The 55,561-nt window shown below is 64.3% G+C and carries 55 protein-coding genes, 1 tRNA gene, 1 pseudogene and 1 riboswitch (2 of these 58 running past the window's edge); of the genes and pseudogenes, 29 read left to right on the forward strand and 28 right to left on the reverse strand.

All coding sequences use genetic code 11. The features are described from left to right. Window positions 1-361: the end of a PcfJ domain-containing protein gene (locus DH08_RS19740; protein ID WP_192180913.1), read on the forward strand. 800 nt of this gene lie to the left of the window's left edge; the window shows 361 of its 1,161 coding nt (coding positions 801-1,161); its start codon lies off the left edge, out of view; the stop codon is at window positions 359-361. Window positions 362-435: 74 nt separating this feature from the next. Here DH08_RS19740 and DH08_RS19745 read toward each other — a convergent pair whose 3' ends face one another. Beyond that, on the reverse strand, window positions 436-2,238 hold the full coding sequence (locus tag DH08_RS19745) for an NAD(P)/FAD-dependent oxidoreductase (RefSeq protein ID WP_192180914.1): 1,803 nt from the start codon (window positions 2,236-2,238) through the stop codon (window positions 436-438). 430 nt (window positions 2,239-2,668) lie between these two features. On the opposite strand from DH08_RS19745, the gene DH08_RS19750 reads away from it, so the two are divergent. The 6 genes from DH08_RS19750 to DH08_RS19775 all read left to right on the forward strand — a co-directional run bounded on the left by DH08_RS19750 (window position 2,669) and on the right by DH08_RS19775 (window position 11,464). After that, window positions 2,669-4,450 carry an acetolactate synthase 3 large subunit gene (locus DH08_RS19750; protein WP_192180915.1) on the forward strand — a complete coding sequence of 594 codons (1,782 nt, stop codon included), beginning with the start codon at window positions 2,669-2,671 and terminating at the stop codon, window positions 4,448-4,450. Window positions 4,451-4,478: 28 nt separating this feature from the next. Then, window positions 4,479-5,465 (forward strand): hypothetical protein, encoded by a 987-nt coding sequence (locus DH08_RS19755; protein ID WP_192180916.1) that lies wholly within the window; start codon window positions 4,479-4,481, stop codon window positions 5,463-5,465. A gap of 123 nt (window positions 5,466-5,588) precedes the next feature. Then, window positions 5,589-6,161: an acetolactate synthase small subunit gene (ilvN, locus tag DH08_RS19760; protein WP_006204962.1), complete on the forward strand. Its 573-nt coding sequence runs from the start codon at window positions 5,589-5,591 to the stop codon at window positions 6,159-6,161. Between the two features lie 119 nt (window positions 6,162-6,280). Then, the gene (locus DH08_RS19765) at window positions 6,281-6,877 is read left to right on the forward strand and encodes a LysE family translocator (RefSeq protein WP_192180917.1); all 597 of its coding nucleotides are present in this window, start codon (window positions 6,281-6,283) and stop codon (window positions 6,875-6,877) included. Window positions 6,878-7,046: 169 nt separating this feature from the next. Next, window positions 7,047-8,303 carry an efflux RND transporter periplasmic adaptor subunit gene (locus DH08_RS19770; protein WP_192180918.1) on the forward strand — a complete coding sequence of 419 codons (1,257 nt, stop codon included), beginning with the start codon at window positions 7,047-7,049 and terminating at the stop codon, window positions 8,301-8,303. Then, window positions 8,300-11,464: an efflux RND transporter permease subunit gene (locus DH08_RS19775; RefSeq protein ID WP_192180919.1), complete on the forward strand. Its 3,165-nt coding sequence runs from the start codon at window positions 8,300-8,302 to the stop codon at window positions 11,462-11,464. Before DH08_RS19770 ends, DH08_RS19775 begins: the two co-directional genes overlap by 4 nt. Before the next feature lie 358 nt (window positions 11,465-11,822). Here DH08_RS19775 and DH08_RS19780 read toward each other — a convergent pair whose 3' ends face one another. Next, window positions 11,823-12,233: a RidA family protein gene (locus DH08_RS19780; protein WP_192180920.1), complete on the reverse strand. Its 411-nt coding sequence runs from the start codon at window positions 12,231-12,233 to the stop codon at window positions 11,823-11,825. Window positions 12,234-12,357: 124 nt separating this feature from the next. On the opposite strand from DH08_RS19780, the gene DH08_RS36935 reads away from it, so the two are divergent. The 5 genes from DH08_RS36935 (at window position 12,358) to DH08_RS19800 (ending at window position 15,405) form a co-directional block, all read left to right on the forward strand. Further along, on the forward strand, window positions 12,358-12,486 hold the full coding sequence (locus tag DH08_RS36935; protein WP_282595052.1) for a hypothetical protein: 129 nt from the start codon (window positions 12,358-12,360) through the stop codon (window positions 12,484-12,486). A 20-nt stretch (window positions 12,487-12,506) separates the two neighbouring features. Continuing rightward, complete coding sequence (nthA, locus tag DH08_RS19785) at window positions 12,507-13,112, forward strand: nitrile hydratase subunit alpha (protein WP_192180921.1); 606 nt, start codon at window positions 12,507-12,509, stop codon at window positions 13,110-13,112. Then, entirely contained in the window at window positions 13,109-13,768 is a 660-nt protein-coding gene (gene nthB / locus DH08_RS19790) for a nitrile hydratase subunit beta (protein WP_192180922.1), read from the forward strand. The genes nthA and nthB overlap by 4 nt, the downstream gene beginning before the upstream one ends. Then, window positions 13,755-14,132, forward strand: coding sequence for a nitrile hydratase accessory protein (locus DH08_RS19795; RefSeq protein ID WP_192180923.1), 378 nt, complete (start codon window positions 13,755-13,757; stop codon window positions 14,130-14,132). The genes nthB and DH08_RS19795 overlap by 14 nt, the downstream gene beginning before the upstream one ends. 145 nt (window positions 14,133-14,277) lie before the next feature. Continuing rightward, window positions 14,278-15,405 (forward strand): ATP-dependent DNA helicase, encoded by a 1,128-nt coding sequence (locus DH08_RS19800; RefSeq protein ID WP_192181048.1) that lies wholly within the window; start codon window positions 14,278-14,280, stop codon window positions 15,403-15,405. On the opposite strand, the gene DH08_RS19805 is transcribed toward DH08_RS19800, so the two are convergent. Then, window positions 15,406-15,810 (reverse strand): SpoIIAA family protein, encoded by a 405-nt coding sequence (locus DH08_RS19805; protein WP_192180924.1) that lies wholly within the window; start codon window positions 15,808-15,810, stop codon window positions 15,406-15,408. A gap of 108 nt (window positions 15,811-15,918) precedes the next feature. On the opposite strand from DH08_RS19805, the gene DH08_RS19810 reads away from it, so the two are divergent. The 3 genes and pseudogenes from DH08_RS19810 to DH08_RS36940 all read left to right on the forward strand — a co-directional run bounded on the left by DH08_RS19810 (window position 15,919) and on the right by DH08_RS36940 (window position 19,757). Further along, window positions 15,919-16,659 (forward strand): pyridoxine 5'-phosphate synthase, encoded by a 741-nt coding sequence (locus tag DH08_RS19810; RefSeq protein WP_192180925.1) that lies wholly within the window; start codon window positions 15,919-15,921, stop codon window positions 16,657-16,659. A gap of 103 nt (window positions 16,660-16,762) precedes the next feature. Then, on the forward strand, window positions 16,763-18,682 hold the full coding sequence (locus tag DH08_RS19815; protein ID WP_192180926.1) for a potassium transporter Kup: 1,920 nt from the start codon (window positions 16,763-16,765) through the stop codon (window positions 18,680-18,682). Window positions 18,683-18,714: 32 nt separating this feature from the next. Further along, window positions 18,715-19,757: pseudogene (locus DH08_RS36940) on the forward strand (SDR family oxidoreductase). A 43-nt stretch (window positions 19,758-19,800) separates the two neighbouring features. Here DH08_RS36940 and DH08_RS19825 read toward each other — a convergent pair. Beyond that, complete coding sequence (locus DH08_RS19825; protein ID WP_192180927.1) at window positions 19,801-20,694, reverse strand: SDR family oxidoreductase; 894 nt, start codon at window positions 20,692-20,694, stop codon at window positions 19,801-19,803. A gap of 136 nt (window positions 20,695-20,830) precedes the next feature. Between DH08_RS19825 and DH08_RS19830 the strand changes: the two genes are divergently transcribed. Beyond that, on the forward strand, window positions 20,831-21,235 hold the full coding sequence (locus DH08_RS19830) for a winged helix-turn-helix transcriptional regulator (RefSeq protein WP_192180928.1): 405 nt from the start codon (window positions 20,831-20,833) through the stop codon (window positions 21,233-21,235). Between the two features lie 91 nt (window positions 21,236-21,326). Then, on the forward strand, window positions 21,327-22,565 hold the full coding sequence (locus DH08_RS19835) for an FAD-dependent oxidoreductase (RefSeq protein ID WP_192180929.1): 1,239 nt from the start codon (window positions 21,327-21,329) through the stop codon (window positions 22,563-22,565). Here the strand turns inward: DH08_RS19835 and DH08_RS19840 are convergent. Beyond that, complete coding sequence (locus tag DH08_RS19840; protein WP_246800932.1) at window positions 22,513-23,301, reverse strand: glutathione S-transferase family protein; 789 nt, start codon at window positions 23,299-23,301, stop codon at window positions 22,513-22,515. The genes DH08_RS19835 and DH08_RS19840 overlap by 53 nt on opposite strands. Before the next feature lie 97 nt (window positions 23,302-23,398). On the opposite strand from DH08_RS19840, the gene DH08_RS19845 reads away from it, so the two are divergent. Further along, window positions 23,399-23,851, forward strand: coding sequence for a MarR family winged helix-turn-helix transcriptional regulator (locus DH08_RS19845; protein ID WP_192180930.1), 453 nt, complete (start codon window positions 23,399-23,401; stop codon window positions 23,849-23,851). 38 nt (window positions 23,852-23,889) lie between these two features. On the opposite strand, the gene DH08_RS19850 is transcribed toward DH08_RS19845, so the two are convergent. After that, a complete protein-coding gene (locus DH08_RS19850) occupies window positions 23,890-24,324 on the reverse strand; it encodes an anthrone oxygenase family protein (RefSeq protein WP_192180931.1) in 435 nt (144 codons plus the stop codon). Between the two features lie 138 nt (window positions 24,325-24,462). Between DH08_RS19850 and DH08_RS19855 the strand changes: the two genes are divergently transcribed. Together DH08_RS19855 and ilvC are read left to right on the forward strand one after the other, a co-directional pair. After that, window positions 24,463-25,113: a TetR/AcrR family transcriptional regulator gene (locus DH08_RS19855; protein WP_428338739.1), complete on the forward strand. Its 651-nt coding sequence runs from the start codon at window positions 24,463-24,465 to the stop codon at window positions 25,111-25,113. 24 nt (window positions 25,114-25,137) lie between these two features. Further along, complete coding sequence (ilvC, locus tag DH08_RS19860; RefSeq protein WP_006204991.1) at window positions 25,138-26,157, forward strand: ketol-acid reductoisomerase; 1,020 nt, start codon at window positions 25,138-25,140, stop codon at window positions 26,155-26,157. 97 nt (window positions 26,158-26,254) lie between these two features. On the opposite strand, the gene DH08_RS19865 is transcribed toward ilvC, so the two are convergent. Together DH08_RS19865 and DH08_RS19870 are read right to left on the reverse strand one after the other, a co-directional pair. Then, the gene (locus DH08_RS19865; protein ID WP_192180933.1) at window positions 26,255-26,539 is read right to left on the reverse strand and encodes a PilZ domain-containing protein; all 285 of its coding nucleotides are present in this window, start codon (window positions 26,537-26,539) and stop codon (window positions 26,255-26,257) included. 171 nt (window positions 26,540-26,710) lie between these two features. Further along, window positions 26,711-27,259 carry a BA14K family protein gene (locus tag DH08_RS19870; RefSeq protein ID WP_192180934.1) on the reverse strand — a complete coding sequence of 183 codons (549 nt, stop codon included), beginning with the start codon at window positions 27,257-27,259 and terminating at the stop codon, window positions 26,711-26,713. 177 nt (window positions 27,260-27,436) lie between these two features. Between DH08_RS19870 and DH08_RS19875 the strand changes: the two genes are divergently transcribed. Further along, on the forward strand, window positions 27,437-28,549 hold the full coding sequence (locus DH08_RS19875; RefSeq protein ID WP_192180935.1) for an endonuclease/exonuclease/phosphatase family protein: 1,113 nt from the start codon (window positions 27,437-27,439) through the stop codon (window positions 28,547-28,549). Window positions 28,550-28,551: 2 nt separating this feature from the next. Then, complete coding sequence (locus DH08_RS19880) at window positions 28,552-29,298, forward strand: hypothetical protein (RefSeq protein ID WP_192180936.1); 747 nt, start codon at window positions 28,552-28,554, stop codon at window positions 29,296-29,298. A gap of 20 nt (window positions 29,299-29,318) precedes the next feature. On the opposite strand, the gene DH08_RS19885 is transcribed toward DH08_RS19880, so the two are convergent. Next, complete coding sequence (locus DH08_RS19885) at window positions 29,319-30,440, reverse strand: 1-aminocyclopropane-1-carboxylate deaminase (RefSeq protein ID WP_192180937.1); 1,122 nt, start codon at window positions 30,438-30,440, stop codon at window positions 29,319-29,321. A 148-nt stretch (window positions 30,441-30,588) separates the two neighbouring features. On the opposite strand from DH08_RS19885, the gene DH08_RS19890 reads away from it, so the two are divergent. Continuing rightward, entirely contained in the window at window positions 30,589-31,065 is a 477-nt protein-coding gene (locus tag DH08_RS19890; protein ID WP_192181050.1) for an Lrp/AsnC family transcriptional regulator, read from the forward strand. Between the two features lie 36 nt (window positions 31,066-31,101). Here the strand turns inward: DH08_RS19890 and DH08_RS19895 are convergent, their stop codons facing one another. From DH08_RS19895 to DH08_RS19910, 4 genes are all read right to left on the reverse strand, one after another. Continuing rightward, the gene (locus DH08_RS19895) at window positions 31,102-31,344 is read right to left on the reverse strand and encodes a hypothetical protein (RefSeq protein ID WP_192180938.1); all 243 of its coding nucleotides are present in this window, start codon (window positions 31,342-31,344) and stop codon (window positions 31,102-31,104) included. Window positions 31,345-31,477: 133 nt separating this feature from the next. Continuing rightward, window positions 31,478-32,695: an ABC transporter permease gene (locus tag DH08_RS19900; RefSeq protein ID WP_192180939.1), complete on the reverse strand. Its 1,218-nt coding sequence runs from the start codon at window positions 32,693-32,695 to the stop codon at window positions 31,478-31,480. Window positions 32,696-32,698: 3 nt separating this feature from the next. Next, window positions 32,699-33,403 (reverse strand): ATP-binding cassette domain-containing protein, encoded by a 705-nt coding sequence (locus DH08_RS19905; protein ID WP_192180940.1) that lies wholly within the window; start codon window positions 33,401-33,403, stop codon window positions 32,699-32,701. 4 nt (window positions 33,404-33,407) lie between these two features. Next, window positions 33,408-34,700, reverse strand: coding sequence for an efflux RND transporter periplasmic adaptor subunit (locus DH08_RS19910; RefSeq protein WP_192180941.1), 1,293 nt, complete (start codon window positions 34,698-34,700; stop codon window positions 33,408-33,410). 101 nt (window positions 34,701-34,801) lie between these two features. On the opposite strand from DH08_RS19910, the gene DH08_RS19915 reads away from it, so the two are divergent. After that, window positions 34,802-35,713: a PhzF family phenazine biosynthesis protein gene (locus tag DH08_RS19915; protein ID WP_192180942.1), complete on the forward strand. Its 912-nt coding sequence runs from the start codon at window positions 34,802-34,804 to the stop codon at window positions 35,711-35,713. 103 nt (window positions 35,714-35,816) lie between these two features. Further along, window positions 35,817-35,892: transfer RNA gene (locus DH08_RS19920), tRNA-Lys, on the forward strand. 440 nt (window positions 35,893-36,332) lie between these two features. Here DH08_RS19920 and cobT read toward each other — a convergent pair. The 7 genes from cobT to cbiE are packed head-to-tail and all read right to left on the reverse strand — an operon-like array spanning window position 36,333 to window position 42,655. Then, entirely contained in the window at window positions 36,333-37,343 is a 1,011-nt protein-coding gene (gene cobT, locus DH08_RS19925; protein ID WP_192180943.1) for a nicotinate-nucleotide--dimethylbenzimidazole phosphoribosyltransferase, read from the reverse strand. Window positions 37,344-37,367: 24 nt separating this feature from the next. Then, the gene (locus DH08_RS19930; RefSeq protein WP_192180944.1) at window positions 37,368-38,144 is read right to left on the reverse strand and encodes an adenosylcobinamide-GDP ribazoletransferase; all 777 of its coding nucleotides are present in this window, start codon (window positions 38,142-38,144) and stop codon (window positions 37,368-37,370) included. A gap of 3 nt (window positions 38,145-38,147) precedes the next feature. Further along, window positions 38,148-39,458: a cobyrinic acid a,c-diamide synthase CobB gene (locus DH08_RS19935; RefSeq protein ID WP_192180945.1), complete on the reverse strand. Its 1,311-nt coding sequence runs from the start codon at window positions 39,456-39,458 to the stop codon at window positions 38,148-38,150. Beyond that, the gene (gene cobA, locus DH08_RS19940) at window positions 39,455-40,273 is read right to left on the reverse strand and encodes a uroporphyrinogen-III C-methyltransferase (protein WP_192180946.1); all 819 of its coding nucleotides are present in this window, start codon (window positions 40,271-40,273) and stop codon (window positions 39,455-39,457) included. The genes DH08_RS19935 and cobA overlap by 4 nt, the downstream gene beginning before the upstream one ends. Next, window positions 40,270-41,034, reverse strand: coding sequence for a precorrin-4 C(11)-methyltransferase (gene cobM / locus DH08_RS19945; protein WP_192180947.1), 765 nt, complete (start codon window positions 41,032-41,034; stop codon window positions 40,270-40,272). Before cobM ends, cobA begins: the two co-directional genes overlap by 4 nt. Further along, window positions 41,031-41,417, reverse strand: a complete 387-nt coding sequence (locus tag DH08_RS19950; RefSeq protein WP_192181051.1) for a cobalamin biosynthesis protein — start codon at window positions 41,415-41,417, stop codon at window positions 41,031-41,033. Before DH08_RS19950 ends, cobM begins: the two co-directional genes overlap by 4 nt. Next, window positions 41,414-42,655 (reverse strand): precorrin-6y C5,15-methyltransferase (decarboxylating) subunit CbiE, encoded by a 1,242-nt coding sequence (gene cbiE / locus DH08_RS19955; RefSeq protein WP_192180948.1) that lies wholly within the window; start codon window positions 42,653-42,655, stop codon window positions 41,414-41,416. Before cbiE ends, DH08_RS19950 begins: the two co-directional genes overlap by 4 nt. A gap of 1 nt (window position 42,656) precedes the next feature. On the opposite strand from cbiE, the gene DH08_RS19960 reads away from it, so the two are divergent. Next, complete coding sequence (locus DH08_RS19960) at window positions 42,657-43,424, forward strand: cobalt-precorrin-6A reductase (protein ID WP_192180949.1); 768 nt, start codon at window positions 42,657-42,659, stop codon at window positions 43,422-43,424. Here the strand turns inward: DH08_RS19960 and DH08_RS19965 are convergent. From DH08_RS19965 to DH08_RS20000, 8 genes are all read right to left on the reverse strand, one after another. Then, window positions 43,388-44,152: a precorrin-3B C(17)-methyltransferase gene (locus tag DH08_RS19965; protein ID WP_192180950.1), complete on the reverse strand. Its 765-nt coding sequence runs from the start codon at window positions 44,150-44,152 to the stop codon at window positions 43,388-43,390. The genes DH08_RS19960 and DH08_RS19965 overlap by 37 nt on opposite strands. Continuing rightward, window positions 44,149-44,907: a precorrin-2 C(20)-methyltransferase gene (locus DH08_RS19970; RefSeq protein ID WP_192180951.1), complete on the reverse strand. Its 759-nt coding sequence runs from the start codon at window positions 44,905-44,907 to the stop codon at window positions 44,149-44,151. The genes DH08_RS19965 and DH08_RS19970 overlap by 4 nt, the downstream gene beginning before the upstream one ends. Next, window positions 44,904-45,536: a precorrin-8X methylmutase gene (locus tag DH08_RS19975; protein ID WP_192180952.1), complete on the reverse strand. Its 633-nt coding sequence runs from the start codon at window positions 45,534-45,536 to the stop codon at window positions 44,904-44,906. The genes DH08_RS19970 and DH08_RS19975 overlap by 4 nt, the downstream gene beginning before the upstream one ends. A 2-nt stretch (window positions 45,537-45,538) precedes the next feature. After that, on the reverse strand, window positions 45,539-47,032 hold the full coding sequence (gene cobG, locus DH08_RS19980) for a precorrin-3B synthase (RefSeq protein ID WP_192180953.1): 1,494 nt from the start codon (window positions 47,030-47,032) through the stop codon (window positions 45,539-45,541). Continuing rightward, window positions 47,029-50,775 carry a cobaltochelatase subunit CobN gene (locus tag DH08_RS19985; protein WP_192180954.1) on the reverse strand — a complete coding sequence of 1,249 codons (3,747 nt, stop codon included), beginning with the start codon at window positions 50,773-50,775 and terminating at the stop codon, window positions 47,029-47,031. The genes cobG and DH08_RS19985 overlap by 4 nt, the downstream gene beginning before the upstream one ends. 18 nt (window positions 50,776-50,793) lie before the next feature. Then, window positions 50,794-51,846: a cobalamin biosynthesis protein CobW gene (cobW, locus tag DH08_RS19990; RefSeq protein ID WP_192180955.1), complete on the reverse strand. Its 1,053-nt coding sequence runs from the start codon at window positions 51,844-51,846 to the stop codon at window positions 50,794-50,796. A gap of 2 nt (window positions 51,847-51,848) precedes the next feature. Further along, window positions 51,849-52,277: a DUF1636 family protein gene (locus tag DH08_RS19995; protein ID WP_192180956.1), complete on the reverse strand. Its 429-nt coding sequence runs from the start codon at window positions 52,275-52,277 to the stop codon at window positions 51,849-51,851. A gap of 37 nt (window positions 52,278-52,314) precedes the next feature. Beyond that, a riboswitch (cobalamin riboswitch) is annotated at window positions 52,315-52,521 on the reverse strand. 29 nt (window positions 52,522-52,550) lie between these two features. Then, on the reverse strand, window positions 52,551-53,750 hold the full coding sequence (locus DH08_RS20000; protein WP_192180957.1) for a winged helix-turn-helix domain-containing protein: 1,200 nt from the start codon (window positions 53,748-53,750) through the stop codon (window positions 52,551-52,553). Window positions 53,751-54,084: 334 nt separating this feature from the next. On the opposite strand from DH08_RS20000, the gene DH08_RS20005 reads away from it, so the two are divergent. The 3 genes in view from DH08_RS20005 to DH08_RS20015 are tightly spaced (at most 4 nt apart) and all read left to right on the forward strand, a layout consistent with a single transcriptional unit that may run on beyond the window. Further along, the gene (locus DH08_RS20005; RefSeq protein ID WP_006203254.1) at window positions 54,085-54,450 is read left to right on the forward strand and encodes an NADH-quinone oxidoreductase subunit A; all 366 of its coding nucleotides are present in this window, start codon (window positions 54,085-54,087) and stop codon (window positions 54,448-54,450) included. Continuing rightward, window positions 54,441-55,022, forward strand: coding sequence for a NuoB/complex I 20 kDa subunit family protein (locus DH08_RS20010; RefSeq protein ID WP_006203252.1), 582 nt, complete (start codon window positions 54,441-54,443; stop codon window positions 55,020-55,022). Before DH08_RS20005 ends, DH08_RS20010 begins: the two co-directional genes overlap by 10 nt. A 4-nt stretch (window positions 55,023-55,026) precedes the next feature. Continuing rightward, on the forward strand, window positions 55,027-55,561 hold the 5' portion of the coding sequence (locus DH08_RS20015; protein ID WP_192180958.1) for an NADH-quinone oxidoreductase subunit C. 71 nt of this gene lie beyond the right edge of the window; only the first 535 of its 606 coding nucleotides appear in the window; its start codon is at window positions 55,027-55,029; its stop codon lies beyond the right edge, outside the window.

Raw genomic sequence — 55,561 nt, forward strand, 5'->3', positions numbered from 1 at the left:
CGCCTGGGACGGCTCGCGTCTCGAGGACTGGGAGTGGAAGCCGTCGGCCAAGGAGGCGAAGGCGCATGGCGAGCGCTTCTTCGTTCGCCAGCTGAAGACGGCCGAGGACCTGGTTGCCGAGAGCCGGGCGATGCATCACTGCGTCTCGATGTACGCGGCCAAATGCATCGCCGGCTACGCCTCGATCTGGGTGCTGCGGCGCACGGCGCTCGGCAGGATCGAGCGGCTGCTGACGATCGAGCTCGATCCGCAAAACCGTGCGGTGCAGGTGCGCGGTTTCGGCAATCGCGTCGCTTCGGCGGAGGAGTGCAAGGTCGTCGAGCGCTGGGCCAAGGCGAGGGGCGTGGTGCTCAGGGCCTGAAAAAACGGAAGACCCGCGCGGCGGAAAACGCCGCGCGGGTTATGCCTTCCTGGTTGCACAAGCGGGATAGCGGACTAGCCTTTGTGGTGCACCTGCTGCAGCCCGTAGACCGGCGTCGGGATGCCTTCATGCCGCGCCTTGAGCTGCAGCGACAGGAACTGCGAATAGTGGCGCGACTGGTGCAGATTGCCGCCGTGGAACCAGAGCGCTTCCTGCTGCGTCGGCTTCCACATGTTGCGCAATTCGCCTTCCCAGGGCCCCGGGTCCTTGGTGGTGCTGGAGCCGAGACCCCAGCATTTGCCGACCTTGTCGGCGACCTCTCGGGAAATGAGGTCGGCCGCCCAACCATTCATCGAGCCGTAGCCGGTGGCATAGACGATGAGGTCGGCCGGCAGTTCCGATCCGTCGCTGAGCAGGACCGAATGTTCCTTGATCTCCTTGACCTCGGCGCCGCTTTTCAGCTTGATCGAACCGTCGATTATCAGGTCGGACGCGCCGACGTCGATATAGTAGCCGGAGCCGCGCCTGAGGTACTTCATGAACAGGCCGGACTCGTCATCGCCCCAGTCGAGCATGAAGCCGGCCTTTTCCAGGCCCTTGTAGAATTCGGCATCGCGCTTCTTCATGTCGGCGTAGGCCGGGATCTGGAATTCATGCAGGATCTTGTAGGGCAGCGAGGCAAAGATGAGGTCTGCCTTGGCCGTGGTCATGCCGCCTTGCACGGCCTTTTCCGAGTAAAGCGCCCCCAGACCGATTTCCATCAGCGTGTCGGATCTGGAGATATGGGTGGTCGAGCGCTGCACCATGGTGACTTCGGCGCCGGCCTCCCAAAGGGCCGCGGCGATGTCGTGGGCTGAATTGTTCGAGCCGATGACGACGGCGCGCTTGCCGGCATAGGCATCCGGGCCGGGGTGCTGCGAGGAATGGTGCTGATCGCCCTTGAAGCTGTCCATGCCCTTGAAGTTTGGCATGTTGGCCTTGCCGGATTGTCCCGTCGCCAGCACCAGTTGCTTCGGCTTCAGCGTGATGTCCTTGCCGTCGCGGTGCACGATGACGGTCCATTCCTTCTTCTTGTCGTCATAGGTAGCGCTCCTGGCCTCGGTCGAGGACCAGTAGTTCAGCTCCATGACCTTGGTGTACATTTCCAGCCAGTCGCCGATCTTGTCCTTGGGCGAGAAGACCGGCCAGTTCCTGGGAAAATCGATATAGGGCAGATGGTCGTACCAGACCGGGTCGTGCAGGCAGAGAGACTTGTAGCGCTTGCGCCAGCTGTCGCCGGCGCGCTCGTTCTTCTCGACGATGATGGTCGGCACGCCGAGCTGCCGCAGCCGCGCGCCGAGCGCGATGCCGCCTTGGCCGCCGCCGATGATCAGCGTGTGCGGCTGCGTCTTGAAGCCGAGTTCGGCGGCTTCCTTCTCGCGTTCTTCCTTCCAGGTCGGGCGGTTCTTGCCGTGGCCATGCTTGGCGCCCATCGGCCGGGCGAAGCCCGCCGGCTCCTCGTGGCCCTTCAACTCGACCATGGTGGTGAGCAGCGTCCAGATCTTGCCGTCCTTCAGTCTGATATGGCCGAAGCCGCGCGCCACTTCCGTTTCGAAGCTGATCCAGCCTTCGAGCAACCCGTCGCTTTCGGTGGCGTCCTCGCCCTCGGCGATCGCCCAGTTCGAAGGTTTCGTTTTCGCCAGCTGGCTGACCAGCATGTCGCGCACCTGGTCGCGGCCTTCCATGGTCTTGATGTTCCAGGTGAAGGTGACGAGATCGCGCCAGTAGCAGTCGCCCTGAAAACAGGCGACGGCCTTGTCGATATCGCCGGCGGAGAGAGCCTTGCCGAATTTGTCGAGCAGGTCGGCAAGCTTCTTGTTCGGGGCCTTTTCCAGCATCAGTTTCCTCCGGGGTCTTGGGATCGCTTCTTGGGTGAGCGGGTGGCGGGGGCATTGTCCGGCGCGGCGAAAGTATTTCGCCAAAACCGCCATCGCGTCACGCCCTCCAATAGTTTGGCGCGTTTTCAGCGGTTTAGCGGGTATTCGGCCATCATAGCCTCTGCCGGTTCTCAAACAGCACGGCCAACCCGTTTCATCGGGTTGATGCATTCACATTCGCCGTTGACAGCGGCGCAAAACCAATTCTATTGTCCGCGACCATGAAAACGGCACTCATTCTCGTAGGAAAGCGCGTGGGCAAGGCGGTGTAACCGCCGGGCGAAAACCTCCCATGCGCACACACAGGCTCCCTCGGGGGCCTTTTTTATTGCCCGAAACACGACTAAACGACCAGCAATCGCCAGATGGCGGACAGTACGGGACCAGACCGATGAGCAATGGACAGAGTGAGCGGCGCGAAATGACGGGCGCCGAAATGGTGGTGCAGGCGCTGAAGGACAATGGTGTCAAGCATGTCTTCGGCTATCCGGGCGGCGCCGTTCTCCCGATCTACGATGAAATCTTCCAGCAGGACGAAGTCGAGCACATCCTGGTCCGCCACGAGCAGGGCGCTGGCCATGCGGCGGAAGGCTATGCGCGATCGACCGGCAAGGCCGGCGTCATGCTGGTGACCTCGGGCCCTGGCGCAACCAATGCGGTGACGCCGCTGCAGGACGCGCTGATGGATTCGATCCCGCTCGTCTGCCTGACCGGGCAGGTGCCGACGTCGCTGATCGGCTCCGACGCCTTCCAGGAGTGCGACACGGTCGGCATCACGCGCCCCTGCACCAAGCACAACTGGCTGGTGAAGGACGTCAACGAACTGGCCGCGACCATCCACGAGGCCTTCCATGTCGCGACCACCGGGCGTCCAGGCCCGGTCGTGGTCGACATCCCGAAGGACGTGCAGTTCGCCAAGGGCATGTACGTGCCGCCGCAGACGGCGCCGCGCACCAGCTACCAGCCGAAGGTCCAGGGCGACCTCGACAAGGTCAAGGCGGCGGTCGAACTGATGGCCGGTGCCAAAAGGCCGATCATCTATTCGGGTGGCGGCGTCATCAATTCCGGCTCCGAGGCCAGCCATCTGCTGCGCGAACTGGTCGACCTGACCGGCTTTCCCATCACCTCGACGCTGATGGGGCTCGGTGCCTATCCGGCTTCCGGCAAGAACTGGGTCGGCATGCTCGGCATGCACGGCACTTACGAGGCCAACATGGCCATGCATGATTGCGACGTGATGATCTGCATCGGCGCGCGCTTCGACGACCGCATCACCGGCCGGCTCAACGCGTTCTCGCCGAACTCAAAGAAGATCCACATCGACATCGATCCGTCGTCGATCAACAAGAACGTCCACACCGACGTGCCGATCATCGGCGATGTCGGCCGGGTTCTGGAGGATCTGGTGCGGCTGTGGCGAGCCAGCGCCAAGGCCGACAAGAAGGCGCTGCACCCCTGGTGGGAGCAGATCGCCAAATGGCGCGCAAGGGACTCGCTCGCCTACAAGATGAACCACGACGTGATCATGCCGCAATACGCCATCCAGCGGCTCTATGCGCTGACCAAGGACATGGACACCTACATCACCACCGAGGTCGGCCAGCACCAGATGTGGGCCGCGCAGCACTATCATTTCGAGAAGCCGAACCGCTGGATGACGTCAGGCGGGCTGGGCACGATGGGCTATGGCCTGCCGGCGGCGCTCGGCGTGCAGATCGCGCATCCCAACGCACTGGTCATCGACATCGCCGGCGACGCCTCGGTGCAGATGACGATGCAGGAGATGAGCACGGCGGTGCAGTACAATGCGCCGATCAAGATATTCATCCTCAACAACCAGTATATGGGCATGGTGCGGCAGTGGCAGCAGCTGCTGCACGGCAACCGGCTGTCGCATTCCTATACCGAGGCGATGCCCGACTTCGTCAAGCTGGCCGAGGCCTATGGCGGCCACGGCATTCGCTGCGACAAGCCGGACGAGCTGGACGACGCGATCAAGGAAATGATCTCGGTGAAGAAGCCGGTGCTGTTCGACTGCCGCGTGGCGACGCTCGCCAACTGCTTCCCGATGATCCCGTCGGGCAAGGCACACAACGAGATGCTGCTGCCTGACGAGGCGACCGACGAGGCGGTGGCCAACGCCATCGACGCCAAGGGCAGGGAACTGGTGTAGGCAGAGCTGATAAACACAGGGTTAGACCATGACGACGTCAGCAAGGGCCCTTTCGTTGATGTTGCACCACACGTTTCGCATGCTGTGCGCATTTGCAATGGTCCTTGCCATCAACGATAGCGCGATAGCCCAGGATACCCTTAGCGTGCGAGGAACAACCGTATCGTTGGTTCCTCCGAAAGGTTTCGAGCCCACGGGAGATTTTGCCGGTTTTGTGAACAACGACATTAAGGGAACGATCGCAGTTACCGAATTGCCTAAGGAGGCTTTCGGCGAAATGTCGACACTTTTTTCAGATGTCGACAAAGTAAACGCAAAATTCTCCAATGGAGGAATCAGGGCGAATACTCTTGAATGGCTGAAAATAAATACAGGGGAATCCATCCCTCTTATACATGGGACGCAGACCACTTTAGACGGTCATTTTGACAAATGGATGGCTGTGTATGGCGGAAACAAAACATCCTTGGTGACCCTGCAAGTCTTGGAGCCAAATTCTCTCGATCCTTTAGTCGTCAAGGCGGTGTTCGCCTCGGTGAAGACCGGAGTCGTGGCGTCGCAAGAGGAGCAGCTTTCGCGCTTGCCATTTGAACTCAAGGTAGTCGAACCTTTTCGATTCATAGGTACACCGGCAGGCCTGGGAGCGCTGCTAACCGTCGGTCCAAACGATTTGAACTCTGGCAACCTCCAGCCGATCTTGATGGTTGTTCATCAAGCAGGACCAGTGGCACCCGACAGCCTGGAGAAGATGGCTGAAACCCAGCTCAGGATCACGTCAAGCTTCAGGGCTGCGCAGATCCGCTCAACCAGGCCCATAAAGTTTGCCGGTGCGGAGGGTATTTTGCTTGAGGGCACAGTCACGTTGGATGGAAGCGTCAAGCAGTTCTCCCAGCGCTTTAGCATTGGAAAAGACGGCCTTTTTTTGCGTTTGGTTGTGATGGGAAGCGAAGCGCAGATGCAAGAATTGCGGGATGTGGTCGAACAGATTGCCTCCTCAGTCGCCCTCAAAAGCTGACAGCAGCATACTTTTGGGAGAATGCCCTGGAACAATCTATGGAAAGCCGCAGCTAAGCTAACGCGGCAAAAGTGTCTCAGTCCGTGTTGGACAACCAAACATCGAGGATAGAAAAGTCACCCCATGAACGCACAGCTACAGCCGACCGGCTCCGCCTATTTCATCGCCAAGGAAACGGAAAAGCCCGAAAACCACACGCTTTCCGTGCTGGTCGACAATGAGCCGGGCGTGCTTGCCCGGGTCATTGGTCTTTTTTCCGGGCGCGGCTACAACATCGAGAGCCTCACCGTTTCCGAGACCGAGCACGAAAAGCATCTGTCGCGCATCACCATCGTGACGCGTGGCACGCCGCATGTGCTGGAGCAGATCAAGCACCAACTCGAGCGCATCGTGCCGGTGCACCGCGTCGTCGATCTCACCGTGCGCTCGCACGAGCTGGGCCAGGAGCGGCCGCTGGAGCGCGAACTGGCGCTGGTCAAGGTTGCCGGCACCGGCGATTCCCGGGTCGAGGCGCTCCGGCTCGCCGACGCCTTCCGCGCCAGCGTCATCGACGCCAACACCGAGCATTTCATTTTCGAGATCACCGGCAAGGGCTCCAAGCTCGACCAGTTCATCGCCATCATGAAGCCGCTCGGCCTGGTCGAAATCTGCCGCACCGGCGTGGCGGCGATGAACCGCGGCCCGCAAGGGATGTAGTTCCCAGCCGTCTTCGTTCAGCTTGCAATCCTGAGCATCTGGCCCGGCCAAAGGCTGTCGGTGGCCTTTGTGTACTTGATGTAAAGGGACAATAATACTGACTTATCTGGGAGGGTATCATGTCGCTCAACGCGTTTCTTGCCCTGCTGGTCTATGCCCTCGTCACCTCGATCACGCCGGGGCCGAACAACCTCATGCTGCTGGCGTCGGGCGTGAATTTCGGCATCGTCAGGACAATTCCGCACATGCTGGGCATCAGCATCGGCTTCCTGGTGCTGCTGATAGCCGTCGGCCTTGGCCTGGGTGCGGTGCTGACGGCATTTCCGGCATTGCATACGGGATTGAAGATCGCTGGCGGGGCGTATCTGCTCTACCTCGCCTGGAAGATCGCGATGTCCCGTTCGCTGACCGGCAAGGGTGAGGCAGAGGCGCGGCCGATGCGTTTCATCGATGCGGCGGCGTTCCAGTGGGTCAATCCCAAGGCCTGGGTGATGGCGATCACCGCCATGGCCGTCTACACCAATCCCGACCACCCGTTCCTGTCGGTGGTGCTGATCTCGATCGCCTTCACTGTCGTCAACCTGCCGAGCGTCTCGGTATGGGCGGGGTTCGGCACCGCGCTGCGCGGTTTCCTGTCCGATCCGGTGCGGCTGAAATGGTTCAACATCGCCATGGGCGTGCTGCTGGCGGCAACGCTGTGGCCGATGCTGAGGTAGCCTGCCGCCTTATTGTGCAGTGCACATTAAATCTTCGTAATGCCGCGTTTTGGCCCTTTTCCGACAAAGGCGTGTCCTATCTATTCGGCGAATTCGCGGCGCGGAGCCGTGATTTGAGCTGGAACAAGACCACCGGGTTCGGCGTGTCGGATGAGAGGACTTGTTGTCGATGCGCGGAAAAATCCTCTTTGCGGTGATTGCGGTGGCCTGCCTCGCCGGAGCCGGTCTCTATCTTTCGCCCATGGCCATGGGCAAGGTCCAGCAGCTGATTTCGGGTCAGAAGGCGGCGGCCACGGACAAGACCGCCAAGGCATCGGACAAGCCTGCTGCGGGTGGCGCCCGCTCGGCTTCGATCGTTTCAGCAGCCGCATCAACCGCGGATTTCCCGATCCGCCGCTATGCCATCGGCTTCGTGTCTTCGCCGGCGGTGGTCAGCATCAACGCCCGGGTATCCAGCCAGATCGTAGCGATCGCGGTCAAGGACGGCCAGATGGTGAAGGCCGGCGACCTGCTGCTCTCGCTCGACGACCGCGCCCTGAAGGCGCAACTGGCCAAGGACCAGGCGACGCTCGTCAAGGACCAGGCGATGCTCGTCAGCGCCACGGCGGATCTCCAGCGCGCCAAGGACCTCGTCGCCAAGCAGGCCGGCACGCAGCAGACCTACGATCAGGCGATCGCTGCGCAGAAAGCCGCGGCCGCAACCATCGATGCCGACAAGGCGACGATCGATGCCGACAACGTTCAGCTCAGCTATGCAACCATTTCGGCACCGATCGCCGGCAGGCTGGGCGCCGTCAATGTCTCGGTCGGCGATCTCGTCACCGTCAGCAACGGCAACAGCAGTACCGCGACGCCGCTCGTCACCATCACCCAGATGGACCCGCTGCAGGTGAATTTCACCCTGCCGGAGAGCAACCTCGCTCTGCTGCACAAGGCGCTTGCAAACCCGCAGCAAGGGGCGGTGACGCTGACCAAGGACGGCGACCCGACGCCGATCGGCAAGGGCACGCTCGATTTCGTCGATTCCAGTGTCGACACCGCGTCGGGCACGATTGCCACGCGGGCGAGCATACCGAACGCAGATCTTTCACTGTGGCCGGGCCAGTATGTGAATGTCATCCTTGACGCCGGCATCATGCCGCAGATGACCTCCGTTCCCACCGTCGCGGTCCAGCCCAGCCAGAAGGGGCCGTTCGTCTATGTCGTCAAGCCGGACAACACCGTCGAGATGCGGCCGGTGCAGGTGGCGCTGACCGAAGGCGAGAACAGCGCCATCAGCCAGGGGCTGAAAGGCGGTGAGAAGGTTGTCACCGAGGGCCAGACAAGGCTGAAGGACGGCGCCGCCGTGCATGAAGGCAAGGCCACGGCGAGTGCTGCCGCGCCCAAGGTGGCCGAGGCGACTAACGCCGGCGAGGCGGCCCAATGATCTCCGAATTCTGCATTCGCAGGCCCGTCGCCACCCTTTTGATGTCGTTCGCCCTCGTGCTGGGCGGGCTGTTTGCTTACAAGTTCCTGCCGGTGGCGGCGCTGCCGAGCGCCGAATTCCCGGTGGTCAACGTGTCGGCCCAGCTGGCCGGCGCCTCGCCGGAAACCATGGCGACTTCGGTGGCGACGCCGCTGATCAAGCAGTTCGCCACCATTGCCGGCATCGATTCGATCTCGACCACCAACTCGCTCGGCCAGACCTCGATCGCCATCCAGTTCGTGCTCAACCGCGACATCGACGCGGCCGCGGCCGACGTGCAGGCGGCGATCGCGCGCACGCAGAAATCATTGCCGCCTCAGATGACGGCGCCGCCGAGCTACCGCAAGGTCAATCCGGCCGATGCGCCGATCCTTTTGATGTCGTTGGTCAGCGACACCGTGCCTTTGACCGATCTCGACGCCTTCGCCGAGAATGTCATCTCGCCGTCGCTGTCGACCATCGATGGGGTGGCGCAGGTCTCGATCTTCGGCCAGCAGAAATATGCGGTGCGCATCCAGATCGATCCGACCGCGCTTGCCGCGCGCGGCATCTCGATCGATCAGCTGCAGGCGGCGATCGCGTCTGCCAACAGCAATACGCCGCTCGGCGTGCTGCAGAACGACAAGCAGCAGCTCACCATCACCGCCAACACCCAACTCGACAACGCCGCTGGGTTCTCCAACCTCATCATCGCCACCAAAAACGGTCACCCGGTGCGGCTGGGCGAGGTCACCCGCGTCGTCGATTCGGTCGAGACGACGACGACGGCGAGCTGGTACGACGGTACCCGCGCGATCATCATGGCCGTGCAGCGCCAGCCCGACGCCAACACCGTCGACGTCGTCGACAAGGTCAAGGCAATGCTGCCGTCCTTCCAGGACCAGATGCCGGCCGCCGCATCAATCAAGCTGCTAAACGACCGTTCGACCTCGATCCGTCAGGCCGTCGACGACGTCCAGTTCACGCTGCTGTTGACCATCGCGCTGGTGGTCATGGTGATCTTCGTGTTCCTGCGCCGGGTGACGGCGACCATCATCCCGGCCGTGGCGGTGCCGATCTCGCTGATCGCCACGCTTGGCGCGATGTTCCTGTTCGGCTTTTCCATCGATAACATATCGCTGATGGGCCTGACGCTTGCGGTGGGCCTCGTCGTCGACGATGCCATCGTCATGCTCGAAAATATCTTCCGCCATATGGAGGAGGATGGGTTGTCGGCCTTCGACGCATCGCTGAAGGGCGCGCGCGAAATCGGCTTCACCATCATCTCGATCTCGATCTCGCTGGTGGCGGTGTTCATCCCCGTGCTTTTGATGGGCGGCGTGATCGGCCGCATCTTCAATGAATTCGCCGTCGTGGTGACGGTCGCCATCCTGGCGTCGATGTTCGTCTCGCTGACGCTGACGCCGATGCTGTGCTCGCGGCTGCTGTCGGTCACGAAGGCTGATCGCGACAAGCATGGCCCCGGCCACAAGCAGGACCTCGTCACACGCAGCTATGACCGGGTCTTGAGCTTCTGCCTGCGCCACACCTTCCTGGTGTTCCTCGTCTTCATCGGCACCGCTGCGGCGTCGGTATGGCTGATCGAGGTCTCGCCGAAGGGCTTCTTCCCGCAGGAGGATATCGGCCAGATATCGGTGACGACCATCGCCCGGCAGGACATCTCGTTCGACGCTATGGCCAAACTGCAGGGGCAGGTGGCCAGCGTCTTCTCGCATTCGCCCTATGTCGACCATGTGGCGTGGTCGGCGGGCAGCGGCAACAATGCGCTCAACCAGGGGCAGCTCTTCGTCCAGCTCAAGGGCAAGGACCAGCGTCCCGATATCGAGAAGGTGCTTTCGGATCTGCGCAAGCAACTGGCTGGCGTGGCGGGTATCGAGGCCTACATGCAGCCGGTGCAGAACCTGAGGCTGGGTTCGCGCTCGTCGGCAAGCGCCTACCAGCTCGTGGTTCAGGGCCTCGATACCGGCCTGACCGACACCTGGGCGCAGAAACTGAATGACGCGATGGCGGCCGACCATGCGACCTTCACCGACGTCACCAGCGACCTGCAGAACAATGCCCTGCAGGCATCGCTGGTGGTGGATCGCGACAAGGCCGCCCAGCTCGGCATCGACACCGACACGCTGCGCACCGCCCTCTATGGCGGGTTCGGCACCGACCAGGTTTCGACGATCTTCGGCTCGGCCGACAGCTATGAAGTCATCACCGAGCTCGATCCCAAGATCGAATGGTCGCCCGAGCGGATGCTCGCCATCCAGATGAGAACGGCGAGCGGCTCCCTGGTTCCGCTTGGCGCCTTCGCCCGGGTCGATCGCACGGCCGGCGCGCTGACGGTCAACCAGCTCGGCCAGCTTCCGGCCGTGACCATCTCCTACAATCTGCCGCAGGGCGTGGCGCTCGGCGACAGCGTGACCCGCATCAACGCGCTCAAAGAGCAGATCGGCATGCCGAAGGCGATCTCGACCACCTTCGCCGGCACGGCCAAGACCTTCCAGGATTCGCTGGCCAACCAGGGCCTGCTGGTCGGCGGCGCGATCCTGACCATCTATATCGTGCTCGGCATTTTGTACGAGAGCTTCATCCACCCGCTCACCATCCTCACCGGCCTGCCATCGGCGGTGCTGGGCGCCGTTGTCGCCTTGCGCTTTGCCGGCATGGATCTGTCTGTCATCGCGGTGATCGGCATCCTGATGCTGATCGGCATCGTCAAGAAGAACGGCATCATGATGGTCGACGTCGCTCTGGAACTGCGACGAGAAGGCATGTCGGCGACCGAGTCCATCCACAAGGCGTGCCTGATGCGTTTCCGCCCGATCATGATGACGACGCTGGCGGCACTGATGGGCACGTTCCCGATCGCGCTCGGTACCGGCGCCAGCGCCGAGCTGCGGCAGCCGCTGGGCGTTGCGGTCGTCGGCGGCCTGCTCGCCTCGCAGGCGCTGACGCTGTTCGTCACTCCGGTGATCTATGTCTACATGGAGAATTTCTCGGGCTGGCTGGTCGGGCTCATGCCGAAGAAGAGCCAGCCGACGCTCCAGCAGGATGAGGCTGCGGAGCAGCCCTCGCTGTTTGATCCGGAGGAAGGACGGGTTGTCCGACTCCAGAAAGCTGCGGCCGAATAGTTCGACCGCAACCTGCTGGCTCAAGCCGCCGTACCTGCGGCCGCATGCCGGCGGTCCTGGAACCCTTTTCACAGTGATGGTGACTGGTTGATTTGCAGCCATTGCAAGATCGGCAGGCGCTGCGGGAGGACGAGGAGTTCGATGCGTCAACGACGCGATGCCCGAAATACTCTCGATCGGTGTGCTGCATGTCCCGGGTGCCGGGATTCAGGACAACCTCGCCGACAAGGCAAAGAAGCTTGGCATCCCGGTTTGGAAGTTCGGCGCCGGTTGATCGGCCGATGCGCCATCGCGCGAATTCCCCGAGGCATGTGAACGGCTCGTTTCTGATAAAGACGCGGGCCGCGTCGTGGCGACGCTAGTTCCTGACGGCCTCGTCAATGACCGCGATCGCGTCGACCTCTATGAGGTAGCCTGGGGACATTATCGCTACCCCGACCACCACATTCGCTGGTTTGTGATCTCCAAACAGCGAAATCTGCGCTTCTTCGATGATCGGGACGTGTTCATCACGCTTATAATCGACAATGTAGATTGTGATCTTGCAAACTTGCTCAGGCCGTGCACCTGCCGCACGGAGCGCTCGGCCGAGATTGCCGAATGCCAGGCGCGCTTGCGCCGCAAAATCACCAGGCCCAACGAGCTTGCCGTGTATGTCTTCGGGCTGCTGACCTGAGACGAATACCAGCTTGGAACCCGTCGCAACGACAACCTGTGTGTACATCTCTGGAATTGGCAGATCATCTGGGTTGATGAGTTCGAGCGACATCAAATAATCTCCTGCTTCGTTCGACTGAAATCGACATTGGTGATCATCGCGTTGCTGGCAAGCAGGACGATGGCAAGCGTTCGGCGCTGGTGCGCGTGGCGGTCCGCGGCATGGTGAGGCGCCGATGAACATACGTTACCGGGTCGAGCTGAGACAAGCCGAGCGCGACGAGTTGAATACGCTCCTGAATGGCGGCAAGTATGCCGCGCGCAAGCTCAAACGAGCCCAAATCCAAGAGTCACAATCACTGTGAAACGGTGCTAGTCTGAGATCATGTCCCACGATCATGACCACGACAACGAACTCGACCCGTTTGCCGCGCGGGTGCGCGCGCTGGAGACGATCCTGACCGAGAAGGGCCTGATCGATCCGGCCGCCATCGACGTCATCGTCGACACCTACGAGACAAAAGTCGGACCGCGCAACGGCGCCAGGGTGGTGGCGAGGGCCTGGGTCGACGCGGAGTTCGCCGCCTGGCTGAAGCGCGATGCGACGGCGGCGATCGCCTCGCTCAGCTACACCGGCCGTCAGGGCGAGCACATGCAGGCCGTGTTCAACAGCGAGGCGACGCACAACCTCGTCGTCTGCACGCTCTGCTCCTGCTACCCGTGGTCGGTGCTCGGCCTGCCGCCGGTCTGGTACAAGGCGCCGCCCTATCGCTCGCGCGCGGTGATCGATCCGCGTGGCGTGCTGGAGGAATTCGGCCTGACCTTGCCGGCCGCGACAAAAATCCGTGTCTGGGATTCGACTGCCGAGCTGCGCTATCTGGTGGTGCCGATGCGGCCGGAAGGGACACAAGGCTGGAGCGAGGAGCGGCTGGCCGAACTGGTGAGCCGCGATGCGATGATCGGCACCGGCCTGGCCAAGGAGCCGGCATGAACGGGCCGCAGGATCTCGGCGGACAGATGGGTTTCGGGCCGGTCGCGCCCGAAAAGGACGAGCCGTATTTCCATGCGGATTGGGAGAAGCGCGCGCTTGGCGTGACGCTCACCGCCGGTGCCATGGGCGCCTGGAATATCGACGAGAGCCGGCATGCGCGCGAATCGCTGCACCCGGCCGACTATTATGCCTCGAGCTACTACCAGATCTGGATCAAGGCGCTGGAGGTGCTCTTGAAGCGCCACGGTTTTGTCAGCGAGCGCGATCTCGAGGCGGGCAAGGCTGTTGATCCAGCCGCAACCCCCAAAAGAGTGCTGAAGGCCGAAAATGTGCCGGCGGCACTGGCCAGGGGCGGTCCCTGCGACCGGCCTGTTGCGACACCGGCGCGGTTCAAGACCGGCGATCTCGTGCGGGCCAAGACTCTCCATCCGACCGGCCACACGCGGCTGCCGCGCTATGCACGCGGCAAGCAGGGAAAGATAGACGCGGTGCGCGATGGCTTCGTCTTTCCCGACAGCAACGCGCATGGCCAGGGCGAAAACCCGCAATGGGTCTATACGGTGGTTTTCGACGGCGCCGAGATCTGGGGCGAGGGCGCCGACCCGACGCTGACCGTGTCGATCGACGCCTGGGAGAGCTATCTTGAGCCGGCATGAGCCTGCCGCTGGATTGCCGGCGGGTTTCAACGAGCCGGTGTTCGCAGAGCCGTGGCAGGCCGAAGCCTTCGCCATGACGATGGTGCTGCACGACAAGGGCCTGTTTTCCTGGAGCGAATGGGCCGATGCCTTGTCCGCCGAGGTCAAGAGGCCCGGCGCTGCAAGCGACGGCCACGACTATTACGAACACTGGCTGGCGGCGCTGGAAGGCCTGCTGTCGGCCAAGGGCGTCGCCGGCAGGAGCGATGTCGATGCGCTTGCCGCTGCCTGGGAACGCGCCGCGCATGCGACGCCGCACGGTAAGCCGATCCTGCTGGAGAATGATCCAGGGGCGAGCGGAGGTCGTGGCGACGCGAGCGCATAGGCGGCGGCCTTACTGTTTGTTCTCTTTACGTTCTGAATTCTGCCTGATAGCCTGCGACATTGAAAGTCGGTAGACCCGCCACCTTTGGCAGGGGTGGTTGGCAACCGATCTTGTCTTTCCCTTGCGAATCCGGTCTTTCGCGCTGATGGAATTCTCTCCCCAACAGGATGATGCCCTGAAGGCGGTTGCCCGCTGGCTCAAGGAGGGCCGGCCGCAGCTCTTCCGGCTGTTCGGCTATGCCGGTACCGGCAAGACGACGCTGGCGCGCTATTTCGCCGAGCATGTCGACGGTCAGGTGCAGTTCGCCGCCTTCACCGGCAAGGCGGCGCAGGTGCTGCGCTCCAAGGGGGCGACCAACGCCCGCACCATCCATTCGCTGATCTACAGGCCGAAGGGCGAGGAATCGGTGTCGGACGAGGTGACCGGCAAGACCTCGATCTCGCCGACCTTCTCGCTCAACCGGCAAAGCCCGATCTCGCGCGCCAAGCTGGTCATCATCGACGAATGCTCGATGGTCGACGAGCAGCTTGGCCGCGACCTGATGAGCTTCGGCACGCCGATCCTGGTGCTCGGTGATCCCGGCCAGCTGCCGCCGATCTCGGGCGGCGGTTTCTTCACCGACCACGAGCCGGACGCGCTGCTCACCGAAATCCACCGCCAGGCCCGTGACAACCCGATCATCCGGCTGGCGCTCGACGTGCGCGAGGGCCGCGAATTCATGCGCGGCGACTACGGCACGGCGCAGGTCATCGGCAAGGAAGACGTCAACCAGGAACTGGTGCTGAAGGCGGACCAGGTGCTGGTCGGCACCAACCGCACGCGCCGGCGCTATAACCAGCGGCTGCGCGAATTGAAGGGGTTCAATGCCGATTATCCGCAGGCCGGCGACAAGCTGGTCTGCCTGCGCAACGATCCGGCCAAGGGCCTGCTCAACGGTTCGCTGTGGAAGGTGATGACCTCGTCGCGCGAGACAGTGAAGCCGGGCATCAACCTTCTGGTCTCGCCGGAAGAGGACGATCCGGACCGCGGCGTTGCCAAGATCAAGCTGCTCAAGGCGGCATTCGAGGATCCGGATGCGGAGATTCCGTGGCAGCAGAAGAAGCGCTTCGACGATTTCGACTATGGCTACGCGCTGACCGTGCACAAGGCGCAGGGCTCGCAATGGAACGAGATCGTGCTGTTCGACGAAAGCTGGGCGTTCAAGGAAACCCGCCAGCGCTGGCTCTACACCGCGATCACCCGCGCGGCCGAACGGTTGACGATCGTCAGATGATCATGGCGGCTTGGCCGGCCTGGCGTCGAGCCAACGCCAGGCGGCGGCTTCGTCCTTCCAGTCGAAGTGCCTGAGCTCGAAAGGCGGTGGCGCGGAGAAGAAGCCCTGGGCGTAGGGGATCCAGTCCGGTTTGCCGACCGCGGCGCAGCGGCGGATATGCTCCAGGGCATGGGCCGTGCCCTGCCTGGCGGTTTCGTCGGACACGTGGGGCCAGTCGACACCATCGTGGTCGATCAGGCGCACCAGCACGTCCAGTTTCGGATGGAGCGCATAAGCCGCCTCCAGCAGTCCGAACAGGTTTTCCGCGTCGGCGGCCGCGACATGGCCGACGATATCGACAGCGAAAAGGTCTTCACGGTCGGTGTCGATGCGGCGCACCGCCGGCACGGCGTCGAGAAAGTTCAAGGGCTGTTCCTTTCGCGGTTCATCCCCTTGGAACACCCAAAACCCTCTGTCTGTTCCCGACAAAGGCGCTATAGATGCGCCCCGTCTTGTGAAACTGGACCCGATGCCATGCCCGCAAAGCTCTCCGTCAACCTCAATGCCATCGCCATGCTGCGCAACCGGCGCGACCTGCCATGGCCGAGCGTCATCGGGCTCGGGCGCCTCGCTCTTTCCGCCGGCGCGCATGGGCTGACGGTGCATCCGCGACCCGATGAGCGGCATACGCGGCACTCCGATTTGCCGGAGATCAGGGCCTTGATCGACGACGAGTTTCCAAAGGCCGAGTTCAACATAGAGGGCTATCCGTCCGAGGATTTCCTGGCGCTTGTGGAAAAGCACCAGCCGGAACAGGTGACGCTGGTGCCCGACGACCCGGCCCAGGCCACGTCGGACCATGGCTGGAACTTCGCCACGGACGCCACCTTCCTCACTCCGATCGTCAAACGCCTCAAAAAGGCAGGTGTGCGCGTGTCGCTGTTTTCCGATTCGGACCCGGACGGCGCCAGGATCGCGCGCGATATCGGCGCCGACCGGATCGAGCTTTACACGGGGCCGTATGGCAGCTGCCATTCCGATTCCGCCAAGGCGGCCAAGGAACTGGAAAGATTGGGAAAAACCGCGGACGCTGCGATCGCCGCCGGGCTTCAGGTCAATGCCGGGCACGATCTCACGGTGAACAATTTGCCGGCACTGGCCAAGCGCATTCCGGCATTGGCCGAAGTGTCGATCGGACATGGGTTGACAGCCGATGCGTTGGAGTATGGCATGGCCGGCACGGTGGGGCGGTTTCTCAGGGCTTGCGGATGGTAGAGAGGCAAGCCTCGCGTTGCCGGCATGGAAGCCATAACGTCGGGGCACTTGATATTGCATCGCAGCAAGCGTAGAGCACCGCGCGTTTATCGGAGTGTCGTTTATGGCCCTTGCCAACACTGGTAGTGAGGCAGAAACCGTCGACCAATCGAGCCATCCCGAAATCGAGCAGCATAGCACCAAGGTGCTGATGCTGGGGGCGCTCGGCGTGGTCTATGGCGATATCGGCACCAGTCCGATTTATGCGTTTCGCGAGGCATTGCATGCTTCGTCCGGCGGCGATGTCGCCGAGCGCGGCGATATTCTCGGCGTGCTGTCGCTGATCATCTGGTCGCTGACGATCATCGTCACCATCAAATACATCATGTTCGTGCTGCGCGCGGACAACCGCGGCGAGGGCGGCGTGCTGTCGCTGATGGCGCTGGCGCGCGGCAGTCTCCCGACGCGCTCGGCGGTCATCCTCGGCGTCGGCATTGTCGGCGCCTCGCTGTTCTTTGGTGACGCCGTCATCACGCCGGCAATCTCGGTGCTTTCCGCGGTCGAGGGCATGAATGTCGTCACGCCAGCGTTCCAGCCCTATGTGGTGCCGCTGACATTGCTCATTCTCGCCATCGTGTTCGCGGTGCAACGGTTCGGCACAGGCGGCGTGGGCCTGGTGTTCGGTCCGGTGACGGCCATATGGTTCCTGGCCATCGGGCTTTCCGGCCTCAACCACATCATCGACGACCCGGAAATCCTGCTGGCGGTCAGCCCGCACTATATCGTCGCCTTCCTGATCAATTCGCCTGACGTCGCCTTCGTCACGATCGGCGCTATTTTCCTGGCCGTCACCGGCGCCGAGGCGCTCTATGCCGATCTCGGCCATTTCGGACGCAAGCCGATCGTGCTCGCCTGGCTGGCGATCGTGTTCCCTTGCCTGCTGCTCAACTATGCCGGGCAGGGAGCCTTCGTGCTGGCGCATGGTGGCGTCGTCGGCCATCCGTTCTTCGAGATGAACCAGGGATGGACGCTTATCCCGATGGTGGTACTGGCGACCGCGGCAACCGTGATCGCCAGCCAGGCGGTGATTTCCGGCGCCTTTTCGCTGACCAGGCAGGCGGTGCAGCTCAACATGCTGCCGCGGCTCGAGATCCTGCACACGTCGGAAAAACAGTCCGGCCAGATCTACATGCCGCGCGTCAATCTGCTGCTGGCGCTGACGGTGATGCTGCTGGTCGTCGGTTTCGGCGAATCGAGCAGGCTTGCCGCGGCCTACGGCATTTCGGTCACCGGCAACATGCTGGTGACGACGGTGCTGCTCTATGTCGTCATGACCCGTATCTGGAAATGGCGGCTCTGGGTGGCGACCGCGATGACGGGGTTGTTCGTCTTCATCGATATAGGCTTCTTTGCATCCAACATCGTCAAGGTCTTCGAAGGCGGCTGGGCGTCGCTGGCGGTGGCCTTCACCGTCGTGCTCGCCATGTGGACCTGGGTGCGCGGCAGCCGCTATCTGTTCGACAAGACCCGCCGCAACGAGATTCCGCTCGATTTCCTCGCCGGCAATCTGCTGAAGAAGAAGCCGCAGCTGGTGTCGGGCACGGCCGTATTCCTGACCAGCGATCCGCTGAGCGCGCCGACCGCGCTGATGCACAGCCTGAAGCATTACAAGGTGCTGCACGAACAGAACGTCATCCTGTCTGTGGTGACGGCGCCGCAGCCGGTTGTGCCCGACAGCGACCGCGTCAAGATGGAGACGGTCAACGAGCTGTTCATGCGGGTGACGCTGAACTTCGGTTATATGGAACAGCCGAACATTCCGCGCGCGCTGGCGATCTGCCGCAAGCAGGGCTGGAAGTTCGACATCATGACGACGTCCTTCTTCCTGTCGCGGCGTTCGCTCAAGGCCTCGCCCAATTCAGGCATGCCGGTGTGGCAGGACAAGCTGTTCATCGGCCTGGCGCGCACGGCGGCGGATGCGACCGAGTATTTCCAGATTCCGACCGGGCGCGTTGTCGAGATCGGCACGCAGGTGGCCATTTGATGGGCTCGAACTAGATCATCGAGGAGGCGGGCATGAGCGGCGAATTGGTGCTTGTGTCCGGCGGGTCGGGCTTCCTCGGCGCTCACTGCATCCTGGCTCTGCTGGATGCAGGCTACCGCGTTCGCACGACCGTGCGGTCCAGCAAGCGTGAAGCCGATGTTCTGGCGATGCTGAGGGCCAGCGGCGCCGAACCCGGCGATGCGCTCTCCTTTGCCCATGCCGATCTCATGGCCGACGCAGGCTGGCCGCAGGCCGTTGCCGGTTGCGACTATGTACCTCCATGTCGCCTCGCCATTTCCGCCCGGCGTGCCGAAACATGAGGACGATCTGATCGTTCCTGCCCGTGGAGGCGCATTGCGCGTGCTCAGGGCCGCGCGGGACGCCGGTGTCAGACGGGTGGTGATCACCTCCTCCTTTGCTGCCGTCGGCTACGGCCAGACGCCAATTGCCGGCCGCCCGTTCACGGAGGAGAACTGGACCAATCTGGCGGACAAGGTGAGCGCCTATGTGAAATCGAAGACACTGGCGGAGCGGGCCGCGTGGGATTTCATTGCCGATCAAGGCGGCGCATTGGAGCTGGCAGTCGTCAATCCGGTCGGGATTTTCGGACCGGTTCTGGGCCCCGACCATTCGACCTCGACAGATTTCATAGGACGCCTGCTGGACGGTGCGATGCCCGGTCTGCCACGCATGCTGTTCGGCGTGGTCGACGTGCGGGACGTGGCGGACCTGCATCTGCGCGCCATGACCAACCCCGCCGCCAAGGGCGAACGGTTCCTGGCCATCAGCGGGGATTTCATGACGATGCTGGAGATCGCACAAACGCTGAAAGCGCGGCTGGGCAATGCAGCGTCGCGCGTTCCGACAAGAGTGCTGCCGGATTTGGCTGGTGAGGCTCGTCGGCCTGTTCGACGGGCAAGCGGCCCAGATCGTGACGGAGTTGGGCAAGGCCAGGAACGCGACGAGTGCGAAGGCCATGCGCCTGCTGGGCTGGGCGCCGCGTTCGCGCGAAGATGCGCTGGTTGCGACCGGGGAAAGCCTGATCCGGCTGGGGCTGACCAAGACATCGAAATAGTGGTGCGGGAAGCCGATCTACCTGGCTTCCCGCACCGCAGACCTCAACCGGCCAGGGCGGACTTGTTCGCCTCGAGGAACTCTCTCAGCGTTTGCGGCTTCCTGCCCGAAAGCGTTTCGATCGCGTCGGTCACCATGGCGATGCGGCCGGAGCGCGTGTTGGCGTCGAAGGAGACGATGACGCGCGCGAATTCCTCGGGAACGCCGGCCGCCTTCACGCCCTCGGTCAAGGCTTCGTCGGGCAGTTGGATGACGTCCAGCGGTTTGCCGGTGACTTCGCTGACCAAAGCGGCGATCTCGGCCGTCGTATGCGCCTTTGGGCCGGTCAGCGTGTAGGTCTTGCTTTCGCTCGAGCCGGAAGCGAGGCCGGCGGCAATCGCCGCCGCCATGTCGTCGCGCGCAGCGTGGGCAATACGGCCATCGCCGGCGGACGTGTACCACTGTCCCGAGGCGATTGCGTGCGGCAGCGCCATGAACAGGTTCTCCTGATACCAGCCGTTGCGGAAGATCGTATAGGGGATGCCGCTGGCCTTGATCGCCTGCTCGGTGCCGTAGTGGTCACCGGCAAACAACACCGGCGATACCGGTTCAGGGTTGGGCATCGAGGTGTAGAGCAGATGCGAGACGCCGGCCTTCGTGGCCGCGGCGACGGCATTCTCGTGCTGCTTCAGGCGTTTGCCTGTTTTGAGATCGAGATCGCCGGTCGAAATGATCAGGACCCTGTCGGCGCCCTTGAATGCGCTTTCCAGCGAGGCTGCGTCGCTGAAGTCGGCGGCTCTGACAACGACGCCGCGCGCCGCCAAATCGGCCAGGCTTTCGGGATTGCGCGTCGTGGCGATGATCTGCCCAGGCGCAACTTTGTGCGTGTCCAGGAGATAGTGGATGACACCGCGGCCAAGCTGGCCGGAGGCGCCGGTGACGAGAAGGGTTTGGGTCATCGGGAGATCCTGATTTTGCGCCGAAGCGGTGGGTGCTGCATAGGTCTCAAAAAGAGACCAGCACTAAAATAGGAATTGACCTGTCGTCGTAAAGAAGGCAGTTTTTCGGGAGGTAGGCACACGCAGGGAACCAGCGATGGACGGTAAGATCGTCAATCTGAAATCGAAGCTCGAGATCTACAAAGCCATGACGGCCGGCGCCAATTTCGCCGATTGCCCGGTTCGCGACGTCATGCGGGGCATCAACGGCAAATGGAGCCCATTGCTGGTGATGGCGCTGGCGGAAAAGCCCTATCGCTTCGGTGAGCTGCGCCGGCTGGTTCCTGACATCTCGCAGCGCATGCTCACGCAGACGCTGCTTGAGCTGCAGCGCGACGGCTATGTGCATCGCGAGGTGTTCCCGACCAAGCCGCCGAGCGTCGAATACAGCCTGACCGATCTTGGACGGTCGATGTTCCATCCCTTGTATCAACTGGTCCAATGGGCCGAGCTCAACCATGAGGCCGTGCGCGACGCGCGGGCCGCCTTCGACGCTGCTTAGCCCAGAACTCGTCTTTCGAAGCGTCAAAGCGCCGAGTTGATTTGGCGATGCCCCTGAGGGATTGTGCCCGCCGGTTGGGTTTGGGCGGGCAATGCAAGAATCTCTCGACATCGCGATTGCAGGCGCCGGGCCGGCGGGGCTGGCCACGGCGCTCTATTTGAAACGCGCCAGGCACCGCGTCACCATCTTCGAGCGCTTCGACGAACCGAAAGCCGTCGGGTCGGGGCTGATCCTGCAGCCGACCGGGCTGACCGTGCTTGCAGACCTTGGCCTGCTCGACGACATCCTGGCGCTGGGCAGCCGCATCGATCGTCTGCACGGCGCCGATGCCAGGAGCGGACGCACGGTGCTCGCCGTCCGCTACGATGCGCAGCGCGGCCGCCGGTTCGGGCTGGCGGTGCACCGTGCGGCGCTGTTCGGCGTGCTGTTCCGTGCCGCCAAGCGCGAGGCGATCGCCATCGAAACCAGTGTCGAGATCGAGGCGCTGGAGAGCGGCGAACGTGTGATGCTCGCCAGCGCCAACGGAAAAAGGATCGGACCCTTCGATCTGGTCGTCGACGCCAGCGGTTCGCGCTCGAAGCTGCGCCAGTGCCTGAGCGACCCAGGCGAGGTGCGCTCGCTCGCCTATGGCGCGTTCTGGGCCTCGCTTGGCTGGCGTGGCGAGGGCTTCGACGAAAACGCGCTGCTGCAGCGCTACGACAGGGCCAGAATCATGGTCGGCGTGCTGCCGATCGGCCGGCCGGAACCCGGCGCCGAACGAATGGCGGCGTTCTTCTGGAGCCTGAAGCCGGCGGACGCCGAAAGGGTGCGGGCCGCGGGCATCGATGCCTGGAAGGCGAGGGTGGTCTCACTGTGGCCGCAATGCGAGGCCTTCACCAGCCAGATCGACAGTTTCGACCAGCTTTCGCTGGCGCGCTATGGCCATCATACGATGAGGCTGCCGGCCGGCCGCCGGCTGGCGATCATCGGCGACGCCGCGCATTCGACCAGCCCGCAGCTTGGGCAAGGGGCGAACATGGCGCTGCTCGACGCGGCGGCGCTCAGCCACGCGCTGGCAAGGACGAACGGTGTCGACGAGGCACTGGAAGCCTATGTGAGGGCGCGGCGCTGGCACGTGCGGGTCTTCCAGGCGCTGTCGCTGGCGTTCACGCCGTTCTATCAGTCGGACTCTGTGGCGCTGCCGTTCATCCGCGACCGGCTGGTAGCGACGATCGCAAAGATCCCGCCGGCGCCGCAATTGCTCGCTTCGATGGTGGCCGGAACGGTGATCGATCCGTTCAGGCCGATCGGGCTAAAGGAAGCGAAGTGGCCTGATCGCTCCTCAGGATGAGTTCCGAAAGATGCGAGCCCTTCGCCTGCAGGAAGGCATGCAGCCGCTGCGGATAGTCTGAGGCAACCGCGTCCCGTACCGAATGGCGTTCGCTCAATGCCTTGCGCCACACCCGGACAAGCGGCTTTCCGCTGAGAATGCCGAAATCGCCGATCCGGTCGAAGACATCGAAGTAGCGGAAGATCGGCCCGTAGACGGTATCGACGAGGGAAAGGCGCTCGCCGGCGAACCACGGTCCCAGGGAGGTGCGATCGGCCAGTTCTGTCTCGATCCGATCGAACATCGCCGCTAGGCCTTCGCTCTCGGCCCGGAAGGCTGCCTCGCTGGCAGCGGAATAGAACCGGCCGATGGCGTTGAGGATGGCCGAGCCGAACTCGATCCAGGCGCGGTGTCGGGCGCGGGCATAAGGGTCGGCAGGGTGGAGCGGATTGGCCTCGGTCTCGTCCAGGAATTCGAGGATGACGGCCGATTCGAAAATCACCGTCTCCTGGCCGTTCTGCCGGACGCGCAGCAGCGGCACCTTGCCGAGCGGCGATATCGCCTCGAACCAGGCAGGTTTGTTGGCGAGGTCGATGGTGATGCGTTCGAACGGCACGCCCTTTTCGGCAAGGGAAATCGCCGCGCGCTGCACATAGGGGCAGAGATGATGGCTGACCAGGATGAGCTTGTCGGTCGTCCTATCGATCAGGCCGCCCGTATCCGGGATGTCGGTGATTTTGCAGATTTCGCGTTTCATTGGCTGTTTCCCAAGTTAATGCAGATGCATCTATATAGATGCGGAAGCATCTATCGTCAAGCTTGATGCAATTGCATCTATCGCCTATGCTGCTCGCATGAACAAGAAAGCCGCCCCTTCGCCCGAGGCCATCAAGGCTTGGGCCCGCCTGATGCGCGTTTCGCGCCGGCTCGTCGAGAAGGCTGAGGATGCGCTGAAGGAGGGGGGCTTGCCGCCGCTGACCTGGTACGACGTGCTGCACGAGCTTGCCGAAGCGGGCGAGGGCGGGTTGCGGCCGTTCCAGCTGATCGAGCGGACCCTGTTTGCGCAATACAACATCTCGCGGCTGCTGGCGCGGCTCGAAGCCGACGGGCTGGTCGAGAAACTGCCGGTCTCGGATGACGGCCGCGGCCAGACCATCCGCATCACCGGCAAGGGACGCGAAACGCGTCGCCTCATGTGGGCCGTCTATGGCAGGTCGATCGCGGATCTGGTTGGCGCCAGGCTTTCCGCTGATGAACTCGACACATTGGCGGGACTGCTTGGGCGGCTGCGTCATCCGCCGGAGTGACTTGTCGCCGGAAAACTGGCCGGCGAGATCCCGCGATTTCAGACCGGGTGGCTGCCCCAGAAAAAGGCCAACGTCGCCAGCACGCCAAGTGCCGCGCGAACCAGATGCAGATTGCCCCATCTGAGGATCAATGCCCTGGCTTGCGGATTGACGCCGGCCGCATCCATCGCTTCCAGCGTTCTGTTTGTCGGCATCATCACGATCAACGTCCATGGCCACGGCAAGATGATCAGCACCGCCCCGACCAGATAGGCGAGACTGCTGGTCTGCCACCAGGCAAGGACACCGAGAACAAAGGCGACAACCGCGATCGAGGCCTGCATGGCGGCACCGCGCTTGTAGGAGGGCTGCCATTCCTGCAGCAGCGGCCGATCTTCCAGCCGAAGCCGGGCCGGCTGCTCGGCGACGCTTACATAGATGGCGGCGCCCGTGAAAGCAGCGGCAACGGCCAGTGCAAGCAATCCGATGAACATCATGCATCCCGGGATTTGGACCTTTGGGACAAATAGCGCTTGCACCGGGCCCGGCAATGCGTCATAGAAGTGCCGAACCGTAACGTACGGTACGCTATCTGAGCGATTGGCGATCATCGGGGCAGGAAGAAAGTTTTGTTGCAGGCAAGCGCCGATATCGACACCTGCGAAGCGCTGACGGAGCGGCAGAAAGCCGTGCTGGATGCAGCACTTCGCCTGCTGGTCGAGGAGGGCGATAATCTGACCATGACGGCGGTGGCGCGCCGCGCAAGCTGCTCCAAGGAAACGCTCTACAAATGGTTCGGCGACCGCGACGGGCTGCTGACGGCGACGGTGCAGTGGCAGGCCTCGAAAGTGCGCGTGGCGCCGGTCGACGGCAAGGGGCTCGGCCTCGCCTCGCTGACCGCGAGCCTGGAGCGCTTCGCGTCCGATTGGCTCAACGTGATCTCAAGCGACACCTCGATCGCGCTCAACCGGGTGGCGGTCAGCCATGCCGGATCGGGCAAGGACAATCTTGGCGCCGTCGTGCTGGAAAATGGCCGCTTCGCTTTGGCCCGGCGCCTGAAGCCGGTGCTGGAAGCAGGCCGCCAGGCCGGGCTTCTCGACTTTTCGGATGCCGAAACGGCGTTCCGGAGCTTTTTCGGGCTGGTCGCCCGCGACGTGCAGATCCGTCTGCTGCTCGGCGACCGGCTGGAATTGACTGAGGCGACAATCGGCGGCGATGCCGCCCGGGCGACGCAACAGTTTCTCGCTCTTTTCGGAGCAAAAACCGGGCCACAAGGCCTCTGATACCAAACGGGAAGGAAGACGAAAATGCGTGTCTATTACGATCGCGATGCCGATCTCAACCTGATCAAGGGCAAGAAGGTCGCCATCATCGGCTATGGCAGCCAGGGCAGGGCGCACGCGCTCAATCTCAAGGATTCCGGTGCCAAGGACATCGCCATCGGCCTGAAGGCCGGCTCGGCGACCGCCAGCAAGGTCGAGGCCGACGGTCTCAAGGTGATGAGCGTGGCGGAAGCCGCCAAATGGGCCGACCTGATGATGATGGCGACGCCCGACGAATTGCAGGCCGACATCTACAAGAACGAGATCGCGCCGAACATCCGCGACGGTGCCGCAATCGCCTTCGCGCACGGCCTCAACGTGCATTTCGGCCTGATTGAGCCGAAGGCGTCGGTCGACGTCGTCATGATCGCGCCGAAGGGCCCGGGCCACACGGTGCGCGGCGAATACCAGAAGGGCGGCGGCGTGCCGTGCCTGGTCGCCGTCAACCAGGACGCTTCGGGCAACGCGCTCGATCTGGCGCTGTCCTACGCCTGTGGCGTTGGTGGCGGCCGTTCGGGCATCATCGAGACCAATTTCCGCGAGGAATGCGAGACCGATCTGTTCGGCGAGCAGGTGGTGCTGTGCGGCGGCCTAGTCGAACTGATCCGCGCCGGCTTCGAGACGCTGGTGGAAGCCGGCTACGCGCCGGAAATGGCCTATTTCGAGTGCCTGCACGAGGTCAAGCTGATCGTCGACCTGATCTATGAGGGCGGCATCGCCAACATGAACTACTCGATCTCGAACACCGCCGAATGGGGCGAATATGTTTCGGGTCCGCGCATCATCACCGCCGAGACCAAGGCCGAGATGAAGCGCGTGCTGAAGGACATCCAGACCGGAAAATTCACCTCGGAATGGATGCAGGAATACCGCGCCGGCCTGTCGCGCTTCAAGGGCATCCGCCGCAACAATGACAGCCACCAGATCGAGGAAGTCGGCGCCAAGCTGCGTGCGATGATGCCGTGGATTTCCAAGAACAAGCTGGTCGACAAGGCCAAGAACTAATTCGCTACTTATGGTTGCTGCGAAAGCCGGCGGAGCGATCCGCCGGCTTTTTCTTTCCGCTCAAGCGGTGGAGAGCTGGTTTGCCGAGGGCCGGCGTTCAGCCGTAGTGCCAATGCGGCTTCGGCTCGGTGCCGGTGAACTCGACGCCGATGCGGTCCTCGCGGCGCCAGCGGACCACGGCCTTGTAGCCGATGCCGTCGGCCGGCACATAAAGCAGGAACTCGTCCGGCACGCGCGCGCCGATCGGGACTTTGAGTTCGGCGCCGCCCGCATGCATGTTGCGCAGCGTGCATTTGACTTCGGAGTTGGTGATCCCGGTCAGGATCGACGCGCCCTTGAGCACGCGCTGCCGGTGCCTGTCTCTGGTTTCGTCCTCGGCCATCGTGCGGAATCCCAGGGGCGATCGTCGCTCGGGGAGCGCTCGGATCAGACCAGTCGATAAACCGGCCTGATAAACAGAGCGTTAGCGTCGATCGGCTTTGTCGGAACCGGTCGCCGAAAGCAAAGCGGCGCCGCATCGTGCGACGCCGCCGGGCATTCCTGTATCTGCCGCTCAGCTATAGGGCGACCAGCACTGCTGGCGGGGACCATTGTAAGGCTGGAACGTATTGTCCCACGCCCGGTAAGAGCGGTAGCGATCGTAGCACCATTGGACATGGGCATTGGACGAGCGGTATATGCGGCGCGGCTGGTAATAGCGCGGATAGGAATTATAATAGTAGGGATTGTAATAGTTGCCGTAGGCCAGGCTGCCCAGACCCAGGCCGAGGCCCAGTCCCAGAAGGGCGTCACCGCCATGGTAATGACGGCGGTGATGGTGACGTCTCCAGCGCCAGTTGTCGCCGTTGTCCCAGTTGCGGGAAAAACGACGCTCGCGGAAATTGCCGCCACGGTTGCGCCAACGCCATTCCTGATTGAACTGCCGGTTGTTGCCGCCAGCCCATTCGTCGCGCACGGGTGTGATCCCGGACGCCGCGGAACTGACCGGGATCGAAAGATCGGGTTGCAGGATCGGGCCGGCCAGCGACGGAGCCGTCAGGCCCGCGACAAGACCCAAGGTCATCAGACCGGATCTGACAGAAGACAAAAAGAGCGGTTTCATGGCACTCTCCGAAGAACAAGGCCCCACGCCCAGATTACCCGGCAAGAAGCCTATTGATGGACCTTTCCGTCTGAACGGAGGATGAACGGAAAGGTTCCGTCAACCATGGCGATCAACCATGGCGGGCAGAGATCCGGCTCTTGTCTTCGTACCCGCTTGCGGGCAAAGGTCACGGCCATGTCGCTGCGCCTCGCTACCTTCAATGTCGAGAACCTGATGAACAGGTTCGATTTCTCCGGCTATCGCAACCAGCTCAACGAGGATCGCACGCTGGCGCTCTTCGATATCAAGAGCGAGGCCGAATACAGGATGCTCGAGCAGGCCCGCGCCATCGCCCAGTCCGACGACACGCGCCAGCTGACGGCGCTGGCGATCGCCGCCACCCGCGCCGACATCATCTGCATGCAGGAGGTCGACAATATCGAGGCGCTGAAGGCCTTCGAATACGGCTATTTGTTCAAGATGGTCGGGGAAGGCTACCGGCAGAAATACACCACGGCCGGCAATGATTCACGCGGCATCGATGTCGCCGTCATGATGCGCAACGAGACCGCGCAGGGCCAGCCGATCGAGTTCGTGCGCATGACCAGCCACGCCTATGTCACTTACGAGCAGTTCGGGCTGCACACGCCGGAACTGGCGGCACTCGGAAACGATGCCAATGAGCGCATCTTCCGGCGCGACTGCCTGGAGATCGACCTAACGGTGGGCGGCGTGCCGCTGACGCTCTATCTCGTGCATTTCAAGTCGATGGGCTCGCCGCGCAACGGGCTCGATGGACGCGAGGCGACGATGCCGATCCGCATCGCCGAGGCGCAAGCGGTGCGCCGCATCATCGAGGAGCGTTTCGGCAAGGTTCATGCCGCCGACAAGCGCTGGGCGATCTGCGGCGACATGAACGATTACCGGCAGCGGGTGAAGATCGAGGGCGACAGTTTCGATGGCTTCCGCTTCCAGGTGATCGACGAGAGCCAGTCCTGCATCAACGTTTTGACCGCCGGCGGCTTTTGCGAAAACGTGGTCGAGCGGCGACCGGAGATGGATCGCTGGAGTTTCTACCACACGCGCGGGCCACAGGAGCGGCATCTGTGCCAGCTCGACTACATCCTGTTGTCGAAGGGGCTGGCGGCGAAGAACGCGACGGCCGTTCCCGACATCATCCGCAACGGCCAGCCCTGGCGCACCATCTTTCCGGCCGGCCAGGAGGTCGACCGCTTCCCGCGCGCCGGCTGGGACCGGCCGAAGGCGTCCGACCACTGCCCGGTGGCGATCACGCTGGACATGGCCTGAACGTGAGCTTCGACCTGCCGCGCAACGTCATCCTGCCGGTCGACGCCGTCGACGTTCGGCTCGACCCCGGCCCGCATCCCTTTGCGCGCGACAACGAACGGGCGATCGCCGAGAACTGGCAGCGCGAGATAGAGGCCAATCCCGCGCTTTTCGATGGCACGGTGGTGCTGCTCTCCGCACTTGCCTATCGCGACCGACGCCTGGTTGGCCGCTGCCATGCGGTCAACTACTCCACGTTCATGCTCTGGCGTAAGCGGCGCGAAAATTCGGGTGCCGAGCATGCCTATGCCCATGCCATGCTGGTCGCCGCCGACAATGCGCTGGTGGCGATCCGCATGGGTCCGCACACGGTCAATGCCGGCCGCGTCTATTTCGCTGCCGGTTCGTTCGAACCCATCGATTTCCGTGACGGGCTTGTCGACGTCGACTTCAACATGATGCGCGAGGTGAGCGAAGAGACCGGGATCGATCTGTCGGGCGCACAACGCGGCAAGCGTTATTATGCGCTATCGACACCAAGCGGCACGGTGATCTTCCGCCATTATAGGGTTGCCGAGCCAGGCGACGAGATCGCACGGCGCATCTCGGTTTTCGTTGCCACCGAGACGGAGCCGGAAATCGAAGGCCCGGTGATCATCCGCCATGCTTCCGACCTGCCGGAAGGACTGATGGGGTACATGAAGCCGCTCATCGAGTGGCACTTCGCGGGCAGCGGCCAAGACCCGAGCGGCGCCCCGTCGTTTCGTTGACCGCCTGAACGGAAGCCGGATTACGGAAAGAGCGGCGGTAGGGCGTCGTGTCTCGTGCTTTCCCCAATGCGAGGTTCGCCCACAGGGACAGCAGCCGGTTTCGGACGGTTCGCAAGGCCTGCGCCATCGTCCTTGTAGTAATAGCTGTAGCCATTGATGGCCGGCGCGCCACCGAGATGCGCGTAGAGAATTCTTGCACCCTCGGGGAAGAAGCCTTTCCTGGTCAGATCGATCAGGCCCTGCATCGACTTTCCCTCGTACACCGGATCAGTGATCATGGCCTCGGTGCGGGCCGCCAGCCGGATCGCGTCGTTCGTGGCGTCCGACGGAACACCATAGGCGGGATAGGCATAGTCGGGGTTGATGACGATTTCGTCGTCGCGGATGGCGCGGCCGAGCCCGACGAGCGCGGCGGTGTCGTCGACGATGTGGCGGATCTGGGCGCGGGTCTGGTCGAGCGTCCCCGAGGCGTCGATACCGATCACCCGGTCGGCGCGGTCTTGCGCGGCGAAGCCAACGATCATGCCGGCCTGCGTCGACCCGGTGACAACGCACACGATGATATAGTCGAAAGTGAAGCCAAGTTCGGCTTCCTGGCTGGCCACCTCCTCGGCGAAGCCGACATAGCCCAGCCCGCCGAACTTGTGCACGGAGGCGCCGGCCGGGATCGGATAGGGCTTGCCGCCGGCGTCCTTCACCGACTGGATCGCGTCCTCCCAGCTCTTGCGGATGCCGATGTCGAAGCCGTCGTCGACGAGCCGGCTGTCCGCGCCCATCAGGCGCGTCAGCAGGATGTTTCCGACCCGGTCGTAGACCGCATCATAGTGGGGCACCCATTTCTCCTGGATCACCACGCACTTCATGCCGATCTTGGCTGCTGTCGCGGCGACCATCCGCGTGTGGTTCGACTGAACGCCGCCAATCGACACCAGCGTGTCGGCGCCGGTGCGAAGAGCGTCCGGCACGATGTATTCGAGCTTTCGCAGCTTGTTCCCGCCCATGGCGAGCCCGGAATTGCAATCATCACGCTTTGCGTAAACCTGTACTTTCCCGCCTAACGCCGCGCTCAGCCGCGGCAGAAGCTCGATAGGCGTCGGGCCGAAGGTCAGCGGATAACGTTCAAACTTTGCGAGAAGTGACATCGATATCAGTCTCCGCCGTGGTCATTTTCTATGGGTTGATCATAGGCCGACTCCTGCGAAAGGTGTTCTCGAACTTGCTTATGAAATTTACACACATCCCACACTATTGCAGTATGATTGGCCTGATCGTCCACTTGAGCGCCAAGAAATGGAAGAATCTTCCACTGAAACTCTCGATCGCATCGACGTCAGGATCCTGCGCGCCCTTCAGGCCGAGGGACGGCTGACCAATGCCGACCTGGCGGCCCGCGTGAATGTCAGCGCCGCCACCTGCCATCGGCGCACGCAACGCCTGTTTGAAGAGGGCTACATCACCGGGGTCAGGGCGGAGATCGCGCCCGCTGCGGTAGGGCTTGGCGCGCTGGTGATGGTCGGCGTGGTGCTCGATCGCTCGACACCTGAAAGCTTCGCTGCTTTCGAAGAGGCCGTGCACAAGCTCAAGGAAGTCCTGGATTGCAATCTCGTGGCCGGCGACTTCGACTATCTGTTGAAGATAAGAGTTCGCGATATGGCGGATTTCAACAAGCTCCACGGGCAGAAGCTGATCGCGCTGCCAGGCGTTCGGCAGACCCGGACTTTCTTTGTCATGAAGGAGGTCAAAGAGAACGCGCGACTGCCGTTTTGACAGGCCGCTGGTCCCTGTTTCCATGTTGGCTGACGGTCAGCCCTGCCCCTTGCCCTGCGCCGCCTTGCGGTCGTTGTGGGCGGCGACGAAGAACAGGATGACGCCGAGACCGAGCAGCGCGCCCATTGCCGTTCCCATGGTCTGGCCGACCACCTGCTGGAACTCGGCGGTGACGCGATCGGGATTGGCCATGCCGTAGCGGGCGAGGTACCACCAGAGGCCCGCAAGGGCCGCCTCGATGATCACCAGCACCAGGATCAGCCGCGCCTTCTTGCTCATGTGCATTCCTCCACCCAAGGGTGAATTGCACTACCATCGCAAACCGAGCGGCGACAGTGGGGCGCGGGGCGGAAAAGTCAAAGCCTGTGCATAGTCGGATCGGGGCGGCGGACAGGTTTCCGGCGCGGCTGCTCTATTCGTGCCGCAGCGCGTCGATGGGATCGAGTCTGGCGCCGCGCAGCGCCGGGAAGAAGCCGAACACCATGCCGATCAACGCCGAAAAGCCGACCGCGAGCAGGATGACCGCCGGGCTCGGCGCAAACGGGATGGTCAGCGCCACCGAGGCGATGCCGGCCAGTGCCAGGCCGATGAGGATGCCGATGATGCCGCCGAGCAGCGACAGCACCGTCGCCTCGACCAGGAACTGGATAAGGATGTGCTTTTCATGCGCGCCGATGGCGAGCCGGATGCCGATCTCGCGCGTGCGCTCGGTGACAGAGACCAGCATGATGTTCATGATGCCGATGCCGCCGACCAGCAGGCTGACGCCGGCGACGGCGCCCAGCATGCCGGTCATCGTCGTGGTGGCGCTGGCCATGGCGTCGGCGATCTGGGTCATGTCGCGGATCGAGAAATCGTCATCGCGGTCCGGCGTGATGCGGCGCGTGTCGCGCAAGATGTCCTCGACGCGCGGCTGCAACTCGGTGGTCGGCGTCCGGTCGTCGGCGGCGATGTAGATCGAATCGATATCCCGGTTGCCGGCGATGCGGCGCTGATAGGCGGCAAGCGGCATCAGCACGACATTGTCCTGGTCCTGGCCGAAGCCGGTATAGCCCTTGGGCTCGAGCAGGCCGATGATCTTGCAGGACGTTCGGTTGACGCGGATGATCTCGCCCTCGGGATCGCCGGCGCCGAAGAATTGCTGGCGCACCGTCTCCCCGATCAGGCAGACGCCGGCGCCCGAGCGGGTCTCGGAATCGCTGAACGGACGGCCGGAAACCAGCTTCCAGTCGCGGGCGTCGAGATAGGCGCTGTCGGTGCCGGTGACGCCTGAGGTCAGGCTCTCGGTGCCGAAGATGACGCGCACCTGTTTTTGCGAGGCGGGCGAGATGGCGCGGGCGCCGCTGAGATGCGCGACCAGTGCGGCGAGGTCCTTTTCTGCCAGCGGACGGACCACCTGGTCGAGGCCGCCTGGTCCGCCGGGACCGGCCGGGCGGCCGGAGCGCACGACGAGCAAATTACTGCCGAGCTTGGAGATGTCGGCCTTGACCTTCTCGGTGGTGCCGGAGCCGATGGTCAGCATGGCGATGACCGCGGCGACGCCGATGACGATGCCGAGCAAGGTCAGGAACGAGCGCAGCACGTTGCGGCGGATGGAGATCAGCGAAAGGCGGACGGTTTCCCAGATCATCGGTCAGGCCACTTCCAGCTTCGCCGAGTCCGACGCGACGTGGCCGTCGAGGAAGCGAATGGTGCGCTCGGCATAGGCTGCGACGTCGGCTTCGTGCGTGACCATGGCGATGGTCAGGCCAAGCTCGGCGTTCAGCCGCGTCAACAATTCCATGATCTCATGCGTGCGGGCGGTGTCGAGATTGCCGGTCGGCTCGTCGGCGACGAGCAGCGTCGGCCGCGTGACGATGGCGCGCGCGATCGCCACGCGCTGCTGCTGGCCGCCGGAGAGTTCGGCCGGCGTATGATGCTCGCGGCCGACAAGGCCGACCTCCGCCAGCGCCTGCATGGCAAGCGCGCGGCGCTCGCTTCTGGCGACGCCGCGATAGATCAGCGGCAGCTCGACATTTTCCGCCGCCGTGGTGCGCGGCAACAGGTTGTAGCCCTGGAAGACGAAGCCGACATAGAGGTTGCGCAGCAGGGCGCGGCGGTTGCGGTCGAGCCGCCCGGCGTCAATGCCTTCGAAACTGTAGGTACCCGCCGTCGGTGTGTCGAGGCAGCCGATGATGTTCATCGCCGTCGATTTGCCCGAACCGGACGGGCCCATGATGGCGACGAACTCGCCCTTGCGGATGGCGAGATCGACGCCGGCCAGCGCATGCACCCGCGCCTCGCCCTGGCCATAGGTTTTCAAGACCTTGTCGAAGCTGATGAAGACGGGGCCAGACACGGCGTCAGCTCCGCAGCTGCGAGCCGGTGATGACCTCAGCGCCTTCATCCAGGCCCGAAATGATTTCGGTCAGTTCGCCGTCGGTGGAACCGATCTTGACATTGACGGCACGCGGCCGGCCGTTTTCCAGCACGTAGAGCGTGCGCGAGCCGTCGGTCGGGGTCGTCGTGGCCTGGCGCTGGCGGTTGCCGCCGGGGCGGCCCATGCGGCCGGTGAACAGATCCCTCAGGCTCCAGCTGCGGGCGGCGGCTTGCGCCGGCCGGTAGCGGAAGGCGGTGGACGGCACGGTAAGCACGCCCTTGGCCTGTTTGGTGACGACCGAAACGGTGGCGGTCATGCCCGGCCTGAGCAGAAGCTCGTTGTTGTCGACCTCGAGGCGCGCGTCATAGGTGACGACGCCATCGGTGGTGACGGAAGCATAGGAAATGTCGCGGATCTCGGCGTCGAAGGGCCGCTCAGGGAAGGCGTCGACGGTGAAGCGCGCATGCTGGCCGGTCTTGACCGCGCCGATGTCGGCCTCGTCGACAGCCGCCTTCAACTCCATGTTTCTAAGATCGGCCGCGATGATGAACAGCACCGGCGCTTGCAGCGAGGAGGCGACGGTCTGGCCGGGATCGACCGAGCGCGTCAGAACGATGCCGTCAATGGGGGCATAGATGGTGCTCTTGGCCAGATCCGTCTGCTGCGCCTTGAGGTCGGCATTGGCGATGGCAAGATTGGCTTCGGCGCTGTCGAGCGCCGCCTTGGAGCGGTCACGCGTCGCGGTGGCCGCTTCGAGCGACTGGTCCGTCGCCATGCCGCGCTTGGTCAGCGCTGCCGCGCGGGTGAGTGCGCTTTCGTTCTCCTTCAACGTTACCGTGGCGTCCTCGAGGCTCGCCGCCGCTGCCTTGGCGGACGCCTGGGCACGCTCGATCTGCACCTCCAGCTTGGCGGTGTCGAGCGCCGCCAGCACGTCTCCCTTCTTCACCTGCTGGTTCTCGTTGACCGAGACCGAACGGACGACTCCGGACAATTCGCTGGAAATATCGACCTGGGTGAGGGGCTGCAGCGTGCCGGTGGCCGAGACCGCGACGGTGAGGTCGGCAATGGCGGCCGGCACGGTCGTATAGTCGATCTTGGCGGGTGCGCCGGCATACCATTGGTAGCCTCCGACGCCGGCGGCAACAGCGATCAGTGCCAGCAGTGCGTAGAGCCAGCCGCGGCGACGTGTCTTCCGCAGACCGCCTCGATCAAGCCCAAGCGCCGTCTCGATGGCGGAATCCGATTCCGCCTTTGGCGGATTGACAAGCTGGTCCAAGCCGGACCCCTATAATGCGCAATGTCCCTATCTGTGCACAGATCAGGCTTTGTGGTTCAAATTTCAAATTAAATTTCGCCCATGTTTGGATTGAGGCAAGAATGCAAACCCGGAACTACTTGCTTTACGATGTGTTTACGACCGAGCGGCTGGCCGGCAACCCGCTGGCTGTCGTGCTGGATGGCAAAGGACTGGACACGGCCGCGATGCAGGCCATCGCGCGCGAATTCAACCTGTCGGAGACGGTTTTCGTGCTGCCGGCCGACAATCCCAAGCATCGTGCCCGCATCCGCATCTTCACGCCCGACTACGAAATGCCGTTCGCCGGCCACCCGACCGTCGGCTCGGCAATCGCGCTTGCCGAACGGGCCGGCGATGGCGAGGCCGCCGGCATCTTCGTGCTGGAGGAGAACATCGGTCCGGTGCGCTGCGCCGTCAGCAAGCACGATGGCGCCACCTTCGCCGAGTTCGACCTGGCCAAGCTGCCGGAGCGGCTGGAACTGTCGGCCGAACCGGAGGCGATCGGGGCAGCACTTGGCCTCGGGCCGCACGAGATCGGCTTCGAGAATCATCGCGTCTCGTTCTGGTCGGCGGGCGTGCCTTACGTGACCATCCCCGTCGCCAATCTGGAGGCAGCCGCCCGGATAAAGCTGGACAACCAGGCGTGGTCGGAACTGGCGCCGCGCAAGAGCGACTGGGCGTTCGCCAGCCCCTATGTCTACTGCCGCGAGACGGTGAACCACGAAAGCGCCTTCCATGTCCGCATGATCGTGCCCGGCAGCCCGTCCTATGAAGACCCCGCGACCGGTTCCGCCGCGGCCGCCTTCGCCGGCGCCATCATGCATTTCGACGGCCCGACGGACGGCATTTCGCAGCTCTGGATCGAGCAGGGGCTGGAGATGGGCCGGCCGTCGCGCATTCGCCTCGAACTCAATGTCGAAAGCGGAAAACTGGCGTCCGCCCGCATCGGCGGCCATGCCATCAGGGTGGCGGAAGGCAAGCTTTTCGTTTGATCGCAAGCGGCCTGGTCGATTTGTCGGGAAATGATTCCGGCGGGGCTGGACATCCCCGAGATCGGCGGCTATATGCCCGCCGACGCCGGTTTTCCGGCCGAGTGGGTGCGTAGCTCAGTTGGTAGAGCAGCTGACTCTTAATCAGCGGGTCCACAGTTCAATCCTGTGCGCACCCACCAAATTTTTCAAAGACTTGGTGGAAAAGACCCTGGAACGATGGGGACGCGAGGCGGTTCGCGTCAAGCTGAGCGTTCTTGTTCAAAGGCCGCGTTTGCCGCGTACAAATACGCAGCTTGATAGCCGCAAGCTGCGGTCGCTAACTTTAAGGTTATGCAGTAAGGTTAATCGCACGTATGAGTTGCATACGGGAAAATTTGCTTTAAAAGTAGTGGCCGCGCTAGCCTTGGCGGGGCTTGGCTGGGTCCGAAAAACTAGCGCGACCTCTACCCGACGATGATCTGCCGTCGGATGTCTCAAATTAGGACAGCGTAGCTAACGAACAGTTAACGCTGTTCTTGGCTCGTGATCCGCTGTCCACCGGACCTGTTCGTTCTGCGAAAGCGTGGTCGCGAGTAGAGCGGCCACGCTCGCTGTCTTCAGATGCACCAGCAGACCGGGTTTACTTTTCCGATACGCCGGCTTCCGCAAAGCTTGCCATGCGGGCGTGGCATTCGAGCGCCGAGCGGACGATGTTGACCGCCAGGCAGGCGCCCGAGCCTTCGCCAAGCCGCATGCCGAGATCGAGTAGCGGCGGCAGGCCGAGCGCCTCCAATAGAAGACGGTGGCCGGATTCGGCCGAGACATGGGCGGCGATGGTGTGGGCGAGGCCGGTGAGATGCAGCCTTGCCAAGGGTGCTGCCGCGGCACTGCAGACAAAGCCGTCGAGCAGCACCGGCACGTTATTGCGGCGGGCGGCGAGCGTGGCACCGAAGATGGCGGCGAGTTCGCGCCCGCCAAGGGCGGCAGCGATCTTCAGCGGGTCCGACAATGCATCGGCATGGCGCTTCAGGCCGGCTTCGATTGCCGTGACCTTACGCTTCAGGCCGGCATCGTCGACGCCGGTGCCGCGTCCTGTCCATTTCTCCGCGCCACCACCGAAAAGTGCCGCCGAAATCGCTGCCGCCGGCGTGGTGTTGCCGATGCCCATTTCGCCGAAGCAGACGAGGTCGATATCGTTCGTCACCGCATCGTAGCCGGCCGAGACGGCGGCGAGGAATGCCGTCTCGTCCATCGCCGCGGCTTGCGTGAAGTCGCCAGTCGGATGGTCGAGATCGAGGGGAATGACGTCGAGTTCGGCGCCGGCGATGCGGGCAAGCTGGTTGATGGCGGCGCCGCCGCGGGCGAAGTTCGCCACCATCTGCACGGTGACCTCGGACGGGAAAGCCGACACACCCTGCGCGGTGACGCCGTGGTTGCCGGCGAAGACGAAAACTTTGACACGATCGAGCTTCGGCATGTCGCGGCCTTGCCAGCGGGCCAGCCAGGCGGCGATGGTCTCGAGACGGCCAAGGCTGCCTTGCGGTTTGGTCAGCGTGTCCTGGCGGCGGGCGACGGCTGTCGCCGCCGTGTCGCTGCCGGCAGGCAGGTCGAGGCAAGCGGCGCGCAGTTCATCAAGCGATTTGAAGGGCATGGGGGCAAAGTCTCCGGGGAAGAGTCAGGATAGGGAAACGGAAGCGACGAGCAGGATCGTGATCTCGCCCAGCTGCTGCAGGGCGCCGACCGTATCGCCGGTCTGGCCATCGATCTGGTTGAGGCAAAGGGCGCGGAACGCGGCAAACAGCAGGCCAAACAGGATGACCGCGACAATGGCGCCTCCGAGCCCGAGCAGGAGCAGCGGAACCGCGCCGAGCACGGCGCCGGCCATGGCTGTTTCGACCGAAACGGTGCCGGCGCCGGCCGAGAGTCCGTCGGACCGCGCCGAGGGCAAGAGATGCATGAAGGCGCCCAGCAAGCCGCGTGAGGCGGCGTGCGCGGCAATGAGGGCGAAGAGCGCCTGTGTGGGGTCGACGAGTTGCGAAAGCGCGCTCCAGCGGATCAGCAGCGAAAGAGCCAGCGCCGATGCGCCGTAGGCGCCGATGCGGCTGTCGCGCATGATCTCCAGTTTCAGGCTGCGCGTCTTGCCGCCGCCAAAGCCATCGGCGACATCGGACAACCCATCCTCGTGCAGGCAGCCGGTGGTGAGCAAGGTCGCCGCAAGGGCAAGGGCCGCCGCCGGACCCATGGCAAGGCCAAACCGTTCCGCCGTGGCGTAGACGACCGCGCCGATCAGGCCGACGGCAAGGCCGGCGACCGGTGCGGCCCAGATCGCGGCGGCGAGGCTGCGGCCGCGAAAGTCGAAGACGGGCAGCGGCAGTCTTGTGAAGAAGACCAGGCAAAGCGCGATGTCGTCGAGGATCTGCCGGGGCGAAAGGGTCAAATTCCGGAGCTTCATGCCCTAGCTCCTCGCAATGGCATGGAAGAAGGTGCCGCTGACATGGCCACGCCGGTAGCCGGAGGCACCGAGCGGATTGCCTTGGCCGTCGGCGAGGTCGGCGAGTGGCTCGTCATTGCCGGTCGCGATCATCTGCGCATAGTGGAACTCATGCCCGCGGACCAGCGTGCCCTGGCTGCCCAGCGGACAATCGGCGCGCAGCCGCGCCTCACGATAGCCGAGGTTCATCTTGCGCTTGGCGAAGCTGGTGGAGTGGCCGAGCAGGCCAAGCATTTTGTGAGTCTCGCCCGCCGCGTCCTCCAGCGCTTCGCCCAGCACCATGAAGCCGCCGCACTCACCGTGCACCGGCTTCGTTGCAGCGAAGCTTGCCATGCCGGCTCGGAAATTCCGGGCATCGGCAAGGCGGCCGGCATGTAGCTCGGGATAGCCGCCCGGCAACCAGCAGACATCGCAGCTGGCGTCGGGTGCCTCGTCGGCGAGCGGCGAGAAGGGGGCGATCTCGGCGCCGGCCTTGCGCCAGTAGGCGGCGACATGCGGATAGAGGAAGGTAAAGGCGGCATCCTCCGCCAACGCGATGCGCTGGCCGGGCGGTTGCAAGGCATCGCCGAAGCCGCCGGGCGCCGGCTGGAAGGGCGTTGCCAGCGCCATGATGGCGTCGAGATCGAGCGAGCGCTCGACCATGTCGGCCAAAAGGTCGAGATGCGCCATCAGGTTCTCGTATTCGCCGGCCTGGACGAGGCCGAGATGGCGTTCGGGCAGGTTGAGCGTGGGATCGCGCAGGATGGCGCCGACGACGGGCAGGCCGAGCGCCTCGATCGCATCGCCGCAGAGGCGGCGGTGGCGTTCGCTGCCGAGACGGTTGAGCACCACGCCGGCCATGCGCACATCGGGGTCATAGGTGGCAAAGCCTTTGGCCACCGCAGCGGCCGTCGTCGACTGTCCGGACACGTCGAGCACCAGCAGCACGGGCAGGCCGTAGAGTCGCGCGAGATCGGCTGCCGAGCCGGAGCGCCCGGCCGGCGCGGGAATGCCGTCGAACAGGCCCATGGCGCTTTCCAGGAAGATGAAGTCGGCATCCTCGGTTGCGTTGCCGGCGAGCGCGTTGAGCAAGGCGGGCGACATCGCCCAGCTGTCCAGATTGACGCCGGACAAGCCGGTGGCGGCAGTGTGGAAACCGGGGTCGATATAGTCGGGACCGGATTTGGCGCCGCGCACCTTGACGCCGCGCCGGGCCAGCGCGCGCAGGATGCCGATGGTGACGCTGGTCTTGCCGGAGCCCGAGCGCGGCGCGCCGATGATGATGGCGCGGGTCATGGCTCGCCCGCCAGTGCCGCGCGCATGGCGACGATGCCGCCGACGACGATCAGCGCCGGCGCGGTCAAACCGGCTGCGGCCGCCTCTTCAGCGATGGTGGAGAGCGTGGCGACGACGATGCGCTCCTGCGGCGTCGTCGCGGACACGATCACCGCCGCCGGTGTCGACGGTGCCAGGCCGCCATCGAGCAGCGAAGCGGCGATGACGGGCAGATTGGCCATGCCCATATAAACGACCACGGGCTGGCCGGTGCGGGCGATTGCCGCCCAGTCGAGGTCGTCTTCCGTACCGGCGGCGTGGCCGGTCGCCAGGATCACCGCCTTGTTGATGCCGCGCATGGTGGCCGGGATGCCGGCCGCAGCGAGTGCGCTAAGGCCCGACGTCAAGCCGGTCAGGACGCGGAACGGGATGTTTTCGCGCGCCAGCGCCAACGCCTCCTCGCCGCCACGACCGAAAATATAGGGATCGCCGCCCTTCAGCCTGACGACGCGGCGTCCCTCGCGCGCCAGCCGCACCAGCAAGGCGGTGATGTCGTCCTGTTTCATCGACGGCTGGCCACCGCGCTTGCCGGCATAAAACAGCTCAGCGCCCTCGGCGACAGCAACGACATCGGGCGAGACCAGCGCATCATAGACAAGCGCGTCGCATTGTCCGAGTGCGGCCAGCACCTCCAGCGTCAGGCAGCCGGGATCGCCGGGGCCGGCACCGGCCAGCCAGACGTGTCCGGGCTCCAGCTCACGCGGCTTGAAATTCAGCCGCGCGAGCGCCTGCTCGACCGTTGCGTTTCCGCTCTTATGCCTGGCGCTGCCGCTCACAATCCGTCCCGTCCGCGAAAACGCCGCTGGTAGTGGGCGTCGTAAAGTGAACTCTCGCCGAAATCCTGTGCCGCCAGTGAACTGCCGACAAAAATGATCGCCGTGCGCTCCATCGGATCGGCGGCGAGCAGCATTTCGATGGTCGCCAGCGTGCCGGTCATGACGCGCTCGTCCGGCCAGGAGGCGCGGAAGACGACCGCCACCGGGCAGTCGGCGCCATAGAGCGGCGTCAGCTCGGCGACGACGCGGTCGATGGCATGGATGGCGAGATGGATGGCGAGCGTGGCACCGGTGCGGCCGAAGCCGGCCAGCGTCTCACCCGGTGGCATTTTCGAGGCGCGGCCGGAGACCCGGGTCAGCACCAGGCTTTGCGCGATTTCGGGAATGGTGAGTTCGCGCCGCAGCGCTGCCGCGGCGGCGGCGAAGGAGGGCACGCCCGGCGTCAGCGTGTAGGGGATGCCATGCTTCTCCAGCCGCCGGATCTGTTCGGCCACCGCGCTCCATACCGAGAGGTCGCCGGAATGCAGGCGGGCGACATCGTGGCCGGCTTTGTGAGCGGCCAGATATTCGGCCTCGATCTCGTCGAGCGACATCGGCGCGGTGTCGATTATCTTTGTCCCGGGCGCGCAGTGCTGCAGCAATTCCGGGGCGACGATCGATCCGGCATGGAGACAGACCGGGCAACTGGCCAGCAGCCTTGCGCCGCGCAAGGTGATGAGGTCGGCAGCTCCGGGGCCGGCGCCGATGAAGTGGACGGTCATGGCGCATCTCCGCTGATGGCGATGGCGCAGGTGACCGGACCGAGAACGGTGCGCGGCCCGAGCAGTTTTGCGCCCTTGCCGGCGGCGGCGAGGGCCGATGCTTCCGAAACCGACGGCGTGCCGGCATGCGCCTGCGAGACTTCGGAGCGGCTGAGCGTGCGGGAGGATGCAGCATCGAGCGCATCGTCCGCGACAACGATCACCGGAAGGGCAAGTTCGCGCCCAGCGGAGAAGATTGCCGGTTCGTCCCGCTTGAGAGAGGCGGTCGCCAAGGCGGACAGCGCCGTCATCGCCAATCCATGTGCTTCCAGCGCGGTTTCTATCGCCGCAAGCACCTCGCTTGCATTGACGCCCTTGCGGCTGCCGATGCCCGCGACCATCATGGCTTCACCCAGTTCCATTGGGTGACCGGCATGGCCGGCCGCCAGGCTTGCATCGCGCCGACCGGGGAGGCCCGGGATATGGCGATGCGGGTCAGATCGCCGCCGTGCCTGGTGTGCTGGGCGAGGAGCAAGGCCTCCATCTCCAGCGTCACGGCATTGGCCACCAGGCGGCCACCGGCGCGAAGCGCCTTGATGGCTGCGCTGAGCACGCCGGTATCGCTGCCACCGCCACCTATGAAGATGGCATCGGGTGTGCCCAGCTTGGCTAACGCCTTCGGAGCCGAACCTTCGACGACGACAAGACCGGGTACGCCGCAGGCAGCAGCGTTGCGATGAATGCGGGCGGCGCGGACCGAATCGGCCTCGATCGCGATGGCGCGCATCGAGGGGTGGGCCAACATCCATTCGATGCCGATCGAGCCGGAACCGGCGCCGATATCCCACAGCAGTTCGCCGCGCCTCGGTGCCAGCGCCGACAAGGTGATGGCGCGTATCTCGCGCTTGGTGATCTGGCCGTCATGGTCGAACAGATGGTCGCCAAGGCCCGATGTCAGCGGCAGGATTCGGGCATCCGGAGTTGAGTCAACTTCGATCGCCAGCATGTTGAGCGGGTTGATGGTTTGCAGTTCGAAAGTATTCGCGCGCGCCTCGCGGACTTGCTCGTTTCTGCCACCCAGCGCCTCCAGAACGGTCAGCTTCGATTTGCCGAAATCGAGTTCGGTCAGCAGCCGTGCGATGGCGGCCGGCGCCTCGGCGTCGGAGGTCAGCGCGAGGATGCGGGTGCCAGGGTGCAGCAGCGGCCGGATCAGGTCGATCGAGTGGCCATGCAGGGAAATGGTCTCGATATCCTGCAAGGCCCAGCCAAGGCGGGATGCGGCCAGCGAGATGGATGAGGGCGCGGGAATGACATGCATGTCCTGCGTCCTCACCTTGCGGGCGAGGGTGGCGCCGACGCCGTGGAAGAACGGGTCGCCGGAGGCCAGCACGCAGATTTTTTTGCCGGCGAGTGCCAGCACGTCGCGCATGTCCGGGTCGAAGGGCGTTGGCCAAGGCCGAGCTTCGCCCTTGACGAGCGGCGTCACCAGCGCAAGGTGGCGCTTGCCGCCGAAGACGAATTCGGCCCCTGCGATCCGCCGCTTGGCCTCATCGCCGAGACCCGCTAAACCGTCCTCGCCGATGCCGACGATTGTGAGCCATCTTGAGTTGAGCTTGGCGCCGCGCGGACCCTCAGCAGGCATGATGACCCACCGTATTCTGATCCTCGGCGGAACCACCGAAGCCCGGCAACTGGCTGGAAAGCTCGTAGCGCGCGCCGATCTCTCGGTCACGCTGTCGCTGGCCGGCCGCACCGAGAGCCCTGTGGCGCAAGGCGTGCCCGTCCGCACCGGAGGGTTTGGCGGCGTGCAAGGGCTGGCGGCGTATCTCAAGGAAGCCGGCACGGATCTGCTGATCGACGCTACGCATCCCTATGCGGCGCGCATCTCCGCCAATGCGGCGCAAGCGGCGCGGCGAGCCGGCGTGCCGATAATGGCGCTCAGGCGTCCCGGCTGGGAGCCTGTCGAGGGTGACCGTTGGACGCTGGTCGATACGGTCGCCGACGCGGTGCAGGCCCTGGGAGCCGCGTCGCGCAGGACCTTCCTGGCGCTTGGCCGGCAAGAGGTCGGCGCCTTCGAGGCAGCACTTCAACATAGCTACCTGATCCGCAGCGTCGATCCGGTCGAGCCGAGGCCGGCGGTGCCCGACGCAACCTATCTGCTGGCGCGCGGGCCGTTTCGGGAAGCCGACGAACGCGCGCTGCTTGTCGAGCACGGCATCGACGTTATCGTGTCCAAGAACAGCGGCGGCGAGGCGACCTACGGCAAGATCGCCGCGGCACGAGCGCTCGGCATCGAGGTGATCATGGTGCGCAGGCCGGCGCTGCCGGACGTTCCCTCGGCTGAAACCGTCGAAGCGCTCGCCGACATGGTCGATCATTTTCTCGAACCCGTCGCCGAGCGCGGCGTGTAGACCAGCGATGGCCGCTCGCCGCGGCGGATGATCCTGGTTTCCGGAGAGCCGATGATGATGCAGGTCGCCATGTCGGCCTTTTGTGCGTCGACATCCGCCAGCAGAAAAATCTCGATGCGCTCGTCGGGCCGGCCGGCGGCGCGTCCGAAGATGACCGGCGTCGTGCCGGGCAGGATGGCGGCGAGGCATTCGAAGGCGCGGCCGAGCTGCCATGGGCGCGCCTTGCTGATCGGGTTGTAGAGCGCGATGACGAAGCCGGCGCCGGCAGCGGCCAGCAAACGCAGTTCGATCAGCTCCCATGGCTTCAGATTGTCGGACAGCGAGATGGCACAGAAATCATGGCCGAGCGGCGCGCCGATACGGGCGGCAACCGCGAGCATGGCGGTGATGCCGGGCACGACGGCGACGTCGACAGCGCGCCATTCGGCAGGGCCGGCCTCGATCGCCTCGCAGACAGCCGCCGCCATGGCGAAAACGCCGGGATCGCCGCCGGAAACGACGGCGACGTCATGGCCTTCGGCGGCCTTGATCAAAGCATCCCTGGAGCGGGCGAGCTCTTCGCGATTGTCGGAGGCGACGCGGGTCTGGTCCGGGCGCAGCTCGAGCCGGTCGAGATAGGGCTTGTAGCCGTAGAAGAATTTGGCTTCCGCCACGGCGCGGCTCGCTTCGGGCGTGACCTGGTCGGCATTGCCTGGCCCAAGGCCGATGACGGTGAGGCGGCCGCTCATGGCTTGGCTCCCGCCGCGCCGGGCCGGGCCGACCAACCGGCCACCAGCACGATGGCGAAGTAGGGCGCCTTGTCGTCCTGCTTGTCGGCCAGCCGCATCGAGACGCTGCCCGGCATGGTGCCGCGCTCGACATAGACGGCTTTCGTCAGCTTGCCCGTTGCCTGCAGCGCCCGCCTGATTTTGGGCAGGTTGCGGCCGACCTTCATGATCACGGCGGCATCGGTGTCGGCGAGGCGTCGCGTCAGCTCGAACTCGCTCATCGTGCCCGGCAGCACGGTCAGAACGTCGTCGCCCTGGACGATCGGCAGACCTGTCGCCGACCAGCAGCCGGACATGGCGGTGATGCCGGGGATGACCTCGGTCGGGAAGCGATGCGCCAGCCGGACATGCAGATGCATGTAAGAGCCGTAGAAGAGCGGATCGCCCTCGGAAAGCACTGCCACCATCCTGCCGGCATCGAGGTGCGCGGCGACCGCCTCGGCCGATTGCTCGTAGAATTCGGTGATCTGCGAGCGGTAGTCGTCGTGGTCCTTGTCGATCTCGGTCGTGACGGGATAGAGCAGCGGCAGTTCAACCATTCCCGGCCGGAATTGCGCCTCGACGATGGCGCGCGCATTGCTGTTGTTGCCGCGCTTGGCGAAGTAGGCGACGACATCGGCTTCAGCCAATGCCCGTGCTGCCTTCAGCGTCAACAATTCGGGGTCGCCGGGACCGGTGCCGACGCCGACCAGACGGCCTTTTGCAGTTGCGTTCACAGGCCTGGCCTCGCCAAAGCGTTGAGCGCGGCGGCGGTCATGGCGCTGCCGCCGAGCCTGCCGCGTACGATGGCGTAAGGCACGCCATAGGAGTTCTCGGCTAGCGCGTCCTTCGATTCGGCAGCACCGACGAAGCCGACCGGCATGCCGATGATGGCGGCCGGCTTCGGCGCGCCGTCGCGCAGCTTTTCCAGCAGGTAGAAGAGCGCAGTCGGCGCATTGCCGATGGCGACGACGGATCCAGCCATGCGCTCGCCCCAGAGATCGATGGCGGCGGCCGAGCGGGTGTTGGCGATCGCCTTGGCGATTTCGGCGGTGCGCGGGTCGCGCAAAGTGCAGATCACCTCGTTGCCGGCCGGCAGCCGGGCGCGGGTGACGCCATGCGAGACCATCTCGGCATCGCAGAAGATCGGCGCGGCGGCCGAAAGTGCGGCGCGCGCGGCGGCGACGAAATCGCTGGAAAAGACAAAATGCTGAGCGGCCTCGACCTGGCCGCAGGCATGGATCATGCGGATGGCGACATCGGCCTCTGCCTCCGAGAAGCGCGACAGGTCGGCTTCAGCGCGGATGATGGCAAAGGAGCGCTCGTAGATCGCCGTGCCGTCATGGATATAGTCGTAGGCGGCCATGCTCATTCCTGTCGGTAAGCTTCTGCGATGCCGGCCGCGCCAAGCCTTGCCAGGCAGGCAGCGGCGGTCTCGCCCCGAAGTCGTTCTTTGCGGATTGCCGCTGCAACGCCACTGACACCGCGCGCGGCGTCATAGCCCGGCCTGTATCCGGCAGGAAGAGCCTTTGCCGTCGCGTCCACGACAAGTCCGGCTCCGTTTTCGCCACCGACCAATGTCAGCGATGCTTTGCCCGGATGAGCGCAGCCCTTGGCACAACCGGAAATGTGCAGCGTGAGGGAGGCATCGAGGATGTCGGCGTTTTCGACGGCGATGGTCTCGGCGATGTCGCGGGTGGCGATCTGGCCGGAGGCGCAGGCGGGGGTGCCGGGGCAGGCGGCGATGCGCGTGCGGGGATCGGTGGGGTTGGTGACGAAGCCGAGGGTGGTGGCTGTGTGCTGGAGGGGCGGGCAGGCGGCTGGCGAGAGGCCGAGGAAAAATATGGCGCGGCCGGGCGCCAGGCGGATTTCGGTGGCGCCTAGGGCGAGGGCACGTTGGGTGAGCTCTATGAGCTTTTGTGCTGGCATGCTGCCGTAGGGCAGGCCGATGCCGAGGGCGTGGCCGGCTGTCAGATCGAACATGCCGATAGGATCTCTTATAGGTGGGCGTTCCTTCGCACCCCCCTCTGTCCTGCCGGACATCTCCCCCGCAAGGGGGGAGATTGCCTTGTCATCGGTGGTTTCGCCAATCACAAACGTGGCGTCATTTTCGGTCGAAAGAGGAGCGCCAGCGGCGGAACTGCCGATCTCCCCCCTTGCGGGGGAGATGTCCGGCAGGACAGAGGGGGGTGTGACGGAGTACCAACTTGCGAGAGAATTCAGCTGCCGCTCCGACAAATCCCGCGTATGCGCCGCGCGGCCTTTTTCGGCCACCATTCTCAGCGCAGCGACGGCGATGTCGCGGGCAGCATCCCCGTCGACCGCGGCGAGGCGCTTCGCGCGTCGGTCATCACCGGCAACCGATACCCTCCAAAGGACTTCGTTCTCGGCCCGCACTGCCTTCAGCCGCACATCGGCCGTCACCGCATCCATAGCCAATTGCCCGCCGCCTTCGACGATGACCGAAACCTTCGGCCCCAGCCGCTGCGCCAGCCCGGCTTGATCAACCGCTGCACGCACGCTCTCCGCCAGCGGACGTGGGTCGGCGACTTCCTGCGGGTCGATCCCCGCCAGCGGCCCGATCTCGACCGGCACGCCGGTGCGCACGGCAATGCCCAGCGCGTCGACCTCTCCGGCCAGCCGCCGCGCGCTCTCCGGCGTCAATCCTCGGATCTGTAGACTGCCGCGCGCGGTGACTTCCATGATGCCGTTACCGTGCCGCAAGGCGGATTCGCCGAGTCCGATCAGCGACTTCGGCGATAGTCCTCCAGCGACAGGGTTGAGCCGCACCAGCAGTCCGTCGCCGGTCTGCATCGGCTTGCTGAGGGCAGGGCAGGCGCCACGGCGCGAGAAGGCGTTCATGCCGCCACCCCATGGGCTTCGGCGATCAAAGCGGCGAGATCGTCGTCGATCGAATTGCGCAGTGGATGCCAAAGTCCGCGCCGCCGCGCCGACTGGAAGCGTTCGGCGATGACTTTGGCCGCCGCCGGGTTTTCGCGCAGGATGAAGGCGCGGACATCTGGATCGCCGAGATAGGCGTCATGCACGGCTTCGATCAGCGTGCCTGAAATGGCCTGGGTGGTTTCGGCAAAGCCGACGAGGCGGTCGACGGTCTCGGCGAATTCCGAGGCGCCGCGCGGGCCGTGTCGCATCTGGCCGGCGATAAAGCGCGGATTGACGGCGCGGGCGCGCACGACGCGGGATACGGCTTCTCCAACCGAGCGTGGCTTCGGTTTCTGCGGGTCCGTGGTGTCGAGCACGATGACGTCGGCGTTCCTGCCGAGGGCCGCAAGCGCTGCCGAAAAGCCGCCGATGAAGGCGACATCGGCGGAGCCTTCCAAAATGTCGCGGCCGGGGTCGTCGCCAGTGTGGACGAGAAGGTCGGCCTCGGCGATGCGGGTCTCGAAAGCGCCGGGCGCGGAGACCGCTTCGCCGTCGGCGCCGCCATAGGCATGCGAGGTGGCGTCGAGATAGGCGCGGCCGATTTCTTCCCGTGCGGTCCAGTTGCCGCTCGCCAATAGATCCTCGACGCCGGCGCCGTAGGTGCCGGGCGAGGTGCCGAAGATGCGCGGGCTGATCTTGCCTTCGGTCCGGGTCCTGGCCGCCAGCGGGTTTTCCGAAGCGTCCTCGTCGCGGGTGGCGACGGCATTGGCGGCAGCGTCGATGAGCGCGATCTGGGTCGGGAACATGTCGCGGAACAGGCCCGATATGCGCCAGGTGACATCGACGCGCGGGCGGCCGAGCGAGGCCGGCGGCAGCACTTCGATGCCGGTGACGCGGCCGGTCGCGGCGTCCCATTGCGGCCGGCAGCCCATCAGCGCCAGGCCTTGCGCGATCTCCTCGCCGCCGGTGCGCAGCGAGGCAGAGCCCCAGAGGTCGATGACCAAAGAGCGCGGCCAGTCGCCATGCGACTGCATGTAGCTGCGCACCACTTCCTCCGCCGCAGCTTTGCCCAGATCAAAAGCGGTCGGCGTGGGCATGGTGCGCGGATCCGAGGTGAACAGGTTGCGGCCGGTCGGAAGCACGTCGGAACGGCCGCGCGCCGGCGCGCCGGCCGGGCCGGCCTCGATGTGGCGGCCGTCGAGCGCCGCGAGAAACGCCGACTTTTCGGCCGCCGCGCTTTGCAGGCGTAACGGATCGGCCTCGCCGTCAGGCGAGCGGCCATAGATATGCAGGCCGTCCTTGATGGCGAAATCCTTGAGGTCGCAGAGCCAGGCGTCGATGCGGCGCAGCGCTTCGTCGGGCGCGTCGGTCCTGGCGACGCCGGCTTCGGCGGCAAGCCCGGTCTTCTGAGCGGTGTCGACGATCAGCTTGGCCAGCCGGTCGCGGCGGCGGCGGTCGAGCCCGTCGGCCTGGGCGTATTCGTCGACCAGGCGTTCAAGCTTGTGCTGGTTTTCGTCCAGCCCGGCGCCGGTCAGCGGCGGCGGCAGATGGCCAAGCGTGATGGCGGCAATGCGCCGCTTGGCTTGCGCCGCTTCGCCGGGGTTGGAGACAATGAAGGGATAGATGACGGGCAGCGCGCCGGTGACGATCTCGGGAAAGCAGGTATCGCTGAGCGCGACGGTCTTGCCGGGCAGCCATTCCAGCGTGCCGTGGGCGCCGACATGGATGAGGGCATGGATGCCCAGCGATTTGCGCAGCCACAGGCCAAAGGCGATCAGCGCATGGCGCGGAGGTAGGGTTGGGTCGTGGTAGTCGGCGCGGCGGTCGGCTGACCGGCCGCGATCGGGGGCGAGGGCCACGGTGACGTTGCCGAAGGTGGCGGCGCGGAAGGGGAAGCTTGGCGAGGTCGGCGCTTGAACACCCCCCTCTGTCCTGCCGGACATCTCCCCCTCAAGGGGGGAGATTGGCAGTTCCGTCGATGGCGCCATTCCTGCAGCGCTGGCGATAGGCGAAAGCCGTGGCGAGGGCGCAATCTCCCCCCTTGAGGGGGAGATGTCCGGCAGGACAGAGGGGGGCGCCTCGCGCGAACTTATCTCTTCGACCTTTCCCCAAGCGGATTCGACGGCAGCCATTGCCTCAGCAGGCAAACCCTTGGAGAAATCGAGATATTCCTCCGACCCCAACTTGTGGCCACTGCGCTCCAGCACCTCCAGCAACGCGCGCGGCGATTGCGGAATCCCTTCAACTGCATAGCCCTGTTCTCTCAGGTCGTGCAGCATGGCGAGCACGCTGGACGGTACGTCGAGGCCGACGGCATAGCCGGTGCGGCCGGGAGCGCTCGGATAGTCCGGGATCAGGATGGCGAGCTTGCGCTCTTCGCGCGGCGCGCGCTGTAGACGGAGGAAGGCTTCGACGCGGCTCGCCACCTGCGCGACACGGTCCGGCTCGGACCGGTTGGCGAAGGCGCGGAAGGCCAGTGCCGGATCGGTCTCGCTTTCGCCCTTGAAGGAGATGGCGCCGGCGAGGATGCGGCCGTCGAGTTCGGGCAGCACGACATGCATGGCAAGGTCGGCCGGCGCGAGGCCGCGCTGGTTTTTCTCCCAGACGTCGCGGCGGGTCGTGGCGACGATGACCTGGAAGACCGGCACGCCGGCGCGGTCGAACAGGGTTTCGACGCCGGGCTCGGCACCGGAGGCGAAGGCTGTGGCGGTGACGATGGCCGACGGCTTGAGGGCGACCAGCGCATTTTCGACGAACGCCAGCGACGTCGGGTCTTTCAGGCTGGAGACGAAGATGGGGGCAGGGGCCATGCCGCGCGCACTGAGTGCTTCGAAAAGCGCATCGATCGGCGCGACATCGGCGGCCAGCAGCATCGAGCGGTAGAACAGGATGGGGATGACAGGAGTGTCGACATAAGTATTGTCGACGTCGAGTTCCGTCACACCCCCCTCTGTCCTGCCGGACATCTCCCCCGCAAGGGGGGAGATTGATCCGTCATCGACGATTTCGCCGATCGCGGATGGCCCAGATACGTCGCTCTCTGACAGAGCAGAAAAGGAGCCGGTCTTGATGACAACCGATCTCCCCCCTTGCTGGGGAGATGTCCGGTAGGACAGAGGGGGGTGTGAAGGAATGCCGACAGTTGAGAGGTCCGGCCTCTCTACAACGCCACGCCCCGGTGCATAAAACCCGGCCTTGGGCACGGCAACCGGGTCGGCGACCGCCGCATCTGACCCAGCCAGCCGCGCCAGCCTCTGCACCAGCGCGCTCATATTCGCCGGCCCGCCCTCGCGGAAATAGCCGAGCAAGGCATCCAACTCCTCGCGCGGCAGCGTCGAGCCTTCGATCAGCCGCAGATCCTCGTCGTGGCTCTCGCCCGGCAACAGCGCCAGTTTGATGCCGCGTTCCCGCGCAATCGCGGCAAGCTGGTCGCAGCCATAGCGCCACCAGTCATAGCCGCCGAGGATACGCACCAGGATCACCCTGGCATGTCGTGCCACGCTGTCGATCCAGAGATCGACGGACATCGGATGGCGCAAATCGCGAAGTGCGGCGAGCCGCATCGACGGCAGGCGCTCCGCGTCCGCCTTCCACGCCGCCGCCAGTCCGGAGAGATCGCTGTCGGTAAACGACAGCGCCACGATATCCGCCGGCGTCTGCCGGAGATCGACAGGCTCGGCGAGGTCGTCGAGCGAGGCGGATGTGGTGGTGAGGATGTGCATCGCGGTTCGGTTTTTGCCTCAGCCGGCGAGGATACGCTCGATGGCCGGCCGGTTGAGCCCCTTCAGGCCGATGACGACGAGGCGCGAGCGGCGGTCGTCGTCGGCCGTCCAGGCACGATCGTAGTAGTGGTTGACGCGCGGGCCGACGGCCTGCAGCAACAGCCGCATCGGCTTGCCGCCGACCTCGACGAAGCCTTTGACGCGCAACACGTTTTCTTCCTCGGCGGCGGTGGCGACGCGTTTCGCCAGCTCATCGGGATTGGCGATCGAGGGTATGTCGACAATGAAGGTGTCGAAGTCGTCATGCTCGTGGTCGAATGCGCCGTCATGATGGGATTTGCGGTTCTCGATGTCGTCCTCGACGGCGAGGCCGAGGCCGAGCAGTACGGAGGGATCGACCTTGCCTTGCGACGTCGGCACGATCTTCACGGCGCGGGCGGAGTGTTCGTTGATGATCGCGTTGGCGCGGGCCGAGCCGGCGGCGTCCATCAAATCGCTCTTCGACAGGATGATCAGGTCGGCGCAGGCGATCTGGTCCTCGAACACTTCTTCGACCGGGTCGTCGTGATCGAGCGTCTGATCCTGAGCGCGTTGCGCCTGCAGGGCGTCCATGTCGTTGGCGACGCGGCCTTCGGCCAGTGCCGGTCCGTCGACCACCGCGATCACGCCATCGACCGTGACGCGACTTTTTACTGTCGGCCACTGGAAGGCCTGGACCAGCGGCTTGGGGAGAGCAAGGCCGGAGGTCTCGATCAGGATGTGGTCGACCTTCGGCGTCAGCGACAGGATCTGGTCCAGTGCAGGGACAAAATCGTCGGCGACGGTGCAGCAGATACAGCCATTGGCCAGCTCGACGATGTTTTCCTCCGGGCAGGTGTCGATGCCGCAGCCTTTCAAAATCTCGCCGTCGATGCCGATATCGCCGAACTCATTGACGATGATGGCCAGCCGCTTGCCGCCGGCGTTTTCCAGCAGATGGCGGACCAGCGTCGTCTTGCCGGCGCCGAGGAAGCCGGTGACGACGGTGCAGGGGACGCGGGAGAGGTTGGCGGACGAATCTGGAGCGTTCATGGTCAGTCCTTCAGGATATCGAGGGGAGGGATGCGGGCGACGAGGCCGCGCTTCAAGGAATCCGGGCGGCCGCGCCAGGGGATGAGACCGTCGGTCGAGGTGGCGAAGAGCTTTGCGCCGGCGACGAGGTCGGCGCCGCTGGTCGCGGTCAGGTCGCCGAAGACGTAGCTCCAGCAGCCGTCGCGCAGGATCGCGGCGCTGAGGCGTCGCTTGCAATTACCGAGGCACTCGACGGTGCGGATGCGGAGGTTTTCGTCCGAAGCGGCGCGGCGCGCGTCCTGCGCCAGCAGTTCGCCGGCGCGGGGATGGGCGTCGGAGCCGGTTTCGTCGCGACAGGAGGCACAGACGATGATTGTGACGTCGGCCAGGGAATCGTCCCCGCCGGACGATATGTCCGCTGTTTCAGCCGAAAAACTGCTGTCGCGTTCCAAATCAGGCTCCTGCCCGGAAAACCCGCCAGGCGTTCGGATTCTTCATGTTCAGACGGCAGGTCTCCTGGCTCGCGGGTCATCGCCTCGGATGCCGCCTTCCCGGGAACATCCCAGTGGTTTTCGGCTGAGGCTCGTCGCTTACAGTTGCGGGGACAGCCGCGGATTTGAGATCTTCAGATCCCGCACCGCATTCCCTCTTGGCTCCTCCCTTTGCCGAGAGGAGACCGTCTGGGCCGGATTTAGGCTTGTAGGGACAGTCGTGTCAACGCGCGTCTACGACACGGCGATGTCGGCCAGCGCCGGACCCAGGTCGCCCGCGGGCGTCACCTCGATGCGCTCCAGGCCGAGCCAGCCCTGCATCTGCTTCAACTCTTCGAAGAGCTGAGCGGCGGTTTCGGGTGGTGCGCAGGCTTCGGCGTAGGCGGCGTGGACGCGCAGGACACTCGCCGGCCGGTCGGCCTTGAGGTCGACGCGCGCGACGATCCGGTCACCGAGCAGGAACGGCAGCACGTAATAGCCGTACTGGCGCTTTTGGGCGGGCGTGTAGATCTCGATTCGGTAGCGGAAATCGAACAGCCTCTCCGCCCGCGCCCGCTCGAAGACGACCGGGTCGAAGGGAGCCAGCAAGGCGCGCGCCTCGATCCGGCGCGGCAAACGGGCGTCCTTGTGGAGGTAAGCCGGCCTGTCCCAACCCGCGACACGCACCGGCAGCAGCTCGCCCATTTCGACCAATTCCTCAAGGCGGCCCTTCATGTCGGCTGGTGACAGGCGGAAATAGTCGCGCAGGTCGCCTGATGTGGCGACGCCATGGGCGCGGGCGGAGATGCGCAGCAATTCGCGGTGTGCGTCCGCTGCTTCCGGCACCGGCAGGTCGAGGATCGCCTGCGGCAGGACGCGTTCGGGCAGATCGCAGAACCGCTCGAAGCCGCGACGCGACGCCGTGGTGATGCGCCCGGCCCAGAACAGCCATTCGAAGGCGTGTTTGGCGTGGCTCCAGCCCCACCAGCCGCCCGAGCCCTTTTGGCCTTCGAGCGCGGAAGCGGCGATCGGGCCGCGATCGACGACCTCGCGGTAGATCTTCTCGATATACGTAGCGTGTTCGCGGCCCCATTTGGCGAGCCCCAGATACATCTCGTCGCCGCGCTCGGCGCGCTGCATGCGCCAGCGCATCAGCGGGTATGTCTCGACCGGCAGGAAAGACGCCTCGTGCGCCCAATATTCGAACACCGTGCGCTTGCGCGTCACGGCGGCATTGTCGAGCAAGGCGAGCGGGTAGGAACCAAGGCGTGAATAGAGCGGCATATAGTGGGCGCGCACCACCGCGCTGACGGAATCGATCTGCAGCAGGCCGGTACGGCTAAGCACCCGGGCCAGGTGGCGCCGGTCCGGTGTGCCGCCCGGTCTCGGGTCGGTAAACCCCTGCGCGGCGAGAGCGATGCGCCGGGCCATGCCGAGCGAGATTTTTTCCTTCATGCAGACGTCGCCCTGATGCTGTTCAAGCCAAGCAAAAACCGATGATTCCGCGTCATGCTAACAGGGTTTTGGCGGCATATATGTCAGGAGAGAAAAGTGGAGTAAAAAGTGAAGGAAATCAAACAGGAGCGGATCGGACCAGTTTTCCGGGATATGCCGTCCAGCACCGCGTTTTGAACAAGGTTTGACTTGCTTCGCCGAAAGCGCTGCGCTAACCCTCGCCGCGTTGCAGCATAGGCCACCTAAAACGGTTCAGCGGTTAATCTGTCACGCTTCCGCATTGAGGTTGGTTGCTGTAATCAAAGTGGATTGACCGCCAACGGAAAGCCGCAGCATGAACGCACTTTTGAGTTCGTACCTGCCCATAGTCCTCTTCATCGGCGTGGCGCTGGTCGTCGGCCTGGCGCTGATCATTGCGCCGTTCCTGGTGGCCTACCGCAACCCCGATCCGGAAAAGCTCTCCGCCTATGAATGCGGCTTCAACTCCTTCGACGACGCCCGCATGAAGTTCGACATCCGCTTCTACCTGGTGTCGATCCTGTTCATCATCTTCGATCTGGAAGTGGCCTTCCTGTTTCCCTGGGCGGTGTCCTTCTCGAAGATCGGCATGCTCGGTTTCTGGTCGATGATGGTGTTTCTGGCGGTGCTGACCATCGGCTTTGCCTATGAATGGAAAAAAGGAGCGCTGGAATGGGATTGAACGACAGTTCCGGCACGCTCGTCGCACCGAAGCCCAAGGGCATCATCGACCCCAATACCGGTCGACCGGTCGGTTCCGACGACCCGTTCTTCCTCGAAATCAACAACGAGTTGGCCGACAAGGGTTTTCTCGTCACCTCGACCGAGGCGCTGATCACCTGGGCGCGCAGCGGCTCGCTGATGTTCATGACCTTCGGTCTGGCCTGCTGCGCCGTCGAGATGATCCATACCTCGATGCCGCGCTATGACTCGGAGCGGTTCGGTGTCGCGCCGCGCGCGTCGCCGCGCCAGTCCGACATCATGATCGTCGCCGGCACGCTGACCAATAAGATGGCGCCGGCGTTGCGCAAGGTCTACGACCAGATGCCGGAGCCGCGCTACGTCATCTCGATGGGCTCCTGCGCCAATGGCGGCGGCTACTACCACTATTCCTATTCGGTGGTGCGCGGTTGCGACCGCATCGTGCCGGTCGACATCTACGTGCCCGGCTGCCCGCCGAGCGCCGAAGCCCTGCTTTACGGCATTCTTCTGTTGCAGAAGAAGATCCGCCGCACCGGCACGATCGAACGGTGAACCCATGAGCCAGTCGTTGAACGAACTCTCGACCTATCTGGGCGAGAAGCTGATCGGCAGGGTCAACAACGCGGTGCTGGCCTATGGCGAGCTGACCGTCTCGGTCGAGCCAAGCGACCTGATCGAGGTGGCGACCTTCCTGCGCGACGATCAGCGCTGCCAGTTCATCTCGATCATCGACGTCTGCGGCGCCGACTATCCGTCGCGGCCGAAGCGCTTTGACGTCGTCTATCATCTGCTGTCGCCGAAGCAGAATGTGCGCATTCGGTTGAAAGTTCAGGCAGACGAGGAAACCATGGTGCCTTCGATCACCGGCGTGTTTCCCGGCGCCGACTGGTTCGAACGCGAGACCTACGATCTCTATGGCGTTTTGTTCTCGGGCCATCCCGACCTGCGCCGCATCCTGACCGACTATGGTTTCGAAGGTCACCCGCTGCGCAAGGATTTCCCGCTGACCGGCTTCGTCGAAGTGCGCTACGACGACGAGGCCAAGCGGGTCATCTACGAGCCGGTGGAATTGAAACAGGAATTCAGAAACT

The sequence above is a fragment of the Mesorhizobium amorphae genome (assembly GCF_014843845.1).
Taxonomy (GTDB): Bacteria; Pseudomonadota; Alphaproteobacteria; order Rhizobiales; family Rhizobiaceae; genus Mesorhizobium; species Mesorhizobium amorphae_A.

Coding starts and splice junctions, on each gene's coding strand:
- DH08_RS19775 (WP_192180919.1), top strand. CDS start 8,300: ATGATCTCCGAATTCTGCATTCGCAGGCCCGTCGCCACCCTTTTGATG.
- DH08_RS19830 (WP_192180928.1), top strand. CDS start 20,831: ATGGACGGTAAGATCGTCAATCTGAAATCGAAGCTCGAGATCTACAAA.
- DH08_RS19870 (WP_192180934.1), bottom strand. CDS start 27,259: ATGAAACCGCTCTTTTTGTCTTCTGTCAGATCCGGTCTGATGACCTTG.
- DH08_RS19960 (WP_192180949.1), top strand. CDS start 42,657: ATGACCCACCGTATTCTGATCCTCGGCGGAACCACCGAAGCCCGGCAA.
- DH08_RS19755 (WP_192180916.1), top strand. CDS start 4,479: ATGACGACGTCAGCAAGGGCCCTTTCGTTGATGTTGCACCACACGTTT.
- DH08_RS19835 (WP_192180929.1), top strand. CDS start 21,327: ATGCAAGAATCTCTCGACATCGCGATTGCAGGCGCCGGGCCGGCGGGG.
- DH08_RS19825 (WP_192180927.1), bottom strand. CDS start 20,694: ATGACCCAAACCCTTCTCGTCACCGGCGCCTCCGGCCAGCTTGGCCGC.
- DH08_RS19845 (WP_192180930.1), top strand. CDS start 23,399: ATGAACAAGAAAGCCGCCCCTTCGCCCGAGGCCATCAAGGCTTGGGCC.
- DH08_RS20005 (WP_006203254.1), top strand. CDS start 54,085: ATGAACGCACTTTTGAGTTCGTACCTGCCCATAGTCCTCTTCATCGGC.
- DH08_RS19985 (WP_192180954.1), bottom strand. CDS start 50,775: ATGCACATCCTCACCACCACATCCGCCTCGCTCGACGACCTCGCCGAG.
- DH08_RS19975 (WP_192180952.1), bottom strand. CDS start 45,536: ATGGCCGCCTACGACTATATCCATGACGGCACGGCGATCTACGAGCGC.
- DH08_RS19915 (WP_192180942.1), top strand. CDS start 34,802: ATGCAAACCCGGAACTACTTGCTTTACGATGTGTTTACGACCGAGCGG.
- DH08_RS19895 (WP_192180938.1), bottom strand. CDS start 31,344: ATGAGCAAGAAGGCGCGGCTGATCCTGGTGCTGGTGATCATCGAGGCG.
- cobG (WP_192180953.1), bottom strand. CDS start 47,032: ATGAACGCCTTCTCGCGCCGTGGCGCCTGCCCTGCCCTCAGCAAGCCG.
- DH08_RS19935 (WP_192180945.1), bottom strand. CDS start 39,458: ATGACCCGCGCCATCATCATCGGCGCGCCGCGCTCGGGCTCCGGCAAG.
- DH08_RS19965 (WP_192180950.1), bottom strand. CDS start 44,152: ATGAGCGGCCGCCTCACCGTCATCGGCCTTGGGCCAGGCAATGCCGAC.
- DH08_RS20010 (WP_006203252.1), top strand. CDS start 54,441: ATGGGATTGAACGACAGTTCCGGCACGCTCGTCGCACCGAAGCCCAAG.
- DH08_RS19885 (WP_192180937.1), bottom strand. CDS start 30,440: ATGTCACTTCTCGCAAAGTTTGAACGTTATCCGCTGACCTTCGGCCCG.
- DH08_RS19950 (WP_192181051.1), bottom strand. CDS start 41,417: ATGATGGTCGCGGGCATCGGCAGCCGCAAGGGCGTCAATGCAAGCGAG.
- DH08_RS19750 (WP_192180915.1), top strand. CDS start 2,669: ATGAGCAATGGACAGAGTGAGCGGCGCGAAATGACGGGCGCCGAAATG.
- DH08_RS19930 (WP_192180944.1), bottom strand. CDS start 38,144: ATGAAGCTCCGGAATTTGACCCTTTCGCCCCGGCAGATCCTCGACGAC.
- DH08_RS19780 (WP_192180920.1), bottom strand. CDS start 12,233: ATGTCGCTCGAACTCATCAACCCAGATGATCTGCCAATTCCAGAGATG.
- DH08_RS19850 (WP_192180931.1), bottom strand. CDS start 24,324: ATGTTCATCGGATTGCTTGCACTGGCCGTTGCCGCTGCTTTCACGGGC.
- DH08_RS19800 (WP_192181048.1), top strand. CDS start 14,278: ATGGAATTCTCTCCCCAACAGGATGATGCCCTGAAGGCGGTTGCCCGC.
- cobM (WP_192180947.1), bottom strand. CDS start 41,034: ATGACCGTCCACTTCATCGGCGCCGGCCCCGGAGCTGCCGACCTCATC.
- cbiE (WP_192180948.1), bottom strand. CDS start 42,655: ATGCCTGCTGAGGGTCCGCGCGGCGCCAAGCTCAACTCAAGATGGCTC.
- cobW (WP_192180955.1), bottom strand. CDS start 51,846: ATGAACGCTCCAGATTCGTCCGCCAACCTCTCCCGCGTCCCCTGCACC.
- ilvC (WP_006204991.1), top strand. CDS start 25,138: ATGCGTGTCTATTACGATCGCGATGCCGATCTCAACCTGATCAAGGGC.
- DH08_RS19875 (WP_192180935.1), top strand. CDS start 27,437: ATGTCGCTGCGCCTCGCTACCTTCAATGTCGAGAACCTGATGAACAGG.
- nthB (WP_192180922.1), top strand. CDS start 13,109: ATGAACGGGCCGCAGGATCTCGGCGGACAGATGGGTTTCGGGCCGGTC.
- DH08_RS19815 (WP_192180926.1), top strand. CDS start 16,763: ATGGCCCTTGCCAACACTGGTAGTGAGGCAGAAACCGTCGACCAATCG.
- DH08_RS19770 (WP_192180918.1), top strand. CDS start 7,047: ATGCGCGGAAAAATCCTCTTTGCGGTGATTGCGGTGGCCTGCCTCGCC.
- DH08_RS19890 (WP_192181050.1), top strand. CDS start 30,589: ATGGAAGAATCTTCCACTGAAACTCTCGATCGCATCGACGTCAGGATC.
- cobT (WP_192180943.1), bottom strand. CDS start 37,343: ATGCCCTTCAAATCGCTTGATGAACTGCGCGCCGCTTGCCTCGACCTG.
- DH08_RS19745 (WP_192180914.1), bottom strand. CDS start 2,238: ATGCTGGAAAAGGCCCCGAACAAGAAGCTTGCCGACCTGCTCGACAAA.
- DH08_RS19900 (WP_192180939.1), bottom strand. CDS start 32,695: ATGATCTGGGAAACCGTCCGCCTTTCGCTGATCTCCATCCGCCGCAAC.
- DH08_RS19765 (WP_192180917.1), top strand. CDS start 6,281: ATGTCGCTCAACGCGTTTCTTGCCCTGCTGGTCTATGCCCTCGTCACC.
- DH08_RS36935 (WP_282595052.1), top strand. CDS start 12,358: ATGAACATACGTTACCGGGTCGAGCTGAGACAAGCCGAGCGCGACGAG.
- ilvN (WP_006204962.1), top strand. CDS start 5,589: ATGAACGCACAGCTACAGCCGACCGGCTCCGCCTATTTCATCGCCAAG.
- DH08_RS19840 (WP_246800932.1), bottom strand. CDS start 23,301: ATGAAACGCGAAATCTGCAAAATCACCGACATCCCGGATACGGGCGGC.
- DH08_RS19810 (WP_192180925.1), top strand. CDS start 15,919: ATGCCCGCAAAGCTCTCCGTCAACCTCAATGCCATCGCCATGCTGCGC.
- nthA (WP_192180921.1), top strand. CDS start 12,507: ATGTCCCACGATCATGACCACGACAACGAACTCGACCCGTTTGCCGCG.
- DH08_RS19865 (WP_192180933.1), bottom strand. CDS start 26,539: ATGGCCGAGGACGAAACCAGAGACAGGCACCGGCAGCGCGTGCTCAAG.
- DH08_RS20000 (WP_192180957.1), bottom strand. CDS start 53,750: ATGAAGGAAAAAATCTCGCTCGGCATGGCCCGGCGCATCGCTCTCGCC.